We start from the raw sequence: 56,108 nt of genomic DNA on the forward strand, positions 1-56,108 counted from the left end.
CAAAGCTCGAGCGTGTCGATTGCCACCTCGTTGCCTTTGCCGTTCAGGTCTGTAGGGTCGTATTTGCAGGGCCAGGCTTTCGTCACTTCGTAAGCCGCCTTGTCTTCGCCCGCTTCATTCTGAATGCGGATCACCACGTTTCGCCGCGCATCATCCAGTGGGGTCGCATCATCGACGACAAGCTGATGCCAATCGGCCAAATCCAGCGAGTCGGTAATTCCCCATTTCAGGGTGATGTTGGCGTATTTGGTCAGCCCATTCAGTTTGCGGACAGTCGTGATCTCGTCCCCTTCGCGATATTCGATGGGTTCGTTGGAAAGATCACCGATGGCGACCTCGGCAAAGCCTGCCTGATCGATCCCGTCGATCTCGAGGCGATAGCGCATATTGCGCAACGGGTCTTGTCTGGCCATGTCACTCCTCCGTCAGGGTTGTGTCAGCTTTTGGCTTCGCGGGTTTGCTGGTAGACGCGGAAGATCACGAACTCGGCAGGGCGCACAGGCGCGATGCCGATTTCGACGATCAGACGTCCGTTCAGGATATCGTCGGTGGTCATCGTGCCGGGGCCGACCGAGACGGTGAACGCCTCTTCCTCTTTGGCGCCGAACAGCGCACCCTCACGCCACTGGGTGCGCAGGAACAGTGTGATCGTCTGCTGGACACGGGCCCAGAGACGCTGATCATTGGGCTCGAAGACAACCCATTGGGTCGAGTTGTAGATCGAGGCTTCGAGGAAGATGAACAACCGCCGGACCGAGACGTATTTCCACAAGGGATCGCTGGACAGCGTGCGCGCGCCCCACATGCGGATACCGCGGCCTGGGAAGCGGCGGATGCAGTTGACGCCACGCGGGTTCAGCGCTTCTTGCCGTGCGGTGTTGACGTCAAACTCAAGATCAATTGCCCCGGCGACCGGCACGTTGGCCGGGGCCTTCCAAACCCCGCGTGTATTGTCGGTCAGTGCGTAGATTCCGCAGGCCGCAGCGCCCGGTGGTACCAGAGTTTTGACGCCTGTACGCGGATGCGGCGTGTAGTACCAAGGGTAGTAGAAGGCCGCGTATTGGCTGTCCAAGGCGTTGCGCGGTTGAAGCTCGTCCCCGCCAACGGCGCTGACGTTCCGCGCCGCATCGAGTACCGCAATGCGGAATCTATTGCGTTCGCAATGTTGAACGATGGCGGCTTGTATTGCTTTTGGAATATCATCGTCATTGCCGATGCCCGGTGCATGTACAATCGCCACATCACGGAAGTTATCAAGGTTCAGCGCTGCCAAACCCCGCAATTGCATGGGGTCATCAATCGGGTCCCCCGCGTCGTTCAAACGGCCCTCGAACTGAACCGATGTAATCGCGTCACCATCTTCGCCATCGGCAAGGAAACCCGAAAAGACATCATCCGCTCCCGGCAGATTGGCCGCATCGTCATCCACCGCCAGTTCAATCAGGGCCGAGGTCGTGTCCGAAATGGTCTTTTGCCAATATGACGGGCTTTCGGGATCGGTGGTCAGATCGTCGTAATCTTCGATCAAGGCCGGGCGCGGCAGGTGATCATCTCCGCCTTCGGCGAAGGGGTCGAACAGATCGGCGGGTTCGCCACGGCTCCAGTACGCAATCTGCAGGCGGAAGCCCAAAGGCACCAAAGCATCACCCGCGTCGTTCAGCACTTCGGTGGTCGAGGCCGAGATTCGCGCGAAGATGCGGTTGCCAGCGGTACCGGGCCCGTTTGCTGTGATCGTGTAACCGTTGGTATCCAGCGCGGCGGGGACGGCATTAGGGCCCGCGACACGGGCGATGTAACAGCGCCGCCCGCCGTTATCGAAGAACGCCTTCACGCCGAAAGGCAGGTACTTGTCAGGGGCGAAGACATCGCCGTACAGACGCAGATATTCGCCATAGCTGGTGACGAAACGCGGTCGCATCGGCCCCCGTTCGGCTTCACCCAGAAAGGCGGCTGTCGAGGTTGCGACACCCTCGATGGGCTTCGGTCCACGCTCGATCTCTTCGATAAAAACTCCGGGTGCGAGATATTCAGGCATAGGTCATCTCCTTTTTTGGCCGACGGTTCATGACGCCTTGTGATCTTCCCAGGCACCGAGGGTCTCTGCGATATTCGGGATCTGGTTCTTTTCGTGATCTGCAACGGCGCTTTCGGCAGTCTTCAACGTCTCTTGAGCGGTGCCGAGCGCCTGTGCCGCCTCCTCGGCAGCGATGCGTTTGGCCTGAAAGACATCCCAGGCCATGCGGATTTTTTCGGGCAGGTCAGCGGCTGAAACGACTTTTGGAGGTCCGTCTATCAGCGCCTTCAAATAAGGCTGACCTTCCACCGGGTTTGTACCGTCCAATCCAAGCTTCCAATAAGCTTCGCCGTGCTTGTGGGCTTCGGGCGTAGCCAGAGCCGTGATTTCTTTCACAAGATCGCTTGCCGCCTTGTGGCGCGCTTTAATCCCGGCGATTGGCTTGCGCCATTTGGCAAGGATCTCGGCGGCTTCATCGCGGGCTTTCTCGGCATCTGACAATGCCTTGGTCGCCCGATACAGCGGCGTGTTCAACTGAGTGCTCAGCGCCGCCCGCGCATTGGTCAGGGCGGTATTGCTTTCGTTAATCTTCTGGTTCACCCAGTCTTTGGCGTCGCCCAGCTCGCCTTCCAGCAAAGTTTTGAGATGCCCGAACTTGTGGGCCAACGAGTCTTGAGCCTCGGTCAGTTCGGCAATGATTTCAGGCGTATATTCGTCAAGTGCAGCGGCCTGATCATCCAGAACTTTCTTGATTTCGGCCAATGTGGCATCGATTTGTTCGACGGCCTGCTTCTGACTTTTGATTTCGAGAGTCGTAAGCTGTTCTTTCAGTGGAATGGGTGGTGGGGTATTGTCGCCCGCCGGAAGAGGTGTCGGAGTCTGTGCACCGGTGTCCGTGTCAGTCGTTGGTTCGCTCATAATATCCTCCTCTCCGCCCCAGGACGGGTGCGTCATGGCAATGGGATCGGGTCCGGTATGACCCTGGTTGAAAGGTCTTTGATTTCGCCTGACCAGACCTCGTCTGCACCTATCCGCAGGATGACCGAACAGGTGACAGGCAGACGCGGCGCATTGGCGAGGCTGACACGGGGCGCGCGCATGCGCATGGCGAAATTGCCTTTGGCGTTGGTTCTGGTGCTGAAAAGCAGCGGCGGGTTCAATTGGTCGCTGGGCTGCGGCGGATCGGGATCGTTGGGATTCTGGAACAGGCGTACTTCAGCGTTCAACACAACGGCGTCAGCACCCTCGCCTCCCGCGTCCTGCACGCCCCCCCGCAGGATCATCGCTTCGCCGTCGCGCACGAATTCAGGCATCCGCGTTAGTTCGACCACCCGCGTGTCGCCCGCCGGATCGCCGCCGGGCACGGCGCGGACCTGTGGCACGGGAATGTCGCGGTCCGCTGGCGCGAAGTACCCGGCATCCGTTGGATCGAGGCTGACGGTATAATCCTCGCCCTCTTCCAGCCGCTCGAACACCAGATGACCCGACAGCGAACGCGTTGCCGTCTTGCCCAGACGCGCGATCCTTGCCTTAACCGAACCCGCCACGACACGGCCATCGAATGCGTCCACCGGGGTGATCACTATGCTGGCCAGAAAGGCGCGGCCCGGGTCTGCCCGGTCAGGATCCAAGATGATGTTGAAGCTGTGTGTCATGGCCGGACCTCGCGCAGCAGTTCGTCCCTGTCCCCGAAGACATCCGGCGTATCCGCCGAGTGCCCGCTGTCCAGACGGCGGCTGACGACGGGTTCACCGCGCACCGCATCGCGGGCTTCGATAAAGACCGGACTGGCCAGATAGACCATCGAGGTGACATAGCTTCGATTTTGAAACAGGCTCCAGACGCGGCTAATTTCCTCCATCGGGTAAGGCTCGGGCGTGATCCGGACGGATTGGCCGGGCACCATCGCCTCGCCGATGGTCGGAGTTTCATGCAGCGCCGCAATGACATTGCCAAGGCGCAGCAGGTCTTCTGTATCCGGCGCAGCTTCAGGCCGGAAAAAGCTGATCATATAGCGCAGATCGACCGGCAGCGCGTCTTGCGGCAGCAGATCAGCCGCCCCCGGCGCTTCGCGCGATCGCTCGACATTCCGCATCTCACTGTTTGGCTCCAGGTGGAACAGGAACAGCGAGATCAGCGCCGGACTTCCGGCGGGACGCATTTCAGGCGAGCCAATAAAAACCGGGCTGTCGACCGGCGTTCCGGCCAGCCGCGCCCGGATCAGACCGTGCAGGGCCTGAGTGACAAGTCCTATGGCATCCACACTCATCGGGTCACCGCCTTTGGCAGGGCCAAAGTTGGATCGGGAAGTTCACGCTCGGCCGTAAACAGGCCATTCTTGATCAGTTCGGCCCGGGTCGCTGACATAATATGCGGCATGCCAATTTCATCGGCCTCGGCCGCCACTGCAGCGAAAGCGGCGTTTACGGCGATGGATTGGATTGAGCCGCCAGACAGCGGCAGCCGGTTCGCCAGAAAGGCCGTATCCAGACCCGGCGCGCATCTTGCATCGCGCGGGATCGCCAGTTCCCAGATGCGCGAGCGGTCGGCGGCCCCAGGCATCGGGAAGTCGACCACAAACCGCAAACGCCGCAGGAATGCCGGATCGATATTGGTTTTCAGGTTTGTCGTCAGAATGACCAACCCCTCGAACGCCTCGATCCGTTGCAGCAGATAGGCCACCTCGACATTCGCATAGCGATCATGTGCGTCTTTGATTTCGGTACGTTTGCCAAATAGCGCATCCGCCTCGTCGAACAGGAGTACGGCGGACGAGGCTTCGGCGGCAGCAAAGCACCTGTCAATGTTCTTCTCGGTCTCGCCGATGAATTTCGACACGCAACGGGACAGCTCGACCTGCATCAGCTCGACGCCCAGACTTTTGGCGATGACCTGCGCACACATGGTTTTGCCGGTACCGCTTGGCCCACTGAACAAGGCCCCAACACCGCGTCCATAGGGCAAGCGTGAGGCGAAATCCCAGGTGTCCAGAACCTTCGGACTATATCGTACATGATCCGGAATGGACTTCAGGACCTGCTTGATCGACTTCGGCAACACGATGTCTTTCCAATCAAAAATGCAGGGGGGGCGGCGCACGGTTTCAGGCGCGTGACTTGCCGCGACAACGCGCGCCGTGCTCTTCAGCACATCCGCCGGCGACATCGCGGGGTCCAACCGTGTGGCCCCCGCAACCATGTGCCCTACTGCCGAGATCTCGGATGGTGACAGCCGCAGGACCGCGCCCAAATCCTGCGCCTCGGCATCCGATATTTCCATGCCCTGCGCGTCCATCGCCGACTTCCATCGCGCCCCGACCAGTTTGTTTCCGGGTTTTGGCACCACCATGTGAACTGAGCCACGGGTTTGCGCATGTAATCCCAGCGTTGATGAACCGATCACAATCTGGCCCCGCGCAAGCTCACCAATTTCGGATGACAGAATGGCGGTTTGATCCGGCTCCGGCAGGTTGCTGAGGCCATCCATCACAAGGGCCGCGTTGCGAATGCGCGCGGCCAGAACCCAATCGGCCATACGCGCCGCGGCACCTGCGCCGGCTTTTGCGCAATCGACGCGCAGCACCGGGATGTCCAGCGCCACCAACGCTGCAGCCATTTCGTCAGCCTCGTTCCCCTCATCCGAAGTGACAATGACAAGGGGTGGCACCTGCGCCGCGAATACACGTGAAAGATCGGCCCGAAGGCCAGCTTCTGCATCCAGTGCCAAGGTCTGCAGCCACCAGTCGACACCCATACGACGGCGGATGCCATGAAGCAGTTCCAGAATTTCAAGCGGAACCCGATAGCCAGGTTGCGCCTGATCGGTTTCGGTTCGGATCAACCGCAACCGGGCAAAACTTCGAGGCCCGTACAGAACGGCGTCGATATCCGCCCCGATATGTTCATCTGAGAAAAAGTGGGCCAGCGTCGTCGCGCTTGGCCGGGGTTCGGCGTAATTGTTTTGTAGCAGGCCGATAGCCTGACAATAGCGCTGATCCAGATCGGGGGCGGCCACAAGGCAGAGCAACCTCAAATCTTCCGGCGTCAGGCCAAGTGGCGTCGTCAGCCATTGTTGTAAACTTGGAGAGCCGGCAACGGTTGCAAACCTCTCACGCTCAATCTCATCGGTGATCATTGAACCGCGGCTGAAATGCCGGCGCAGATAGGCCAGATCCTGCATCCAAGCCGCGTCATCGGACTGACCCCGAGCCGAAGCGTAACGCTCCAGCGCCAGGGCAAAGGCCGCGTCCAGCCAGGCAACAATGTCTGCAAGCGCTGCATGACCGCCATTGCGGATTGGATCAGCAGCGAAGAGCACATCATTTTCCAGCGAGATGATTTTGGGATGTGGCGTTTCCGTCAGCAAACGGATCGCTGTCCGCAATCGGCGTATCCCGACACTCTTCAATGAGATCTGAACATCGCCGCGCCCTTCTTCGGCGATAAGGATGACCGAAACCAACTCGGATGACGGCGAAAACTGCCGCCAGTCATCTCCATCGCGCTGCTCCAAAAGTATAACTACCGGCGTTTCACTGTCGAGCAGCGGCGCGACGTCTGCCTCATTCTCAACCAGAACAGCCGAGATGGATGCATCGGTATTTAGACTTGCCGCCAAAACCTCGGCAAAGGCATGACGACGAAAAGGTCCAATAAAAACGTTTGTTTGCAGCATGAAAATTCCCCACGCTATGCCTCCAGACTGCGTCTTCAGACAATCGGAACATATGCATCGATGGGTCAGAAACGGGCCAGTGCCTTAAGACATGTAACCCTTGATCGGGTGGTTATGCTTGCAAGGCGGGATAGTCCACTTGACACGGGTCAACAGACCTATGCCTGTGCCATTGTTGTGGGGAGGATTTGTTGTCCGCATCCTGCAAACACAAACCTTTAAGCCGCTGTATCTGGACTGTGGCCAGCTTCGCAAACTCGGCCTTTAGCTCGTCCAGAGGCTCGGCCCATGCTTCTGCGAATCCTGTCGGTGATCGCCAAGAGTTAAAGGTAGAGGAGGCTGAGCTGGTTATTGCAGCTGCCGATCTGAAGCCATTGGCGCGAAAGCTTGCGTGCAACCTCAACAACAACCTGACTGGTTCAAACATTGACGCCCCCCCTGATATTGCTGACCCAAATTTAATGATGAAGCTTTCAGCGATGTTGCGCAAATCGCTCAAATCAGAAGTCGAACCTCAAAAACCTGGTCTGCAACCTGACAACCGTTCACCTCCAGGATTTGTAAATGAGGAACAAGAGTTCGACACCTCAAGCCGATAGCATAGCGTGCTGGTGGCCGCGACTAGTTGACAGCGAAATACTTCGGACCTGTCGAGAACGGGCGAGCTGGCAGAATTCACGACCAATATGGCGCACGAAAACTCAGTCTTTCAGCAAAAAACTCACTTTTAGTAATCCCATTCGTCATACGCTAGAGGCAAGGAATTCAATAAGTCCCGACGCTGCCTCCAATCAGGCATAACGCCTTCCAAAAGTGATTTAAACTGGTCGTTGTGACGTCTGACCCGAAGATGCACCATCTGATGAGCCAGAATATACTCAAAACAAGCTGCGGGCTTCTTTGCCAACTCAAGATTGACAAGAATCCGCCTCGAAACGGCTGTGCAGCTCCCCCACTTGGTCCTCATACGACGGATCTGCACATTTGGACGCTCTACCGACAGAGCGGAACAGTATTGGTTAAGCTTTCTCTCGATAAGTGCCTGAAGGTGGGATCGATAAAAGAAATCAAATGCCTTTTCCCTGCGCAAGCAGATCGTGTTGTTAGAAATTGGCGTTTCATTCGGGGTATTTTTCCGAACGCAGACTCAAACCGCTTATCCATAAAACGGGTCGATGGCATCAACGTTCCAGAAGTTTATCAAGCCATCTCTGGTATCGGGGAAGCCGGTCAACATGGTCTGACCCTGGCACCGTTTGGCCCCAAACCCGTCTCACTTGCAATGGCATTGTACGCCGCCAGAAATTCGCACGCACCGACACAAACTGGCGTCTATTACACGCAGCCAACATACTACAATTCAAATTACTCTTATGGCATCAAGCAGATAGGCGGTGAGGCAGCTCTAAATGCCTACTGTGTCAAGCTTAATAGGCAGATGCTCTATCGATAAAGGAAAAGACACCGCAATACTACTAGCGTGAAGTAATTCTAAATTTTTCGGCTTCTACTCTAAGGCCGCTGAACACTTCACCCCTGAACTATCAAATAAGTCAATACCAGTCCATAAACACAAAAACTAGAAAGAGACGCACTCGAATAACTCCTGAAAGTACGCTACAGCGCCGGTAAGCTTAACAGATCCCTCTTTAGCAACAATAACTAGTTTCAATGCCGCTTCAAATCTTCCGTCGAGATTTACGTATAACGCCACGCCTTCATAGCTAGTTACGACTGGACCTATTTCCACTGGTGTCACATCTGGAACTTCATAGTCAATAAAACTCAAGTAGTTGTTTGGAATGCCCGATCTCTTAAACTCTCTTCGATTTGCTTCTCTGACACTGTCGGTGAGGTCTTTTGTCGGCTGGTACGCCCCATCTGCCTGAACTTTATAAACATTTCCTTTCCCGTCTAAGTGCAAGCCTCCCAAGTACCCTAGACCACCCGGCGTGATAAACGGCCGGCCACGAAATATTTTTTCGTCAACGAAATGCATCATACCGCGGGCTTCTTTTCTCAATTGTTCTTTCGTAAACTGAGCACCTGAGGCCTTTATATCTAAGAATTGACTTCTTGTTGCGACATCACTCATTGGCTGGCAATAATGGCGAATTTTCTCTTCACCTGGAGCAAGAATCTTTACCCTATTCCCATCCAAGACTTTATATTGGGAATTACCGCTCCCAACTATAATTGTTCCTCCAGTTTGATTCCCAACAACAACTCCTTCAATTACGTCCCCCGTTATAATTCCAAGATCTTGAGCAGAAAGAGGGGAAGGTAGTGAAACAGCGGCGAAAAATATATTTGAAATCAAGATGGTAAATATTTGATTTATATTCCTCATAGATTCCGCTCCAATCACTTACTAGCTGAATTTCCGTTGTTATTTATTGTGATATTTCCCGAACTTTGGCCGACGACAGCGCCACCCACGACATCTCCTGTTTGAATGTCGATGCTAAAATCTCCTTCGTAAGTGATACCACCGAATTCATTTGTAAAACTCTGAGGAAGAGCTTCATTAAAGGCATCAGCAAACAATTTACCTTGCTCAGCCTCGAGAGTGTTCACTATTTTCTGAGATAAGGCCGTCAGGTTTTGCAGGTAATCTACTTGATCAGAGGGCTTTTCTGGGTATTTGGCTGAAATCAGAGCCTTATCGCCGTCGGATAGTTGGTTTCCTCTTTCGACATAACAGCTTGCATCCTTTCCCTGAATGAAGAAGAGCGCAGGCAACTCATAATGCATAACGGACTCCCTGTCGTATGGAGTGTATTCGTAACGGCGTTTTGTTACCGGGCGAATATTCCTGTCGACTTTCTTTTCGCTCCACGAATTCGGGGGGCTTCCGAGTTTTTCGTAAACAACTTGCCAGTTTAGTTGAGCTTCACAGTCTGAATCTGGGTGCTGATGTTCATGGTGCATACCTAGCGCATGGCCAAACTCATGAAGCACAGTTCCTCTCGCTTCCTTCCGTTTACGGTTCGTGAGAGCGCCCCTTAATGCCCCTATGTTCAGAGTAGGCCGTTTCCCGAGAACGTTTGATGCATCCGTTCCTACATAGGACCAGTTTCCATGCGATTGAAAAGATATTCTAATATCTGTGAGTTGACTGGCGCAGATTCTGGGCTTTCCATCCAAAAGCCCATCTATTTCCAGCCCACGCGCGGCTTGTTCCCAATCCGATATCGTCTCTAGTACATAGGAATGAGTACCGGTTTCACCGTCCATAAAGCAGACTTCAACTGGGTGATCTGTGTTCCAAACCTTTGCGCCATTGATTATCCCTTGAAGGACATCATCAAACTCGTCTAGCGGAGGTTCTTCATTAGCAGTCCCGTCATCCTGTGATCCACTGGTTGTTAAGCTGTGACTGTGGGCTTGAGTGCCCACGACAATAGTTAGAAAGCTGATTGCTAGACTCTTGGTGGCCAATTTCGAAAGCGTCGTTTTCATAGAAACCTCAGAAAAATTCTAAAAAAATAAAACATTCAAACTAGAGTATAGCACATCCTGCTAGGTTTGTGATTCCAGCGTCATGATTACGGGGCTAACAATGGTATCTGTCCGGCGAGATGAGCGGCCAACAAAGCAGCCGCCAATTCTAAAATCAGAGATTATACGCAGTCCGCCGACGCCCCTCCATGAACATGTAGGTCTGCCCAAGATGCACGAAGTATACATAGCTTCGCGCCTGTGGAGATGCCGTGCTCGCCGTGCAGAGCGCGTCAGCGACGGGCTATGGCAGTCGATACTATGTCAAGCTAGATGAACAGATGCCCCATTGACGAAGAAACACACACCAAAAACAACAAAATCAAGTCACTCGCAAAATCTTATGGCTTAACCATCTCGGCTAGTATTTGGCTGAAAGCCTCAACGCCTGTTGTCGCCTCCGCCCACTTTGCAAATTCAACGACATCCATCCGCCTTTCACCAGTTTCGCACTTAGCAACGAACGATTGAACCGTGCCCAAACGTTCCGCAAGTGCAGCTTGCGTCAAACCCGCTTGGAGTCTGGCTTCTTTAAGGCCAGCTATCAAAATTTGGTGTTCTCTTGTTCTGAGGGATTTCAATTGCAGGTGCCGTAATGATCAATCATTGGCGACCTGATAATCCCAAGTTAGAATAATCCCATTTTGGAATAAGATTAACTAACTTGCCGAGAATTATACTTACATTCCTGCTGCTTGCTTTCGGCAGCGTCGCTTTTGCACAGACAGCGACCGAGCGACACAACCTTGAAACCGTGTTCCGTGAGCTCGACCATGCCTCGCGTGAAGCGGCGCAATTTGAACTTCAACAGCAGAACTTGTACTTACAGCAGATTGACGGCCTCTGGGGTGCTGGAACTCAGCGGGCTCTATTGGCCGCGTTGTTTATGTTGAACGAGGTTGGAACGGAGGTTTCGGTAGAGACGGAAACCGACGCCCAACATTTCCTCAACTTCATCATTTCTGGTTCTGCGCAAGGTCTCATTTATGGTGAAGCAGATGAGCCAGAGGAGAATATTGGCTTGCCAAATTGGCTGGCGAACTACCTATCGTTTGATGCACAGATCGCCGATTGGCGACATGCAACTTACCAAATCAAAGTCGCATCTGCCGCAAACTACTACACGGCCTTGATTCCCTCCGACGCCCAAGTACAGCGCCTGATCCAAACTGGACAGTTGCAGATGATCGCGGAGCGCATCGCTCCATGTATGGATGAGATGATCGAATTCGGTGTGAAGACCGGGCAAAAACGCGTGTCTGATCCTATCTACCCTGATTTTTCGCAAGTGTGCGCAGCGCTGGTCCTTCAATAGACCTCAAAACTTGCCGGTCTTTACTTGGCACGAACCTTCTAACCCCCCGCAAACACAGGATACGAAATGAAGTTATTAATCGGCGTGGTCGCCATGATGGTTTGCTTCTATTTTGGCCAATCAATGCTCCGCAGTGGAAAACAATTGAAGACCAATGGTCATAAGATTAGCGGGTGGTTCCGCATAATCTGTTCGATCCAGTTCATACTAGGTCCACTGATCGGCATGGCGATGATTTTGTCCGCCAAGTCGCCACTGAGTAACGAAACGGCCGAGCACAAGTATGCATTGTGAACTGTGCTCGGATGGGGTCGATTAAGCCTCGATCTCTGCACTCAGCGACAATACCCCGTGCTCGACATTTTCTGAGCCACTGTACGCTTACGCTCAAGAGATCTGCAGTCTGCTTCTTCTTAAGGAAAGTTGGTGAAATTCTAGAGGTTGGGGAAATTCTAGAGGTTGGGGAAACGACAATCTCAATCTTAGTCGATTTTTGTGTGTTCATTTGGGAACTCCTTGATACCGTGCGGTATTGAAATAGCAAACTTTTGCTACTTTCTGTATGGACACGCCAAACGCAGCGGTTCTAGGTTGGAAAAGATGGACGATTTGCCGAAAGATAAGTTTCCTAGAAAACTAAAAGAGCTACGGTCGATTGATAAGAACAGCGACGCAGAGCTCGGCAGAAGGAGCGTTGAAGACTCATGCTCCCTTGTACGCGAGGAGTGGCGCACACGATTTGAAGCTGAGCGGGGCCAGTCTGGAGGTGAGCCAGACAAGTCCAACGGTGATCAAAAAAAGAAAAAGCCAAAAAAAACGGCAAATGACTCAGCCAACGAATTCCTTCGAAAAAACGTTTACCGAATAGGGAACTTACTACTTGATATGGACCAAATCGAAGCAGTTAGGAGCCTGTTTCCCTCCGAGCCGACGCGCCGAAGCGATGTTCCGTCACTTGAAGAGAATATTTTTCACTGGATATTGGTGCGCATGTTTCCCCCAAGTCATGGTGAAATGCTACTCTCGGTAAGAAACCGGATGGCAAAACAGCTTGTGTACGCGCGACGGCACAGAATTCCAGCATATCTGCTTGTCGGCTTCTTGTACCAAGTGAAAAACTCAAACAACTTAAAAGAAGAAATTGAGTGTAACGCCTATGAATACTGGTACGCACGCCTCGTACCCGGTGCTGAAACACTGGCCAAAATAAAAGAAAAAAGCCAGTCGGAGTGACCCGACTGGCTAGATGTTCTCTCAGTATTCCGTCGATAGTAACAACGTCATAAACCGCTTAGTTTCGTCTAGGTTGGCAGGATCTTCTGACTCGTCGTCTAAGTCATTATTGTAGTAGTTTATCTCCCAGCTAAGCCAACTCACCGAGTCGTACCCGTTTAGCGGGCCGACGATTTATAGGCTCATAAAAAAGGGAAAGTTTCCTAAGCCCATTAAGATCGGCAGCCGATCCTATTGGATAAAAGATGAAGTTGAAGCCGCGATGCAGGCGTTTGCCAACGCACGAGGCTGAACACACCCACCCTACAAACGAAGCCCTAGCAACAGGGAAAACTGAACTGGCTCTCGACGTAGTTCGGCAAGCTGTAGCGAGAAGTACAAGAGTCTTTTGCGTCGATTTCACCGGTGACTATCGGGCGCGGCTTGCTGAACTGGACCCAGCCTTCCCATCCCTGCGGTCGCGCCTTGAGGCAGAACCCAGAACGCACCGCTACCGATTTGCTGCGGCTTGTTTGCCTCGTTGATCGAACCAGCAATCCAAGGCGTCGGCTGGGACGTCAGGAACAGCGACCAATAGTAGTCAGCCGACACGCGCCAGTGAGCCAGGTTGACGTTAACGAGGTCGAGGAATGGCGGCTTTTCCACATCGACTTTCAGGTTGTAGGGCGAGATGACAACAGCCGGGATATGGTCCAGATGCTTTCCGTTCACCACCGGCGTAATCGGCTCGTGAATTTCGACCTCGTGGGTGGACGCATCGGTTTTCGAACGGGTCACATGGTAACGCCGTACCGTGTAGACAGGATCGAGGGTCAGGACGAGGTGTTGTTCGACGCCGCTGTCTTCAAGTTCGGCATCATCCTCATGCAGACGCAGATACGTCAGCTTCTGCCGACCTTCGACCAGTTCATTGCGCCAATCCAAAATTGACTCCGCATCGAAGGTCGAGATGAAAGGAGCGGATGCAGGTGCCGCCCCTTCTTGCGGATAGTCGAGGACCAGAGCGCGGCGTCCAATGGACATCACCTCGCGCAGTGTGTCGTCAATTAAGGTGGTGATCGAATTGCCTTCGAACGTCGCGGTATCCCGCATCGGTTCGAGCCGGGTTGGCAATTCGATCACCGGGGCGTTGCGCGTTGCCGCGCCAACGAGGCCACGCAGTGTGCGCTCTGCAACGGCGTAGAAGGAACCGCCGGTGAGATAACGCGTGAACTGCGATTGGGTCATCCCTTCGGGTCTGGGCAGATAAATCTCGCCCTGCTTTTTCAGGCGATCTTCGCCTTCGATCACATCGCGGATTTTGTCATATTCGGTCCGGCGGTCGTGGTATGAGCGGTGATAGATTTTGGTCATGTCAAATCACGCGCGATGACCGTCCACGGAATTTCGAACCAACTGTCTTTGGCGACGCGATGAACACGAACTCCGTTCGCGGTTTTGTCGGCCAAGACGCCGTGGAATTCGGCGCGTGGTTTGTCATCCTCCGATTTGAACGCGGCCAAGATCAGAGCTTTGGCATCGGCTGGAGTGATCGGTAATGGCAAATGTGTGGCTGTATGGATGTCGATCCCTACAAGTCGGCAGCCCTCCGGGCTTTCAACGATCTGAAATTCTCTCATTGGGGGCTCCCCGGTGAAGTGATGCCGGGTGGGTCTGAAAGGCGAAGCCAACAAGGACAGGAAGCGGCTTCTGGTCAGCGAGCACCCACCCGGCGCGAAACACTCGCAATTTGTTATTGCAACTCAGAATTGAGCGCGCGACCGGAAGTTTAGGTACAACTCGGGAAGATTGAGGGACACGCAGAGCGCGTCAGAGAGGCAGGTTTGTAGGTCGTTGGGCATGATGGTGGGGAAAACGCGCTCTATGGGCGTTAGCGCCGAGCAGAGCGAGTGAGACGATGGGTTTATGGGCCAGAGGCGTGGCTTGGGTTTGGTGGGCGCAGGGTAAACGTGGAAATTGTGATCTTCTGGCTTCGCGGGGGCGGGTCGGGATCGCTCAGAGAAAAGGGGTAGTCGCGATGGATATCCGTAGCCGAACCGTGGATTTTGGCTGTTACAAGGATTGTCACAAGGATTGCGGACAGAATTGTGCTTTAAGTTCAATTTGTTGAGTGGTCAGATCAACTGATGACTGATCACTTAACTATGGGCATTTGTGCGCAGATGACGGATATCCGCCGGGAGTCAGGGACATATGTGCAGAGATGCGCCCATTCAGGTATGGGCGCGATAGTCCCAGAATTTGGTCTTATCCACGCGTACGCGCGCGCGAGGCGTCAAACAAAAACGCCTTACTGATCACTGCTACAAAGCACTCTGGACGTGGGACCGCACGCACTTTTGCCTGTGGTCAAACTTTGGTGGTCCTGTCGTTTCGAAAAACCACCTAAAACCAAGGTGATACCACCCAAAACCGCAGAAACCACAGAAAACACAGTGCATCGCTCCCGAAAACGAGCAGTACACGCGCGTACGCGATGTGTGCGCGCACGCGTAACGCAGTTTTCTAACCACACGGTTCACACGCGACCGCCTGTTTCTCCTGTTCCGTCAGTTCCAGCACCCACGGGCGACACTGTCTTTTTGCCACGGTCGTGTTCTGTCTCGACTCCATGCCGACAGCGCGCAATGCCTTTGCGAACTCGGTCGCCGATCCTGACCAACCAGACGCTCTGGCGCCAGCTTTCAACGGTGCCCACTTAACGAAGTACCGCTCACCGTCGAACAACGCCGCTCCGTGATGGAACGGTGCGTCCTTTAGTCCACGTGAACGTAGACGATGGTTCTGGTGGCAGTATTCAAGAACCCAGTCGCGCGTAATCATGCGAACTCATCCTCCGACAGATCAAGCACCCAAGGCCTTACTGACGTGTTGGCAATCGTTGTAGGTGTCCGGGGCCTCAAACCTGCTGCTTTTAGGTCATTGCTAAAGCGTTGGTCATGCCCACAGAAACCATGCTCCCGCGCGTTTACGAGCAGCGATTTGCGTTGCACGATATACTGGCCATGCTCGAACAATGCCGCGCCCGAAAGGAACTTCGAGTCATCTAGCCCGCGATCCAGATGGTTCTGGCGACAGTAGTCGAGAGCCCAGTTGCGGGTCGCGCGCCATTGACCTGTCACAGGACACCGTGTCTCTGCATTGCGCAACAGAGGTTCGATCAGCGCCTTGTGATCACCGCGATAGGTCCAAACTCGGTTCGTCTGTTGCGTATATGCGCGCTCGAACCGGGTTTTGGCCCGAGCAGCAGCGACTCTCATCGAAACGACAAAGCCATCTTCCGTGTGAACATCACAGCCCTCACCATCTTCGTGCAGTTCGATCTTGGTGATCATCAGCCCTGCTCCCGCATCCATGCGACCACATCATCACGCAGATAGCGAACTACCCGGCTTGTCGGTTGCGAATAAGGCGGACCAAAGGCGTCTTTGCGCCAGCGGAACAGCGTTTCCGTTGTGACACCAAGAAACGTCGCCGCTTCTTCTGGATTCATTACTTGGGGTGGGTTTGCGCGGATCATATCCACGCGTAGGTCAGACAATTGCTGACCGATCTCGTCGAGGGTCATAGTAACTCCATACATTTGATGAAGCCCACATGACCGCTCCGCATCCTGCTCCCTGATCGTGCGCAATGCACGTCGTTTCGCGCGAACGGCCTCATAGCTTGGTCAGGTCATTACACCCCAAGCATGGAGGCAAGTGAATTCAACTTAGGCGTGCTTCCGACCAATTTCAACAACATTGCAAGGTGTATCCTGAAGCTGCTTTTTGATCGCCGCCGCAATGGCGTCAGCACCTCGCTTCTGCTCGTCAAAGCTTGGTTCGCCATAATGCCCAAGCATACGCAGGTCGTTGTCTGTCAGCGTCTGTTGGGCGAGCCAGCGGTGTACATGGCGCGGGCAAACCTCGCGCGCCGCCGTCATCCAGAAATGCCGCAGGTCGCCGGGATTGGTCAGTTCGAGCCCGTCCATCTGGCCCAGGTGTTTGCGCTTGTCCCCAATAATCCGCCGAGACGGAAACACCCAGTCGCAATCGTCATACCGGATTTTGCGCAAGCGCTTGAGCATCCGCACCGCGTCATCTGACACGGCGATCATGCGGTCATAGGTATGCTTGCTGCGCCGGAACGTAATTGCCCCCTTGTCCAAATTGACCTGATCCCATGTGAGGGCGCGAAACGTCTCTTGGCGAAATCCCGTGTACCAAGTCAGCATCCACCAAAGACGGATATGCTCATTCGGTATCTGCTCAATCTCAGCCCAGCGATCCGACCAAGGCACGGACAGGTCGAGTTTGCCCGTCTCGACGCGGCTCTTGATCGTGGTGTTGTCCAGCAGCGATGGAATCGGCAGCGCCAAGGCGCACAGGCGATTGACGAAACGAACCACTGCCCCGGCCAGTACAGATGCTGTCCGCGCGCCATGCGGGCGCGTCAGTTGAAGAGCATTCAGGTACTGATTGATTTCGAGGATCGGCAGCTCGTCCACATGGACATCTGCCCAGCGCGCGAAACGCAGCTTGAATGTATTGCGATAATCCTTGGCGGTTTTCTCGACCATCGGTGCTTTGCCCGACGCCCGCTCGCTTGTACGGTGTTCGATGTACTGTTCCAGAGCCTCGGCAAACGTCGGGATGCCAAGAGCCGCCTTCTGAGTTTCGCGCTCATCGCGAGTCAGCACATTGCCCTCGTGGATGTCGAGCAGCGTCGCGCCCATCTGCTTCTTTGCCCAAGCGCAATGCGCACCTTTGCTTGCCCACTGCGCCAGCTTGACCGACCGCGTTTTTTGCGCGCCAGAATCCCACTTGGTTACGTACCAAGTTTTGACCCCGCTCTTGGTCACACAGAGGCGCAACCCCTTGCAGGAGGGATCTGAGAACCATGTTGTCTTGGTTGTGGACAGCGACTTTAGCGTCGAATCCGTGAACTTAATCTGCGGCATACCATGTCCTTGTAATGACCGTTTCGTTACAATGTTCATGATACGTTCTAACCATAATCAAACCCAACCGAAGATTAAGAATGCACCTCAAGTAATTGAGGAAACATCTTATTTTGCCGGTGTTTGACTGGTGTTTAAGTGGTGCCCCCACACGGACTCGAACCGCGGACCTACTGATTACAAATCAGTTGCTCTACCAGCTGAGCTATAGGGGCACTGGCTGTCGATTACTTCCTCTGGCAGGAGACTGCAAGCCTCATTTTTACCCGAACTTGGGGATTGCCCGATTTCTTGAGAATGTGCAAAAAACATCACGGTCAATCCGTTGCGAATTTTTCTTATTCAGCGGGCGCGACTATGCGGAAATGCCTGAGGTAAAGGAAACAAGATGCAGGTTGTTATCCATGCCGGCGCTGCCTTTACCGATGAAGGGCAAATTCTGTCTTCGCTTCTTGCAAACAAACGGGTTTTGGCAGACTACCGCGCCGCTGCTTTGGGGCCTCGCCGGTCTCGTCAATTCGTCAAAGAGATGTCTGACGCTTTTTCCCGGGACTCCCCTATTGCGGAAGCGCGGGGGAAACTGGATGTGCTTTGGTCGGACGCTCCGAATCTGGACCGCGTAATTCTGTCAAGCGACAAGTTCTTCGGTCCCAGGCGTACTGCCTTGCAGCATGGTCAAATCTATCCGTTCGCGGGAAAAAGAACAGCCTATACCGAAGCAATTCTTGAAGGCGCAGAGGTCGAAGTGTTCGTAGGCCTTGTGAACCCTGGGGTTTTTATTCCGAAAATCCTGATGTCCATCCACGAAGACCATCGACAGGAGATTCTGACCAGTACCGATATTAGCTGCCTCAGTTGGCTGAGTATGATCGAAGATCTGAGGGATCTTACGCCTCAGGTCCGCCTCACACTGTGGCAGAATGAACATTCGCCTTTGATTTGGGGAAATATCGTCCGTGCACTGGCGGGGCTACCCGACGAAGCCCCGATTCACGATGAGTTTGCTTTCTTGTCGTCACTTCTGACCGAAGCTGGACAGCGGCTTGTTCTGGACATCGCAAGACAGGGTGACGCCATCGATAAGAACAGCCGGTGTGAAGAACTGGCACGTGTTCTGGACGAACATGCCCGCCCTGAACAGATAGAAGAGGAACTCGACCTTCCCGGATGGAACGTGGACATAGTTGACGCGTTTACCGATCTATACGAGCAGGATGTGGCTAAGATTCGAGCTATGCCGGACATTCGGGTGTTGTGACTCTGATAGCCTGTTTAGAGGGATTTGGTTACCTGCCCATTTTGACCTGTCTGACGACCCAATCCAGGAACACCTGCACGGCTGCATTCTTCTGACCGGCTGGCGTCGCGATGTAATAGGCGCTGTTCGAAGTGTTATTGATCTGGCCAATTTCAGTCAGAACGCCGGACGACAGCTCCTCTTCAATCAAATAAGAAGGCAGAATAGCGACACCCAGGCCAGCTACGGCAGCTTCGATCAACATTGAGAACTGGTCGAACCGCATCCCGGGAAAAACTGCTGCCGGATCAAGCCCCAGCTGGGAATGATACGTAGACCACAACTCGGGGCGCGAGGTTAGATGCAATAGTGGCAGGTCAAAGGTTTGCGCGCTGGTGTCCAACTGGTGATGCTTCAGCATATCGGGTGCTGCCGTGACCACCAGATGCTCGGGGAACAACCTGCGCAGCTGCGCGCCCGGCCAATCTTCCTGTCCGAAATGGACAGCCAGATCCATTCGCCGTTCCTCGAGGCTGAAAGGAGTAGTGTAAGAGTGCAAGTCCAGTTGAATCGCCGGATGACGCGTTTTGAAATCCGGCAGACGCGGCACCAACCACCGCGTTGCAAAGGTGGGCAAAACAGCCAAGGTCAACAGCGACGCACCATCTCCAGCAGCAATTGCACGATTGATCGTGCCGCTGAGACGTTCAAGATCACCTGCCAGTTCGTCTCGCAATGCCCGCCCTGCTTTTGACAGGCGCACCGCGCGCCCGACTCGCCGAAACAGTGTGACGCCAATCGCGGCCTCAAGCTCTCGGACCTGACGGCTGATCGCGCTTTGGGTCACGCCGAGCTCCTCAGCCGCCATTGTATAGCTTTCATGGCGCGCGGCAGCTTCGAAACTTCGCATAAGCGCAAGAGATGGCAGAGAGTTGATCCGGGGCATATCATTCATGAGTTTTAGTCACCAAAAAGATACTTAATGGCGTATTTTTATCAAGTAATTTTGCAGCTAAAACCGAACAGGTTTGCAGGGGAAGTTTCATGGTGTTCCAGCGCGCTGACCGGTTGAACGGTATCGAATTGTCGGAAATCGTCCAGATCTCTGAGGCCGCCGCCCGCCTGCGCGCCGAAGGGCGCGATATTCTGGCATTGTCAACTGGCGAACCGGATTTGCCGACGCCACCGCATGTGGTCGAAGCTGCTCATGCAGCGGCACTGGAGGGCAAAACCAAATACCCGCCCACTGCCGGCGTGCCCGCACTGCGCACGGAAATCGCCCGACAAGCGGGTGCCGAGATGGCCCAGGTCATCGTTTCAACAGGCGCGAAACAGGTGATCGCAAATGCCATGCTGGCTAGCCTGAACCCCGGCGACGAAGTCATCATGCCTGCTCCTTATTGGACCAGCTATTCCGATATTGTCCGCATGGCAGGTGGGGTACCGGTTGTTCTGCCCTGTCCAATGGAGCAGGGCTTCAAACTGCTGCCTGAACAATTAAAGGCGGCCATCACACCGCGCACGCGCTGGCTGATGCTGAATACGCCATCGAACCCGTCGGGCGCGATTTACTCAAAGGCTGAAATTGCCGGGCTGGCTGACGTACTGGTGCGTCACACTCAGGTCTGGGTTCTGGCGGATGAGATTTATCGCCATCTCAGTTATGTGCCTTTCACTTCGGTGGCCGAGGCCGCCCCGGCACTGACCAGTCGCATGCTGATCGTCAACGGTGTGGCCAAGGCCTGGTCAATGACGGGATGGCGCATTGGTTGGGGGATCGGACCGACCGATCTGATCAAAGCCATGGTCGCAGTACAAGGACAGGTCACATCTGGGGCATGCTCGATCTCGCAATGGGCATCGTTGGCGGCGATCACCTGCGACCCTGATTTGCTGGAAGAGCGTCGCGCCCTCTTTGCGGCGCGTCGCGATCTGGTCGTAGACGGGTTGAACGCTGTGCCGGGTTTGCGCTGTGCCGCGCCGGACGGGGCATTTTATGCTTTTCCGTCCTGTGCGGACCTGCTGAACGAACAAGGCGGGCCATTTGACAGTGACGCGGAATTCTGCACGTGGTTGCTGGAAGATGCCGGTGTTGCTCTGGTTCCTGGCCGTGCCTTTGGGATGCCGGGCCACCTCCGCCTGTCATTCGCTTATGCCGAAGATACAATTGCAGCGGGCCTTGCGCGTTTGAAATCCGCTGTGGAAAGGAAACTTGCATGAAACCTCAATCCGCCCCGCATCTCGGCCCATTCACCTGGGACGATCCGTTTTTGTTGGAAGACCAATTGGCTGAAGACGAACGCATGGTTCGTGATGCAGCACATGCCTATGCGCAGGATAAGCTGCTGACTCGGGTGACCGCCGCGTTTGCCAATGAAGAAACCGATCCGGCCATCTTTCGCGAGATGGGCGAAATGGGCCTGCTGGGGACCACCATCCCCGAGGAATATGGCGGTATTGGGTCCAGCTATGTGACCTATGGTCTGGTCGCACGCGAGGTCGAGCGAGTGGACAGCGGCTATCGCTCGATGATGTCGGTGCAATCCAGTCTGGTCATGTATCCGATTTACGCATACGGCACCGAAGACCAGCGCACGAAATACCTGCCGAAACTGGCAAGCGGCGAATACATCGGCTGCTTTGGGTTGACTGAACCCGATGCCGGTTCTGACCCCGGAGCGATGAAGACAGTCGCTAAAAAAACCGAGGGCGGTTATGTGCTGAACGGATCCAAGATGTGGATCTCAAACGCCCCGATTGCGGACGTGTTCGTCGTTTGGGCCAAGTCTGAGGCGCATGGTGGCAAGATCAAGGGCTTTGTTCTGGATAAGGGAACAGCTGGCCTGTCCGCTCCCAAAATCGAAGGTAAACTGTCCCTGCGTGCCTCGATCACCGGTGAGATCGTGATGAGCAATGTCGAGGTCGGAGAAGACGCCCTGCTGCCCAATGTCGAAGGTTTGAAAGGCCCGTTTGGTTGCCTGAATCGTGCCCGTTATGGCATTGCCTGGGGGTCGATGGGTGCAGCCGAAGCCTGTTGGCACGCCGCGCGGCAATATGGGCTGGATCGCAAACAGTTCGGTCGTCCGCTGGCGCAGACACAGCTGTTCCAGTTGAAGCTTGCCAACATGCAAACCGAAATCACGTTGGGCCTGCAAGCCGCGTTGCGTGTGGGTCGTCTGATGGACGAAGCCCGCGCCGCGCCCGAGATGGTCAGCCTGATAAAACGCAACAATTGCGGCAAGGCGCTCGAGATCGCCCGTCATGCCCGCGACATGCATGGTGGCAACGGGATCAGTCAGGAGTTCCACGTGATCCGCCACATGGTGAACCTTGAAACCGTCAACACCTATGAAGGCACCCATGATGTGCACGCCCTCATCCTGGGCCGCGCACAAACAGGGTTGCAAGCCTTCGCCTGAGGACAGCTGACATGGATCGCGCCGCAATCGTGCATGACAATTTCCTGCGCCGGGTTGCGGCGCGGGACTTCCCCGAAGGTTCTGCACCGGCCGGACCGCTGACCGGACACAAAGCCGTGGCACTTTACCGGTCGCAATGTCTGAGCCGGGCGCTGGATCGGCAAAGCCGCACCATGCAGAAAGCGGGACAGGGGTTCTACACGATCGGGTCATCCGGGCATGAGGGCATGGCGGCTGTTGCCGCGGCCCTGCGCCCGACCGATCCGGCCTTTCTGCACTACCGCGATGCGGCGTTCCAGATTGCCCGCTCCGATCAGGTTCCGGGTCAAAGCCCGACATGGGACATTCTGCTGTCCTTCGCCTCATCTTCCGAAGACCCGATCAGTGGCGGGCGTCACAAGGTTCTGGGATCGAAAGCGCTGTGTATTCCGCCGCAGACTTCAACCATCGCCAGCCATCTGCCGAAGGCGGTTGGCGCAGCTTATGCCGTCGCCGCCGCAAGGCGCCATCGTCCTGAACATGCAGACATGCCCGAGGATGCCATCGTCTATTGTTCCTTCGGGGATGCCTCGGCCAACCATTCCACCGCACAGGGCGCTTTCAACACGGCGCAGTGGACGTCATTCCAGTCTGTCCCTCTGCCCCTTCTGTTCTGCTGCGAAGACAACGGGATCGGTATCTCGACCAAAACGCCGAAAGGCTGGATCGCGGCCACCTTCGCTAACCGGCCGGGCCTGAAGTATTTCTCGTGCGACGGCTTGGATATGTTTGACACCTATCGCGTCGCGCAACAGGCGGCCGAGTATGTGCGCAGCCGAAAAAAACCCGCCTTCCTACATATTCGGACTGTGCGCCTCTATGGTCACGCCGGGGCCGATATGCCAACCACCTATCTGCCAAAGACCGAGGTCGAGGCCGAAGAGGCAAACGACCCACTGCTGCATACCGTACGTTTGCTAGACCAGTTTGGCGCGATGAGCCCTGAAACGGCGTTGACCGTCTATAACGATACCTGCGCTCGGGTCGCCCGCGTGGCCAATCAGGCCGTCACACGCCCACGCCTGCAGCATGCCAAAGACGTGATGGCCAGCCTGATTCCACCTGCACGCCCCTGTGCACCGACCAATGGTCCAAGCCCCGAACGTCGGGCCGAAGTGTTCGGCGGCGACCTAAAGGCACATGCTGAACCCCAGATCATGTCGCGGCTGATCAACTGGGCGCTGACCGATCTGATGCTGGAACACAGCGAGATCGTCATGATGGGCGAAGATGTCGGGCGCAAAGGCGGCGTTTACGGCGTGACGCAAAAGCTGCAAACACGATTTGGCCCCGACAGGATGATCGACACCTTGCTGGATGAACAGTCTATCCTGGGTCTGGCTATCGGCATGGCCCAGAACGGGTTCACGCCAATGCCTGAAATCCAGTTTCTGGCGTACCTTCACAATGCCGAGGATCAACTGCGTGGCGAGGCCGCTACCCTGCCCTTTTTCTCGAATGGTCAATACACTAACCCGATGGTCGTACGCATTGCCGGGCTGGGGTATCAAAAGGGGTTTGGTGGGCATTTCCACAACGACAACTCAGTCGCCGTTCTGCGCGACATTCCGGGCCTTATCCTGGCCTGCCCGTCGAACGGAGCAGACGCCGCACGAATGTTGCGTGAATGCGTGCGTCTCGCGCGTGAAGAGCAACGACTTGTGGTGTTCCTCGAACCCATTGCTCTCTACCCGATGCGGGACTTGCACGAGGCCGGGGACGGCGGCTGGATGCAAATCTATCCCGCCCCCTCTGAAAAGATCGGCTTCGGCGAAGTTGGTGTGGAGGGTGACGGTGACGATCTGGCCATTGTCACCTTTGGAAACGGCGTCTACCTCAGCCATCAGGCACGCCAGACACTGCAGGCCGACGGGATCAAAACCCGGATCGTTGATATGCGCTGGTTGTCCCCTTTGCCCAAAGAAGCTCTGACGCAGGCCGTGGCCGGAGCCAGACGCATCCTGATTGTTGACGAGACCCGTCATCATGGCGGCGTGGCCGAAGCTCTCATGGCGCATTTCCATGAAACCACCGACGTGCCGCTGGCCCGCATAACCGCTGAAGACAGCTTTATCGCCACCGGTCCGGCTTATGCCGCAACCATGCCATCGAAAGACAGCATCGAGACAGCGGCACGATCCCTGATGGAGACCGGCAAATGAGTTCCGCCAAGCAAACTGCCGTTGTCATCTGCCCCGGTCGGGGTACCTATAATAAACCCGAGCTGGGTGTTCTGGGTCGGCAATTCTCTGACAAGACCCTTCTGGCGCGCTTTGATGAAATGCGGCGCGCGCAGGGGCAAGCCACCCTCAGCGAACTGGACGGCGCCGCGCGATATTCCATCGCCAAGCACACCCGAGGCGACAATGCATCATCCCTGATCTATGCCGCTACTCTGGGTGATTTCCGTGCCATTGATCCTGGCAAAATCGAAGTGGTTGCAGTGACAGGGAATTCGATGGGTTGGTATTCAGCGCTGGCCTGCGCCGCTGCGCTATCGGCCGAAGGAGGGTTCGAGGTGGTCAATACTATGGGCACCTTGATGCAGGAGAACATGATCGGCGGCCAACTGGTCTACCCTTTCATGGATACCGACTGGAACCCCGATCAGGCCCGTAAAGCAGAACTGCTTTCTTTGGTGGATGACATCAACGGTACAGAAGCAACGCTGACCTTGTCGATTGATCTGGGCGGCATGTTGGTGCTTGCGGGCGACGACGCCGGTTTGACCGCGTTCGAAAAGGCCGTACCGGTGGTTCAGGAACGGTTCCCCATGCGATTGGCAAACCATGCCGGGTTCCATTCGCATCTCCAGGCTCCGGTGGCGGCGCAAGGCCGCAAGCAACTGAGCGCTGGTCTTTTCCGGCAACCGGACCTGCCCGTGATCGACGGTCGCGGCCAGGTCTGGTGGCCCGGAGCATGTGACCTGAATGCACTGTGGCAATACACTCTGGGCCATCAGGTGACCGAGACCTATGATTTCACTCACGCAATCACGCAGGCCGCGCGAGAATTTGCGCCAGACCTGTTTATCGTCACCGGCCCCGGCACAACGCTAGGCGGGGCTGTCGCACAAAGCCTGATTCAAGCTGGATGGGGTGAGTTACAGGACAAGGCCAGCTTCCGAACAAGACAAAATGAGAGTCATCTTCTGATTTCAATGGGGCTGGAAGAACAACGTGCGCTTGTCACCTGAACGGCCAATTTGATCCTGCGCGCAGGCTGGTCAACATCCCGGACTGGTGATTGATCTGGCAGAGCACTTTCGACATGCTCCCTGTTGCGTTTTTGCTGTTCGGGAACATTGCAGATGCGCTGCGTCTTGTTGATTCCACCGCCTACATTTGATTGCTTCTTCAATTTGTTGAAATCTTGGAAGGCGGCGTTCACCTCGGCCCCTGTCTAACCAAAATGCCCGGAACTGTAGGCATCGTTGTTGTGGGCAAAGGTAACCTTGAGACTTAGGAGGTTTTTCCACCCCCGCGTCGTTTCTAAGCCGGGGTGGGGCAAATATCTGGCTGTTCAGGTTAAGGTCGTTAATGTCGGGGCCATTGGATGAAAACTGTAATCCCTTTCAATGTCTTGCATGGTCAAAGTAGTGAGCGTGCCGGTTGAAACGGGATTGTTATTGATACTCCAGCATTACGCTCTCATTTAATAAACCTCCCCAAAAACGTCGATTTCTGGTAATGTGAGTTTTATATTGATAATTTTAAATAGGTTTGTTCCATGCAATTTCATGTTGATCCCGACAAGGCTTCACAACTTAATTTGAGGACTGGTGTTAAGCCCGCTACTATTCTGGCAGTTCTTCCTGCTGAAACCAATGTCACCAAAATTTCCGAACACCCCTCGAATTCGGTTTGGTGGAAGATCGATGCCGACTTGAACGGAGATGTCGTTCAGGGATATGTGCATTCCAGTTTCCTGAAATCAGGTCACGTTGAAGATGTTTCACCTGTGCTTTCCGGGGACTTTCCGGAAGCACATATGAAAAAAAACGGGAAATCCAGATTGATGGATGGTGGCCGGGCGTTTCCGTTAGATGAAGTAGGTATGCCTTTTCGAGCCAGCAACTCTGCTTCCGAGATAGTGGAAATAATCAACTATCTTGAGCCCGACAATTCATCACACAAACGCTACATTGCGACGGGCGGAAAAACATTTTGCAATATCTACGCATATGATTACGCATGCCGGTGCGGTGTTTATTTACCGCGTGTTTGGTGGACAGCCAAAGCTCTTATGGCAATAGAACAGGGCCAACACGTCACCGTTAAGTACGCCAAAACCGTACGAGAGATGAATGCCAATATGCTTCATGATTGGTTCATCGACTATGGAAAAACCTTTGGTTGGAACAGGGTTTTCAAACCGTCGGATCTTCAATCATCCGCAAATCAGGGAAAGGTTGCGATAATCGTCGCAAAGAGAGCTAACCTGTCGCGGTCGGGCCATATCGTTGCAGTTGTCCCGGAACATAACGGCATAGTTGCCGGGAAAAAGTCAGGCAATATTACACGACCTGTTCAGAGTCAGGCCGGATCAACTAATTTTACGGCAAAACCGTCTTCTAAAGTTTGGTGGGATGATGCGCGATTTCAATCTTTTGGGTTTTGGGTCCACGACTAGCGTGAATAGTATTCTGGGTTTATTCAAAAAGACTGGATTGCCACGACGCCTTTGAAAGTGAGCAGGTCGTGTTTGGCGCTTTCATTGCTTTTGCAAGAATTATCGAAAAGATCGATGCGCCACCTTCCTTTATTTTACTTACAGTGGATGTTGTGGATCAATCTCGAGTTTGGGGCAAGATCCGATCCACACGACTCTTTGGGTGCGCACTGCCTTCGACACAACTGAGAAATCCCACAAATGACGCAGTAAATCTCCTTTCTCAGCTGAGCGGTTTTGGGAAAACTCTAAAATTTTCAACAATTTTGTGTTATGAAGGCGATTATTTCAAAATTTCCTTGGGGGTCAGAATGCGCAGATTACTTGCCAATTCCTGTTTTGCTGTTCTTGGAATGCTCGCACTGTCGGCTTGCTCTTCAGTGGCTATAGATCCAGACACCGGAATGCAGTTTCGTGCAGCCGATGTGCCAGAGAACAGACTGGTCACAGAGGTTTCCGTTGCCCGAACGGACTCTAACGAAAAAGATTTGATCGAAAAGGAAATGAAGGAAGTCAGAGACCTGACTTCTGACCAGTTCAATGAAGTTCTGAGTGAATTGCCACGACCGCCCTGCGAACCAGGTATCCCACCAGAGCTCTGCTCCAGAGACATACAAGCCAGTACTATTCGTTCTTTGTTCGGATCAGTGTCGGGGATCACGACCTGGGAGTTTTATAGAACGGCGTTCAGTCGGGGTAATATTTTTGGCAAACGAAACACGAAGGTCAGAGGGAAAATCCTAAGAGAATGCCTGCACGACAAAAATTTGGCAGGCTACGAATATGATGACATTAAAAGGACGTTGCGTCTGTGTGTTGTGATGATAACCAACATTCCCAGACCAAAAGACGGCGCAAGAGTTCGCTTCCAGTATTTCCATGTCGAAGCCGTGAAAGTGGGTGTCGATGAAAAAAGAACATCGGACGGAGGTCCCTACCCAGGAGGTTATGACGCCGGTAACGTCTTCCACGATGCCTTTGAAAAAACAGGCTTGCGGGTAAGTGCTGCTGTAGCGGAAGATTTTAAGTACAAGCTCTTTGCGCATGGAACCAACATAAAGGTGGTGAGGTATTGGGAAGCGAATACAACATCCCTTTTCGGAAAGGCGACTTTCAAGAAGTACAGACCGGGCGACGATGATATTGTTGATAACCGCATAAGTTGGTACTTTGATGAAAGCGACCGTGCTTGCGTCGATATGATGTTTCCCGTCTATCCTCCCCCTAAATTGCCGAACGACGCAGAAGCAGGTCGGGATTATTGTTTGGGCAGATGTGACAATCCGCCGATCGTGAATACGAAGTGACCGTTTGCAGGCGCTCAGCAGCCTAAACGTAAGAGGTTGTCTCAAAATTGCGATAAGTCGAGATATTAGTGGGCCAGGGCATGTCAGGTCCGGGTGGTTGTTTGTGTTGCCCGGACTACCCACACATATGCGCTCGGTCCGACTCCGAAGTCTCCTCCAGTGAGTGGCGATGTCAGATATTCGCAGCAGAATTCCGCAATGTTTGTTCTTGTTTCCGTGTATCTGGAAGCAACAAAATCTGCTCATCACTGCATCGTTTTTAGCTTAGCTGCAACAAAATGCACCAGTTTGGTTTTGCATCGCACCAAGCAGTTTGGAGCGTGCCGCGACAACCTAAACAGGTTACCAGCGCCCTTACACCGCCAATAAACGAAACCTCCCGGTGACCGATCACGCCGTGCTCCGTTGGCTGGAGCGCGTGGCGATGGTCGATATCGAAGCGGTGCGCCGTCAGATCCACAGAGAGACGCGAGAAGCGTTAAACAGCGGTGCAAAGCGTGCGGTGGTTAACGGTACCGACTACCGCATGCAGGGCGGTGTGGTCACCACCGTGATTTCCGGTCGCCGCAACATGCGCCCATTGAACTGGCCGGAGGGCAAATGACCCAGTGGCGTGGAATCATGGGCGAGGTCGCCGAGAAATGCGGAAAGCAAGTTGCGCATGCTCTGATGCGGCAGCTAGGTGGCACACGCTTTTACGTACCGAAGCAGTACACCGAAAAAGGTCCATTGGCACCGCTTGAGAAAGATGATGCCGAGGCACTGATTGCGGAGTTTGCCGGTCAGATTATCTATGTGCCGTCTCTGTTGGCGACCCGCACCAAGCCGGAAGACCGCTTCGCTGAAGTTGAGGCTCTGGTCGATGACGGCTTGACGACTTCGGAAATCGCCGCAAGGTTGGGCATCAGCCAGACCTACGTGTTCCAGATCCGCAAAGCTGCGGGTGCGCCGAAGATCGCAAACAAGGTTCATCCCGACCAACTCCCCCTTTTTGACCTAAAGTAGGTTTAGAGGGAAATACCCTCTGAACTCCTCCATTTTGCTCCTGCATCATGCAGGAGCAATTCCCTTTGAAATCCGTAAAACAAATTGCCGAAGAGATCGTTGCCCGAGAGGGTGGCTTTGTGAACGATCCCGACGATCCGGGTGGTGCGACCAAATATGGCGTGACCATCCACACCATACGCCGCCTCGGGCTTGATCTGGATCGGGACGGCAACATCGATGTTAACGATGTTCTCCGCGTCAGCCGACCTCTGGCCGTGCAGGTTTTCACCAGCCACTATTTCACCAGACCGCGTATCCACCTGCTTCCGGAGCCGCTGCAGGCATCTGTCTTCGACATGTATGTAAACGCCGGTTCGAATGCGGTGCGGATCCTGCAGCGCGTATTGAGCAAGTTTGCGTTCGCTCTTACCATTGATGGTATCATTGGCCCCAAAACCGCCGAAGCCGCCGAAGCTGTCTATCGGGATGCGGGTGAGCTGCTGGTTGATGCTTATGGGATCGCGCGACGCGACTATTACTTTCGCCTGGCAGATCGACGCCCTGCATCCCGCAAATACGCCCGCACCCGGAAGGGCAAAAAGGGCGGGTGGATAAACCGGGCCGAAGAATTCATCTCGCCCCGATTTCACCTGAGTGATGAACAATTCCAACGGAGGGTCGCACGATGGGCCTGATGGGCAATATCTTTGGCTTGCTGTTTGGCGGCGGGCGCAATGTCGTTCGGGACACCGCCGAGGTGTTTCGGGAAAATGCCGAAGCTGCTGGCCAACGGTCTTTCGAGTACGACAAAGAGGCTATGGCACAGTTTACCGCCGAATTTGCCAGCGCCAAAACAACGCGGTTCGACAGTTTTGTCGATGCCATCAACCGCATCCCGCGCCCCTTGATGGCGCTGTCGGTCGTTGTCCTGTTCGCTGCTGCGATGACCGATCCCGTTTGGTTTGCTGCCCGGATGCAGGGGCTGGCGCTGGTTCCGGAGCCGCTCTGGTGGCTAATGGGTGTGGTCGTGTCGTTCTATTTTGGCGCGCGACATCAGCTCAAAACCCAGCAGTTCCAAAGGTCCATCGCCGAGACATTGGCCTGTGCCCCTGTGGTGGTCGAAAACATCGCTGCCCTGCGCGGTCTTAACCATACCAGCCCTGGCATTGCCGACACCGGCACGGACAGCCAGCTGGCGCTCAACACAACTCGGGCCGAGGCCGACAACCCTGCAATTTCCGCGTGGCGGACCGGGGATGGCTGACCTCTAGGTGCCCGTCAATAGTCTGAGTGAAATGACCATATGTCGGCTGCGAGCCCTAAACGGTCTTCGCCGTATGAGCTGCTCGCTGCGGGCGCTTCGGCAGTTCAAAACCCAAACCGGACGTTCAATGTGCTTTCTTAACGAGATGACCAACCTACCTCCCAAGGCGAGGCCTTGGGAGGCTAATGTCGGGTGTAGATCTAAGGATGATCGTTTTAATCAGATCGCCAAAATCAAACACGTAGAGGTTCCGTGTGCATACAGCGTCCCATCCTCACCCAACAATCGAGCTTCGGCAGTGCCGGTTCGCCCCCCACGTGTATGGCGTGCGCTTCACAGCGCAAGGCCTCAAGGTTGGGGCGAATAGCACGCACCATGTTAACTTTGGTCTCCAGCGTTGTAAAAGCTCTGCCAGCTGGCAGCTTGCTTTGAGCCGCCACACCAAGAGCCGCGTCGAGGACGGTCATTGCTCAGCCTCCGTGTACCGCACCTAAATGATTCAAATGACGTCCACCAGGAGTGCAGTCCAAGACAGCCACTCCGTCGTCGACAGCCGACAGTCGGAAATTCATGGTGCTGGCCATATCGGGCTGCGGAAAGTCTCGTTCCATGGAGAGCTTTAGGAACTCAAGGCCAGACATTGCCTTGATTGCTTCCACATAGTTCTTGGTCTGGTTAGTAGTTGTCATATCAGATTTCCTAACTGACTGGCCGCCCATATCGGGCTCATACACATGCAGTCAAAGTTCAACGTTTTGGAGCGCAGGCGTTCCTGAAAAGAGCGCTGACAAATCGTTCCCGAGACGCAGAACTATTTTTCAGCGTCGGCAAAGCCAAAGGCCTTGCGATATTTGGGAATGAAAAGGTCTTTGCCTTTCATCTTACGGGTGATCCAGTCGCCAACTGTTGCGAAGAGCCAGCTATTGCCGATGACTGGGCCGAGTGGCACCAGAATGGGTGCTCTTTTCCATGGCGAGTAGGGTTTCTGACTCTCAACGGGTGCACCATCCAACACTTTCTTAAGCGTCTTGATGAGCCATGGATTCTGTCGGGTCGTCGCCACGATTGTCATTCCGTCGCCAACGTCGGCTATGTCACCGGCGACGAAGACGTTAGGATAGTCTGATGGGCGCAGCCACTTGTCGGTCTTGACCCGACCCGCAGAACCCACTTGCACCCCTGGAAGGCCTTGCACCAACGACGATTGGGGTTTCGATCCGATCACCGGAAATACAAGATCAGCCTCGATCACTCGTCCGTCGATCAAACTCACAGCCCCCTTGTACGGCTGATCCAAATGGCGCAAGTCCTGCGCGCGTTGGCCGAGAATGACGGTCACGCCAAGTCTTTCCAGTTTGCGTTTGAGTTGCGCGCCCAACTTGGTGGGATACATTGGAAACAAAGTATCGTCCGACGAAATCAAGGTAATGGACTTGCCAGGCTGTGCCGAGGCGATCTCGCCCGCAAGTTCAGTCCCGACTGCGCCCGCTCCCACAATTGCAACTGAGTTCGCCTTGGCCAGCTGCGCGCTGCCATCCGTACTGGCTTGACGAAAATCAGAAATGCTGTCGCCCGACGGTTTGAATGGTGCAGCATAGGATGATCCGGTGGCGATAACGATTATGTCCGCCGGAAAGACGGCCCCGGAGTCCAAAGTGACCTCTGACTGGGAGACTGACGCGGCGCGGCCCCGCACGACCTTTCCTGATTTTAGCAGATTGTCGTATGGCAGGATGATCTGGCCCAGTAAGGAAGGCTCAACCAGCGCACGGATCGCCGCGGGTGGCTGCACAAAGGCTTCGCGTTGTTCGATCAGAGTGACCTCCGCATGAGCATCCAACTTCTGAGCGACTTCAAACCCGACATAGCCCCCTCCAACAATCACGATTTTCTTCTTGGCCATCGGGTCCCCCATTGCGGCACTGTGTTCTGATCGCTAGTTAGTTTTGCACAATCATACGAACAAGTACGGTCATTTAGGATACTGCCTTGAAACATGACGAGCTAGAGGAACACTGTCAAATCGAGGCGCTGATCTCGGCTATCTCTGGTCGGTGGAAGCTGTTGATCATCTATTGGCTTGCGCAGGGAAACTGCCGGTTCAACCAGCTTCAACGCAACCTCGGGCGCATCACACATCGCACATTGACGCGCCAACTCACCGAATTGCAGGTGACGGGGTTTGTCTCTCGCAAAGATCTCCAAACTATACCGCCCCACGTCGAATACAGCCTTACGCCACTGGGCCAAAGCCTGATCCCCCTGCTGTATGAAATGCACGAATGGGCTGTGCAGAATGCGGACAAGTTGCCAGACCCGAAGGATCCTCTGATCTAGAATGGACAATAAGCGTAGGCGCTGTAAGCAGAATTTTTGCAGCGATAAAGCAGGTTGGAGAAAGCAGACTTTATTGAACGCTGTAACAATACTTACTGTGGGTTTGGAGTAGTCGTTCGCAGCCTTTCGCATCAGTGGCTGATCACTGCCGAAACCGGTCACTCCCAACTGAGTTTCTAGGTTCTCGGTGTGCGAAAAATACCGCCTTTCGAAGTTCGCAGTCTTAGGTTCGCTTTGAGGTCAGTTCGAGTGCTCACGGTCGAACTGCATGCGAAATTGCCTGACCTCATCCATCTGTTCATGCGACCAGAAGACGAGCGGCTTCAGCATCTCAAGTAAGCTTCGACCCAACGGCGTCAATTCATAGGAAACCGCCACTGGCGGCCCGGCATCGACGGTGCGGGTCAAGTAACCATCGCGCTGCAATCCACGCAGGTTTTCGGTAAGCACACTTTGTGTGACGTCTCCGATGCAGCGTTTGAGGTCGCCAAAGCGTTTTGGCTCATCCTCCAGCGCGAGGATGATGATCATCCGCCATTTGCCGGTCACATTTGATAGCACGGATCGAATAGAGCAGTTGGAGGCTTCTGCTTTGTTAGCAACACCGATTGGTAGCATATCAGTCTCTGGTATTGTTTCGAAACTAAGAGGCACCATAACCATGGATCGGCTTTTGCACAACACCCTGATCTATATGGCAGTAGCGTTGAGCATACCAAGTCAGTTTAAAGTACGTAATTGCAATGTGGTATTGTTTTGCTACCACGTATCGGAAGGATACGAATCAGAGGATAAAGCCATGTCTCCTAAAGAACTTGTAATCGCACTCTTTACCGCTGCCTTTGCCGATCACGACCCGGAAGCTGCGCGGCAACTCGTTACATCGGATTACATCCAGCACAACCCACAGGTCCCGACCGGGGCTGAGGGTTTGGTTGGCTTGATACCTTTGGTCGAGCAATCCGGAATGACCGCAACCACGCATAGGGTAATTACCGAAGGCGATTTGGTAGTTCTTCACAGCACTTTTGATAACGCAGACGCCTTTGGCGCGCCGACCCTTGCCGCGTTCGACATATTCCGGGTGGAGGACGGCAAAGTTGCCGAGCATTGGGACAATTTGCAGCCAGTTCCTGAAACGACGGTGTCTGGTCGCGGCATGACCGATGGAGCGACCGAGATCACCGATCTCGATAAAACAGAAGAGAACAAGGCGTTGGTACTTGGATTTGTGCGCGACGTCTTGGGCGGTGCCGCACCAGAGAAAGCCCTCGAGTATTCTGAGGTCTACATGCAGCACAATCCAATGCTTGCCGATGGAATTGATGGTCTGATGGAGGGCAGCAAAGCCTGGGCCGAACAGGGCAACGTCATAACCAAGTTCGAACCGCAGATCGTGGTGGCAGAAGGCAACTTTGTCTTTGTCGCTTCAGATGCCACAGTCAGCGAGAAACCCTGGGCTTTCTTCGACCTATGGCGCGTCGAGGACGGAAAGATCGTCGAACATTGGGATGTGGTTTCGCCCACCCCTGCGGAGATGGTGCACGGGAACGGTAAGTTCTAAATACCATAGAGGGATGGCGGGTCGGAATTTGCGGGCCCGCCAACTAAAAACCGGACCTTCGAATTGACCGCAGTAGCCAGCATTGAGAGCCTAAAGCATCCTTTCGCTGTTTCTTAAGACAGATCTACCCAGTTGACAGTCCCGGGGTCGTTAGGTTGATATTCTATTGAAAAGCAGCGGCAGTTTCCCGCGCGCGACCCTGGAGCATGAAAGGATCGGACATTTCTGAGTGCTTGCATTGCTGCGTGCCCCAAGGGGTCGGCTTCTGCGAAACGAAAGAAGAGTTTGATCATCTCGGACCCCAAGGAGGGGAGAGCGCTAGAGCCACCGCCTAAGTTACACAGCGCAATATTGAATAGCCTTCGGAGACACTGACATGACCCGCCTTGCCACTGCCACTGCTATTGCCGCGGTCCTGGCAGTTCCAGCCTTTGCGCAGGACCTTCTAATTGAAAGAAGCACATACACCGGCCCGCAAAAAGAATACTCCCCCTATGTGGATGATTACTTTCCGAACCAGGTCTTCTTTGGTGATACGCACTTGCACTCGTCCTGGTCAGCCGACTCCGGCTTGGGTGGGGCAACCCTTGGCCCGGATATTGCGTATCGGGCTGCGCGCGGGGAACGGGTGACCAGTCATTCTGGCTGGGACGTAAAGCTCATCCGTCCGCTCGACTTCGTCGTGGTTGCGGATCATGCCGAGAACCTTGGCCTGTCCGATTTCATTCAGCGATCTGATCCCCTCGTGCTCGCCAATGAGACCGGCAAAAGGTGGCACGATATGGTGAAATCTGGCGATGGGTACAATGCCTTTCTGGAGTGGCTGCGCGACGAGAGCACCGACTTAATCGACGAGCCAAGAATGGCGGAGTCGGCATGGGCTATGGCGACAGAACTTGCTGACGAGTATTATCAGCCCGGCACGTTCACGACGTTGCACGGATTTGAGTGGACATCACATCCCGGCGGCAACAACATGCACCGTGTCGTCATTTTCCGAGACGGTGAAGACCGGACAAACCAAGTGCTGCCATTCTCACAGTATGACTCGGTCGATGCCGAGGATCTCTGGGCCTATATGGCGGGCTACGAGGAAAAAACCGGCGGACGTGTATTGGCCATTCCGCATAACGGCAACCTGTCCAACGGCTATATGTTCAAGCTGGAAACCTATTCGGGTGGTCCGCTGACCCCGGAATATGTGCAGATGCGGCAGCAGTATGAACCTCTGGTCGAAGTGACGCAGATGAAGGGCGACGGTGAAGCGCATCCCTTCCTTTCCCCAGACGATGCCTTTGCCGACTTCGAGACAATCGATGCGGGCAATTTGAGCGGCAAGGAGGCCAAGACCCCGAGATGCTGCCTTTCGAATACGCACGCGAAGCGCTCAAGAATGGCCTGGTGGTAGAGGCTGAGCTTGGCGCGAACCCGTTCAAGTTCGGTATGATTGGCAGCACCGACGCGCATGGAGCCCTGCCGACAAGCCGCGAGGAAAATAACTTCAGCAAAGCCCATATCGCCGAGCCTTCAGCCGATCGGTTCAAACATGCTCTGGTCGAGGCGCCTGATCCAGCCCTGTCGATCATGATGACAGATATAGGTGCATCCGGGCTGGCAGCGGTCTGGGCCCGAGAAAACACACGCGAGGCGATTTGGGACGCAATGGCGCGCAAGGAGACCTTTGCGACAACCGGAACGCGGATCCGGGTGCGCGTGTTCGGCGGTTGGGATTTTGAGGCTGACGAAGTCGTCAGACCCGATTTCGCACGCGAGGGATACGCTCGGGGGGTGCCAATGGGAGGAGACCTCACAAATGCCGCAAATGGCGCCGCTCCAAGCTTTATGGTGCGCGCGGTGCGGGACCCTGACGGCGCGAACCTCGACCGTATACAGATCGTCAAAGGATGGGTCGACGCCGATGGTCAGACCCAGGAGAAAATTTGGGATATCGCCTGTTCCGACCGGGAGATTACGGACGGTGCGTGCATTTCTGATGTCGGCAATACCGTAGACATTGCGGATGCATCATACACCAACTCGATTGGGCGGGCAGTGCTCTCAGCTCACTGGATCGACCCCGAGTTCGATCCCGCGCAAATGGCGTTCTACTACGTGCGCGTGCTTGAAATACCGACCCCCCGATGGACAGCATACGACGCAAAGTTCTTTGATGTCGAAATGCCTGTAGGTACGGTTATGCAGCTTCAGGATCGCGCCTACACTTCGCCGATTTGGTACACCCCTGACAGCTAAGGTTCCCGCGCTTCATCTATCATGGCTTTGCTCCCACGACTGGCTGGTCCCACCTGCAATTGCAACTCTCTGTGCATTGCTGCTTTTAGGGACGCTTAACGCTGCAATCGAAGTGAATGTCGGCTTGGCGGCCAGCTTCCCAAGGGGCATGTCGAGTTGTCCGGGAAATCGTGCCAAATTGTCCGGAAGCTGCCGCCGCGCTATAGTCCGTCCGATGTGTCCCGATTGTCTCGTCCCTATGTCCCAAAGGTCGCGTCCAGCTATACATGGCCGTATGTGAAAAGGAGAACGAACACAGATCGAAAATTGTCAAACCCTTCAAAAAATCCGTCAAACCTTGAAAAAGTCAAAAATAAATATCCAGAAAAATCAAGTAGTTAAATGGTGCCCGGGGGCGGTGTTCTGTTCCCGTTACAGGCACTTCTTCAGCCGGTCTCTCCAGCAAAACAAGGGGTATGCGACGGACTGTGTCGCTGTCAACAGGCACCATATGGTCTACGGAATGGTCTACGGCTGCTGTGAGAGTCCCTCAGCGACTCCCTGAGGATCAATGCGGTTCCCGGGGGCGTACCCACATCGACTGCCGATAGGCGGCTGTGCGAGTCTCTGCAAGTCTCTCAGCGCCCCCTCTGTGTTTACCTTAGAATTGGCTAGGTGGTCACCCCGGGAGGGGGAGTAGACTAAGGCCACGACCCGTGAAAGGCGCAGAGATTTTTTTGCCGGGAAATACAGTGGGTGCGACAGGGTCAGTCTGAGTAGAGACCACGTTGCATCTCGCGGAATGCCTGAGAGACAGCTGCTAGGCCTCCTAGTTTCTCCTTACCTTCACCGATGCTGCCATATCGCGCAACCAGAAACTGACCCAACTTCTTCGTGGCCAACTCGCTTTCACCATCGTCCTCGTAAGCCTTGAGGATACCCAACAGCAAGTTTTTGGTCTCAGCATCATAGACGTCCATCGACCCTTCTCTCAGACGGTCTGCCCTATCGTATCGAGTCTTGGGGGCGTTTGTGAAAAGGATGTAACTCAGTACATCAAACAGATCGCTCTCAGGAGCATCGACTAACCGCCGAATGTCATCGAGCCTGTCCTTATCATATCCTCGGTCAGACAGTTGTCCGAGAAAGTGTTCGCGGTTGTCAGGGTCGCTCCACACCGTCCGCAGTTGGTCTTCATCCGCAACAATTCCAGAAAGATCACCAAAAAGCCTCTTCAGGAACTCCGCCGCAGAGATCGGTTTGCCCTCGGGACTCCAGTAGGTGGTGGCCGCGATGTATTTGATATTGCGAACTGTCCCATCCGAGAGCGCGACTTGGATCTTCTCTCGGGGGAGGTCATGCACGGTTTCAGGCACTCAAGACGAGTAGTAGCGGCAAAGCTCCTTGGGGATGCGGCGACTGAAGTAAAAAACACCCTCTTTCACGAAGGTGTACTTGGGTGAAATGGTCTCTGACATGGTCTACGGCTCCAACCTGCTGTTAAAAGCTGGAGTGAAACCAAGGGTTTACCTGAGGAAGTGGTGCCCGGGGGCGGAACCACTCTTCGCCATTACACAAAACGCTCAATTGAGTCAAATCTGTTTATTTTCAAATAGTTATTTCATCCCACTCTCGCGTATCCCTCTCCTTGCAAGTTCCACTTGCCCCCTCAATTGCCCCCTCCAAAATTGCCTGATACAAGGCATTCATGCCTACTAATTTGCTATCAGATGCGCGGTGCCGAACCGCGAAAAAGGGAGAACATGGCGACGGGGGTGGCCTGTATCTCGACGTTAAAGATTCCGGTACAAAAAGTTGGAAATTCCGTTGGTCCTCACCTCCCGGTGACACGGCAAGACCAAAAATGGGCCTAGGTTCTTACCCCACTATTTCCCTTGCTGAAGCCCGCATAGAAGCCCAGCGCTGTCGCAAAATGGTTGCGCAAGGCATTGATCCACGCGGAGAGCGCAACAAGGTGTTACGGCCAGAGACCTTTCGGGAAGCTACCAACACCTTTTTTGAATTGAAAAGACAGGGGTTGAAAGATGGAGGCAGCGCCGGAAGATGGATGAGCCCGATCAACCAACATGTGTTGCCAAGCCTAGGCGACAAACCTGTTATTCAGATTACACTGAACGACTTGGTCACAGTATTGAAGCCAATCTGGCAGACCGACACGGGCCGGAAGACACTAAATAGGATGGACCAGATTTTAACTAATGCTAAGGCCCGAAATCCAGAAGTACTGCCCGACGTTTCGGACATCACCAAGAGCACTCAGGCCTTGTTGCCCCACGTAAAGCGAAAAAACAAACATCACCCTTCGTTGCCGTGGGACCAAATGCCAAAGCTCTGGATAGCGCTCGACAATTCCGTCACCAACCTTGGCTTTAAGTTCTATCTCCTCAACCTTCCTCGCACCGCGAACGTTACCAAAATGGTCTGGGCGGAAATCGATTGGAAAGAAAAGATTTGGGATATTCCCCCCGAACGTATGAAAACAGACATCGGCTTTTCTGCACCATTAGCAAGGCAGTCAGTAGAAATTCTGCGGGTTGCGAGGGCCCGATTCAAGTCGGAAGCTGGCTTTGTGTTTCCGTCAGAGACCGCGTGGAAGCGTGGTGTTATTTCGGAAAACACATGGGGGAAATGGCTAAAAACTCATGATTGGCGGGCAAACGATGGTCGGCTTGCGGTGGCGCACGGTTTTCGTGCCACTTTTGGTACATGGTGCGGCGACAATCAAATCTGCGACAAGGACATGCGGAAGCGGTGTATTCAACACGTGGTCGAAAGCCCGGAAGATGCCGCCTATCTGAGGTCAAAACTTCTTCCAGAGCGTCTGGAAATCATGCAGAGATGGGCGGATTTCGTAACCAGTTTGGAACGCAGCCGACGTGAAGCCGCACGTCGTCGACATGAACAACAGCAGTCACTTGATTACCCTGTAGAAACCGCCGGTAAGGATGGAACTTCAAGAACACGTCGAGAAGTTGAAGAATGGCTTCGCCCAAGTTCTGAGGAGGTTGACGAAGAAAACGCGATGCGGACTGCCCAAAAACAAAACCTGAAGATCAACAAACACAAATGACTTTGCAAGTAGGTAACTTAGTATGAAGCTACAGCGTACATTTGAGCACTTGTATGACCTATCGGAACAGCAGGTCATTCCGCGGGGTATCGTTGATGAAGGGCGAATTTTCGCACTAGGCAGGTTCGAAAATGGTGAACGGCTTCATGGTCGCACCGTAGAAGTGGTCGAAGGGCTCAAGGAACATGTGGGGCAACCTTTCGAATTGCACCCTTGGGCATTCGTTGCTGAACTATCCACGTTTCAGCAGGACGGGGCGACCACTCCGTTGAACTTTCTGGAAGTCGTTCTTCCTCAAATGGAAAATTCGGTTTTGGTTAAGCAATATCTTCTGAAGCAAAAGCGACGACACCTTATTGGTCATCTCCGGTTCGATCACACATCCGACGGCACAAAAATTAACATGGCGCTATCCAATCAGAATCCGACGACCAATGAAGAGCAGGCGATGACATCGCTTTATCCCTTGGCAATTGCGGTGCTAAATACACGTGGGTGCAACGTTGACCTAAAACGCCCCCCCAGCATCACCAACACAAAGAGGAAAAGGCAGGGCAAGCGGCCAGTACCAGCTCACTATGATGTTGGAGTTGCAGACTACTTTACGGCCCTGCAACACGTAGGAAACAGAAGCGCCCTTCAAGGAACACATGCGAGCCCTGTCCCGCACCTTAGACGGGCGCATGAGCGCGTTCTTTCGTGCGGTAAGCGCATCTGGGTCAGATCAGCGTTGGTTAATGTGCGCAGAGAAGGCGACATTGCATTCGTTGAGCGTCGGATGGGATACAAACGGAGGGAACCACCATTCCAGAATGACCTTGCGCCCAGCGGTTAGATGCTGCGTGGGATGGCGTCCAGAGCACTCCCCCGAAAGAGAAAGTCACACACGCCCGCTGGTGTGTGTATTGGGGTTTACCTAGATATATTTATATTTAATGAGGTTGTGAGGTTAGCGGGGGCGTCACCCCGCCACACCCTTATTATACGCCGTCAGCTTCAAGAAGTTCCCGAAGCCAGTTGCAAGGAGCGATTTCGTAATACCAATCGTTCTCCGCCCGACCAACCCGTCCGCGGGCCTCCTTGATCAACGGCACTCCCCTGATTTCATCCACCTTAAAAAGCTGCTTCATCATTGCGGGAATGTCACGATCAGCCAACCTACGCGGATCACCGGCAGAACCGATGTGAACACGAAATTCCTTGCGAGGAATCCGGAATGACTTGTCGTCCTCGAATTCAATTTCCTGCTCGCTTTCGCCGAATCCCAGAACCACCTTACCGTCCTGAATTACCTCGCGAAGTTCTAAGAGTGCGCCCCGCATACTATGGAGCTCCATCCGTTCGCGTTCCGCGGTGTTGGGAGCCGTCCGCACATCTTCCCATTCATAACCAACGTCAGAAGGATCAAGGTTTTCAAGGAACGCGCGCAAGGCCTGCATCTCTGGACCATTGATGGCTGCATAAAGCTTCCGGAAATACTCCTTGTCGCCCCTGTGATCCTCCGAGATTTCCATCACAAAGTAGCGTCGCTCAGAACCATTCCCTTCAATGGGGACAACGACCTCGCTGTTACTATCAAAATAGCAACGCAAATAGGAAGGTAGCGTGACAACCGGCATCCCCTTCGCTTCGGCCTGAATGGTCGGAGACGACACAAGCGACTTCAAGACCGAACCTACCTTAGGCGATGCACCGAAAACGGCTTCGGTAACAACAGCAACAATACACTTGCTGAGATGCTCTCCAGCGAAACGCCCAATCACATGCTCTTCCTTGTCGAGAAGCTTTGCGTAGGGGGACACAAGCCGCATCAAGATTTCGCCGAAAGTGGACTTACCACACCCTCCGGCCCCCCGGCAGACAACTGCAGTTCCCGGCTTTTCTCCCGGCTTCTGAACCATGTGCGCCATCCAAAGGATCACAAAACGATACTTCTCTTCATCCTCTCGACAAACTATGCGGTAGATAAAATCCTTGAGCGTAGGCCAGTCCCCTTCCCGCGCCGGAAGCTGGAAACCGGAAAACATGTTGTACTCGTTATCCCCGGCGACGAGCGGGGGCGGCGCGAACACGATGCCAGACTTACGAGGTGCGTTCTCGAGGAATTCCTTGGCCGGATTCACGATTTCATCACCCACCTGAATCCCACGGTTCATATGAAAGCTGATGAAATCTTCCTTCGTGCTTACGATAATCGTACTGGAAGTCATTTCCCCCTTCAGAGTGTTCAAGTCAGGCTTACGGACCACGCGGAACTTGCCATCAACATCACACACGGCGAAACGCTTAGAGAGCGTCGCAAACGCGCTGTCCAGATCGTCTCCAAGCGGATCTGCAATATCCATAGACGGGTGCGCCAGATGGTCCCGTTCGAGCGCATCCAGCATATCCTTGGTCCGCTCGGTCTTTCGGGCAACGTCAGCCTCCTTGCGTTCAACCTGCAACATTTCACGTCCGGACTTTTCCAACCGCTTGATGTCATTTGCAACGAAGCGATCTAAACCCGACAGAAGCTCCTTTAGCTTCTGCTTTGCGGCCGGGCGAGACCCACCCTTCTCAACACCCGCATAGAGCGCTGCAAAAGTATCATCCCCAGACCGGGCATGTACCTTGGAAAAGGCCACTTCAACGGCCCTCGGCGACCTCAGAGCTTCCAGCTTGATAGTCGCATCTACATAGTCAGCCTTATGCACGATCTCCGCTACACCGTCAGGGTACAGAAATTCCGAGCAGAGTAAGTCGGATAGAGTTTCACAGCTATCCGGAAGTACACACTGATCTTCCAGCATCCGCAAGAAATCCCAAGTATGGACGCCGCTACAATGGTCATGGTGGCAGAAGATGACGAACCCGTCCTCACCTTCACACGCCCACGTTCCGTAGTCTTCTTCCCCCGCATTGCTATGTGACGCCTCGTTGGGGCAGCGGATGTTGAACCCCTCACCAGCATCGCCAAGGACATCGCAGCCTACATACTCGAGAAAAGACTCGAGGCAAAATTCTCCCCCGAAATCAGAATGCCAAGCCCGAAGATCAAAACCATCACTCAAGAATGCCGGTTCATCGGTATCCTGTCGGTTCCCGCCACCGAAGCCCCTGCGCCGCGCGCCGCTGCGAGTGTACTTTGAAATATCTCCCTTCGGCATATCTTCAATCCGCAACCCACGACCGGCAAGAATGTAGTGCTTGAATTCAGCACCATCATGGCTTCGGCGCGGAAGGTACATGAGCTGAGTCGGCCTCATCCCAGCAGCATCGAACTTCGTCACTCCAATCGACTCGCAGAAACCAACATAGAGACTCTTCCAGATCCGTTCTGCCGTCTTCTGATCAACAAAGTCCGCGTAATCGAACGCCCGAACCAAAGGTACGATGATCCGGAACCGATCACCCTTAGCAGTCTTCTTCCGGTCATGGGAGTGGGTGGTGTAGATGATGGCAAACAGGCCGAGGCGGCGTAGGCGTTCAACGGTATGTTCTACAAGGTGACCACCATCAACATCGATTGCCACGGAATGAATGCGCTGAACCCGATCCTTGAGCTTATAGACGTACTCAATCTTCTCCTGAGCGCCGTATCTCGTATGGAAATAAGTCTTCCCGGTGCGTTCGCATTCCGCAAAGAATGCCGCGCTCCCCTCCTTATTGTTGTCCACAGGGTGGTTTGAAAGGAATTCCACGAGCTCGCTCAGCGGACCCTGCACAAATTCCCACTTCTCCGCGCTCACGCGCGGTGCACGGTTTGACTTACCGATAACCGTCTCACTACTCAAAAGTGCTTCACACTCAGGCGCTGAAAGGTCGCCAATGACGACAGCATCACCAAGAGACATCAGCTTAGGGCGGGTGAAGCGCACTACATTTCCCTGTTCAATCCTATCATACATCCAGATCGGAGGCTCCGGCCGTTCAGGACAATCAACTTCGTAAATGTCTTCAGGGGCCGGGATGTCGTCCCAGTCCGCAAAAACTTCAAATTCGCTTCCAATCGGAGCGTTCATATTTGTCTCACTTTCCGCCATGATGGCATTGGACAGATACTTAGGCGCTCGGACGCAGTCTCCTTCGAGCCCGACCCGATAACCCGCGATGAACCTGCACATTGAGGCGCAGGCCCGGTGAAGAGAGGCGCAACCACCTCGGTTTGTAGTTTTGCTTCGTGATCTGTCCCGTCACGAAGACTTCTGTTTCGACCTCATAGGCCGAAATCTGTGCAGCTCCTGCACAGGCGAAAAGGGCGCGGTCTATCCGCGATTGACAATCTGCATAGAGGCCATTGAAACCTACGTCAAGAATTTTGACCCATCGGGTCAGCAAGTTTCGGTAGTTAAGTCAGGTTTACATAAGTTGCATACGCTTCAAGCGGGAAGGGAAGTTAGCGAAATAATCTTAAGTTTTTGTTATTAATAAGTTTTTTTAAATTACATAACCAAGATCGATACTTGCAAACTTAATTCAATTAGTTGCAATCCGGCCCGCAGGCAGCTACTGCAGGGGATTACAGCCCCGGGGCGTACCCCCCTTTGGGTCCCTGCAACAAATGCAAATAAAGTATCGAGGGACGCCTCTGTGGCCGTGAAACCAAAGGTATTCTCTAGCCGCTATGAACTGTGTTTGGAGACGCTGACGCTCCAACAGACCGAGAAAGTAAAAAATTGACAAAAGCCCGCGTTAGCGGGCCTTCATCGAACACGATTTCAAACCAAAACTGCCCTCAGACCAACCCTTTCACACCGTAACAGAACGCTTTCTTCGTGAGATGAAGGTCCGAGTTCACATGTAAAACTGCACTTTCACACCATCAACGAGGTCATCAAAGTTCAGCAATTCGATATCCCGGTAGTCCGCCGCAATAGATCGCCATTGTTCAGGTTCGAAATCTGCCCGCCGACCAACCACAAGGAAACGGCGCGGTTTATAGACTTTGAATCCATATTGCTCTTCGAACCAACTGCGGTTGTTCGGATCATCAAAAAACTCCGAATAAACGCGAGTTTGTGCGATATAGCTCTGTAGCCAAGCACCAAATGTTTCCCGATTTTCTCGCCCAACCACCATAGATTTCCCAATGTCTGGCAATTTGAACTCCACAATGTCTGCGTAGCCATTGGTATTGATGACAAAGAAGTCAGGCTTAATGTCCTTTCGAACCTCACTTTGCCATTTGCATAGTGCCTCTGCCTCAACGTTCTGAGCTCCGAACCTCATGGTGAGTATAAACTTATGCCGGTCCTCCGCGAGGAATTGTGTTATTTGTGGTTCAGTGGTTTTTTTGTTACCCCAAAGCTCCACGAAATCATTAATTAAGGGCAGTTTTTGATACTTGTAGTCGCTCGGCAGAGAGAGGTATGCCTCCGCATCGTTTTCGGCAAGTTCACCCCAGAAATGAGTGGGGATACCTATTTGATCGGTTTCTCCATCTCCTTCCACGAACTCAATCGGGAAAAAGTCTATCCACTGGATGCGTCGTGTGATTAGTCCGTTTTCGTTGGCATCAAAGAACTTGGCGTTTACCAGACGGCAGAATTGCCCGGCGGGCGGTTGGGGTAAATTCCAGTTGAACCCAAAAACGGCTTCTTGCGCAGAATGGTTCCAATTCAGTTCATCCAACTTCTCCCAACCGGCATGTGTGGCAAGAACCAAGTCGTCGGAATATGCCGGCAACGGGAAGGTAAGTTCCATAGTCGACCCAAGGTTGAATCCAACTATCTGCTCAAGGAGGTTAGTCTCCTTCAGAGAAAAATCGAACGCGGTCAGGTTAATTTGGTACTCTTCGCTCGGCTCGTCTTCGATTTCTGAGCCGAGATATTCAACGGCAATGTGCGTGCGTCCAAAGTAAATTACCAAGTTATCGTGAAAGTGTAGAAATGAGGGAACTTTGTCCTTCAATTCTGGGTTTGAATTCAACTTCTCGTGAAACGGTTTCCAGTAATGTTGAGCGAACTCCTCTAAGAAGGCACGGGCCATTTGGTTCGCATCAGCCAATGTCGCCTCACTCATCAACGATTTCCTTCGTATTCTCATTTGAGCTGCCAACGTAGCGAAAACTACCCAAAGCTCAATGTGCTTCAGTATCAATAGGCACGTCCCTAAAAATACCTCGAAACAGCTCCAGAAAAAGTATCAAATATACTATCGAATCATCCTATTGATACTGTATCAATTAATTTAGAAGCATAAGGGACTGAAGGGTGTTTGGTCATGAAAATTTGGGGTTATGTACGTGTTTCGGTTGATCGAAGCACACAGGCAGCAGGCTGGGAGGATCAAATTGCAACCTTAAAAGGCTTAGGTGTGACGCGCTTCTTTTATGAAGAGGCAAGTACGCGCGGAGACCGCCCCGAGTTTGCGCGGATGCTGAAGGAGGCAAACACGCAAGCAACGGAAAACAATCGTGTGTGCATCTGCGCTGCCAAGATGGATCGGGCCTTTCGCGACTTAGCTGCCGCTGACGCGGCTGTAACAAAGCCTGAAAATCCGAATGTCATTTGGCTCTTGCCCGACCTCTCTGCGAACCCTTTGGACCCTAAGGACCCAACGCAAATGCTCCTAGTACGTATGATGGGTGCTGTGGCTCAGTTTGAGCGTGATCGATTAGCAGAACGTAGAGCCTATGGAATTGCGAAAGCAAAGCGCGATGGGAAATACAAGGGCCGGAAACCGACTGCCCGCGCCAAGACGCCGGAAGTTCTTAAGCTCAAAAAGCGTGGTTTCAAACCGGATGAGATCGCCAAACAACTCGAGATAGGCCGTGCATCAGTCTTTCGCATTTTGCGGGATCATCGCGAAGGGAATGATTCCGTGGAGTAAGGATGCCCGCTGACACAAGACAGCATCTGATCCAAAAGCTAACCACACTATATTATTAGTCACTCGCCCTACGACGACCAACCCGCAATAGCGGGCCTATAGGTACCACGCTAGACCCACGACTCTGCGTCAAAGCGAAAAGTTGTTGAAAAGTTTACCACCAACGCCTTGATCAACAGAATTGTGCACATCGTGTCTCTCATGTCTACGAAGGGACTTGAGCTCCGCCTATTCACACCGAGGCTTTCGCTGCAAAAAAATTGGACCCGGCGCAAGAAACCAAGTATCTCAGCGTTTCATCCGGCAACGCTGTCAATAACTTGAACCGCGACCACCTTTAAGACTCTGTAAGTAAAGCTCAATCCGGGAATTGAGATCAGCACAAACCCAGCGCCGTATAACAAAGCCGTCAGGTACACTGCCCAACGTTGCGAGTATCTATCTTCCACATTATAGAAGCTGCTAAGGACATCAATTTGAAGCTGATCATCCTTCAAGGCGCGCAATTCATTGGACGCTTGTTTTAACTTCATTTTTGAACGGTCCAGCCAAGGCGCTATCGTCAAAAGAGGTGCGGCCACCGTTGGGCGTCGAGCCTTGATCGCAACAACCATCGTTCGCAGTTTTCGAGCAGTAGCTCGCCCCAATTCACTTTCGACAAACTGACTGGTTGACCCAAATTCCTTTATTGTTGCCGGAGCTATTAGGCGGAAAACAATTGTTCCGACACCCACTAAACACGAGCCCAAATAGAACAAATTAAGCTTCGTAAAAAAACTCATTCCACGGCGATCTTCATCTGCTGCCAATGACGTGTCTCGAGTGACCAAACCCTCTTGAACCGTCAGAAGACCACCCATGTCGCCCAGATAGCGCGCTATCTCAGAGTGGTACAAAATTACATAGCCCACGAACGGCATTGCTATAGAAAACGTTGCCAGTGGAGACTTTCCAAATCCGCGAATTAACCGCCAGTTGAAGACCCTGACCATCCAAGTGTCTGGTTTATGCTTTTGTGCTCCATCGGCCTGTTCACTCATCCTTTGCCTCAAGAAAGCATCAATGTTCGTCGATCATGAGTGTAGGCTTCGCCAACCGTTATTTCCGGGACATCAAGCTCTTCGTCGATCATCGAAGTTGCAATTATAATCTGATGTTCAGAAGCGGCTGATTGCGACTTTTCCCAAAGTAGCCTTTGGAAGTTCTTACTACGCTCAGGCTCCAACCCTTTGTCTTCGACGGTGTCCATCATAAGGAACCGAGGGTGAAGGAATTCAGGATCGTTTGCGGCGGCAAACAAGAAGGAAGCAAAGAAACTATTTCTAAGGTATACCATTGAACTTGCGGAGAAATAGGATTCGTCATTTACAGCAAGCCTGTCTGCATCGAACTCGAAGGTCACGTGGTCCGCTCGTTCAAACGTAGACTGTCGAGCTAAATCGCGTTTGAGGAAGTCCAATGCGCAGTCTTCAATGGCGGATTTTGCTTGAGCCAGACGACTCTCTTGAGCCCGCTTCCCAGCCTCAATCGTATTATCCAAATGTTCAATTTCGGCTTGCAGTTCGTCCCTCTGCATCCGTAGTTCTGCGATTTCGCTGATCACAGCCGTTGTTCGCGCGAGTTCTTCACGTTCACGATAGGCATAACCTGCCTTTTGGTTCAGTTCTCGAAGACTTGCTCTCATTTCGGATGTCGGGTTTCGCAAAACAACCGAATGACTATGTGTTGCTTGCTCCCATTGCGCCGTGACTTCTTTGAGTTTTGCACTTAGGCGCGTAATCTCGTCTGCCCTCTGACGTTGTACTTGTTCAGCGCGGTCAATTTGTCTGGCGTATTCGTTAATCAGCTTTAGGACCCGCTTTTGAGCTTCTTCATCATCGTGCGCGCTCTTACACAAGGAACATGCTCCTTGCACCTCGTTTTCTTGAATGGGAGCTAGACACGCCGGACAGAAATTGAACGTCAACCCCCCAATCTCATCCACAACAGTTCGGGATTGGTGTAGTTCTTCAAGCTTTCTTTTTAGCGAGTGGATATACTCGTTGGTATCCGCGGTTGCCAAACTCTCTTTCATCAGAGCTTCTTCGATTTCGGATATTCTCTCCTGCAATACCACCACGCGGTCATAGGCGGTTTTTTGGACATTCAGCGTCAGCCTATCGTCAAAATCGGAATTAAATACCCTTGCCTCCAAGGTTTCTATATTTGCTTCAATTTCAGCGATTTCCTTGTCGAGCTGGTTTTTCTCGGTAGCCACCCATTCTTCCGTCAGTGGCTTGCCGTCTCGACCGTGCGTTCTAGTCAAAAACCTAATCTTAGAGGACAACTCCCGAAGCTCTTCGGCGGCATCTTTTTTGCGCAGACGGGCTTTATAGTAGGCGTCGCTGTATGCGCCACAAAGCAAATCGCCTACAGCTTGCCTTGTTATGGCTAAGTCGTGGCGCTGCGGTCTGAATATTTTTTCGACTGGGCTCATCTGGTCAGAATACAACAGGCGTAAAACCTGATTGACCGTCAATCGAGCATTCGACTCTCCGTACTCAACTTGAGGCAACCCCAAAAACCTGAATAGAACCTGCGAAAAGCTTTCTTTGCTGCTGCGACGAAAAGGGTATGTTTCCCACCCTTCGGCGACATTCGCAGAAGCTTCATCAATACTTCCATAGAATAGCTTCATTGGCCGTTGCGAGCTGGTCTCAACATCCCGCCAGAGCGTTAGTACATTCCCGTTGACCGAGGCCTCGATCATAACGGAGTCACAATTTGCTGCTGTCTCTCGCCACTGGGTTTCCAGCAGGTCTCCGCCTAAACCGTAGAACAAAAAATCCATGATCGTGGATTTGCCGGAGCTGTTTTGCCCCCGCAGAATGTTTAAGCCCGAGTGAAATGCTTCTTCGAATGCAACTCCACCTTTATGGATCACTCTTAGCTTGTTCACTCTCAAGTTGGGGTTAAATTGTGTCATAAACAAACTCTCCCAGTCCCGTACGAGCCTTCAAGCCGTCGGGTCCGCTCATTTGAATCGCTGGGAAATCTCGGGAAATTAAATCCAATAACCCTGCATTTTTTCTTGTAAATTTCTCTATTGCTGCATTTAGTGCATCTGAAACATTCTCTTGTTGGAGGCTAACTATTCTTGTTCCAGCGCGTCGTTCCACGCCAATCAGTCCGCTCGAAATCATCGCACTCAACGCCGTTTCTTGAATAACATCCATTCGTTCGTACAGGACTTGCGAAGACGGTAAAATTTCGTACTCATCACCAGCGATCTCTCTGATAACGGCATTATTCCGCTTTCTCATTCCTTTTACGGAATTGGGCGGTCTAACTTCGGATAGCCTTGTAGGAAAACAGAGGAAGAAATCAGCAATTCGCAAAACTTCTGTATTCATAACCTGCTGCGAACTGCGCTTCAAAATGGCCAGCATGCGAAAGATTGTATTGTAGGGATCATAGCACGCTGAATAAGAAAGACTCAGCATGACTGCCACCGGATATGGCAACGCTCGGCCAGCCAATTTATCATACCGCGAACTTCACTTGGGGTGATCAGCAGATGGTCGTGACCTCCGACCTCGTCCATTTCGGCTAGCGTCGGCTTCACAATCTCATCCTCGATAATCCGTTCGACCTCTTCACGTGTTAGGTTTAATGTGTCTGGCATTATTTTAGTTTCAAACACATTCAAAATACGTGACAAGAAATAAAAAAACAGTCTTTGAGCCGACTGGTAATGTGTAAGCTTGTCGAGCATCATTTCGAACCAAAGCAGGTCGCGTTCCGCGTTTTGCAGTTCGTCACTCCTCCCAACTGCTCGCAGTTTTTCGCCAAGCCCTTTTAGGTCAGAATTTTCTCTGTTTGAAATTAGAAACTGTAACTGGTCGATGTACCCATTGAAACGTTTGTTGGTACGCATTTCCTCATTCATGCGGCGCAAAATATTCGCGACCTGTGAGTGCCCCACGATAGAGCATTGCTCTCTCTGAGACGTATTCTGTTCTTCTTGCATGAGTTTAGGTGTGCTCTGTTATCTTGCCACTCGATCTTGGGTATCAACTTGCGAGATAGTTTGGAGGAATTCAATCGCTTATATCATGCACTCACGACTTGCCGCTCAAGCATTCCAAAACATAAGCAGCCAATGTGTGCGCCGAATGGATGGCCAATCGCGCATGCCGCGGGCGAAGGGCTGACGCCCTCATCTGTTCTTCTGTCCGTCCGTGGGCACCGCTCTTTTTGTTGCGCATGTACATTGTGCCATCAACGATACTGTTGAGACCGGACGCAATTTTCTTGAGATCCTTCGCTTCAAGGTCCTTTGGATTGATGCCTAAGGCATCCCGAGTAAGTGCCCATAGTGTATTGAGCGTGTCACTTTGATCGTTGAACGCAATATCCTTTTGGGTGAGGTACGCCTTTAGCGCAGCCTCCAACACGTTCCCCGCGTAATGCGCAGCGGCGTTGGGGTCACCCTCGACCTGCTTTAATGCCCGCCCCATTTCCAATTCGACGGCTGACAACCCGCCACGCTCGATCATTTCACGCAATGAAGTGGTGGGCGTAGCAGATGCGGTGCCAATATATCCACCGTTGGAATAAGCCAGCCCTGACTTGCCCAATGCAGCGTTGATACGATCCTTGTAACCTCGTAGATCGACAGACCACTCGGGCTCGGATTCCCATGAGGCTGCGTTAGCGGCATCCCATGTTTCGCGCTCAAGAATATCTTCCAAAAGGCTACCAAGCACGCCTAATGGCACAGACGCTTGCTTGTTGGTTAAGCGCAACCATTCAACTGTCTTTTTAACTTTGTTGGCGTCGGGTGGATCGCCCGGTGCATCCGCATAAGCAAACAGCCGGTCAATGTCAGAGTGCGTGTAGTACTGGCTGAAAATCTCGCCAAGAACGCCGATAATCGGTGCAGGAATTCTTTCACTCATTGTATCAATCTCGTTGTGCAAACCACGAAGCTGTTAATGTTGCACACAATATGCTTCGTATTTTTTCAGTATCCGAACACTAGGTTAATCAACAAATCATGGAGACACCATGTAGCGTGTTCGGACTGTCCGCTAGGCGACATACGTCAACGCGGCGCGTGGCTACTGAAGTTGATTCGCCCCCTCAACTGCCCCCTCCGTGACAAAAAAATTCATTAATATCAAAGGAAGTGGTGCCCGGGGGCGGAATCGAACCACCGACACGAGGATTTTCAATCCACTGCTCTACCCCTGAGCTACCCGGGCACGGGAACGACATTCGTCGTTGGGTGGGGGCCTTCTATGACTTGCTACCGGCAGTGTCCAGAGGCTTTTTCACATTTTTTCAATGCGGTCGGTTTGGCGTAAGGTCCTGCGTGTCAACCTCGGCTTCAAGGTCCTCTTCGCGCTGCGACGGAACCGAATAAGAGCCATTCAACCACTTAGCCAAATCAATATCGGCGCATCGCTTTGAACAGAACGGACGGAATCTCTGCGTGGTCTCCTCTCCGCAAATCGGGCAGCTCATTTCAGGATCTCCGTCACAGGAACGCGACCACGTTTTCGCTGCAACTCGAAATGGCCCAGCGGGGTCCAGCCTGCAAGAATCGTCTCGTCCGGATCTGACCTGAACGCGGCACGCAACGCCGATTCAAACCCGCGGCGATCTTTCTTGGGCATGGGAGCCAGATCCAGCGTAATCTGTCCCGCCAACCCGCGTACGCGCAATGCACGGGGCAGAACCTTGGCGCAGGCAAAATTAGCTTTGGTGCCCGCCGCCAGTGAAGTGTCTGTCCCGGTATTCACATCCACGGCAACCAAAGCGCGAGTGGGTTCGATATAGAGATGCCCTCCGCCCGGCAAAGGCTCGGATACGCCACGCACCACGTCCAGTGCATCCAGAACACCATGGGTTTCGAAACCGCCAGCCTGGGTCACCACTTCAGCCGGGTCGGTCCAGTCGCGCCAAGCAAGGATATGGGGGCTATCACCTTCACTGAGCAGTTCAGGCTCGGACCCTTCATCATTCATCACCTGCTCGGCCTGCGCCAACATGGCTGAGATATCTTCCGAGATGTCTTCAGCATCCGCGTCCGCACAGCAAGAGCGGAGGATCAAGCCATAAGCGCAGTCACCCATGTGCTCATGGGCGATTTCAAGCAAATGGTCGCGTATGTCCTCGTCCTTGATGCTGCGAGAAATGTTCAGGCCCGGAGCGTCGGGCGTGACAATGGCATAGCGGCTTTTAAAAAGGACCCGATTGCTTACCGGGATGGCTTTGCCGGGTTCAGCAAATCCGCTGACCTGCACCAAAAGCAGAGCGCCAGGCGCCAGGCCCTTGACTTGTCGCAGGAAGGCAGGACCGTCAGGCGTGGAGAGGAACATTCCACCCTGCCCTTTGACCGGGCGGTCAGCGCGGGCGCGATAGATTGTACCGGGCGCGGGTGCGTCAGGGGCAATCAGAAAGTCATCCAGCTTGCCATCGACCATCAGAGCGGCGGCCTCGCGACCTTGGATGTGGTCCAGAACGATGGTGCGACCCTTCATGATGCCTCGCGATACAGTGGATAACCGATACCTTGCAGCAATGCAGCGGTCTCGGACAGGGGCAGGCCTACGATGCCTGTGAACGATCCTGAAATCCAGGGAATGAAAGCACCTGCGGGACCCTGAATGGCGTAAGCGCCTGCCTTGCCTTGCCAGTCGTCGGTCGCCAGATAGGCGTTGATTTCGACATCTGACAAACGTTTTACCTTGACCTGCGAGACCACATCCCGTTGTAGCACTCGATCCCCGCGCCTGACGGCGACCGAAGTAATCACGCGGTGGCGGCGACCGGATAAGGCGTGCAGGAACTCCGCCGCCTGACCTGCATTCTCAGGTTTGCCCAAGATGCGGCGCCCCAAAGCCACGGTTGTATCTGCGCACAGGGTGACGTCGTCGCTATCCGACTGAACGGCCTGAACTTTTTGACGCGCGATGCGGCTGCAATACGGGACGGGCAGCTCGCCTTTCAGAGGTGTTTCATCAATGTCAGGCGGGCGGATGGCATCGGGCTGCACGCCAAGCTGAGCCAGCAGGTCCAGCCGTCTTGGGCTGCCCGATCCTAAGATAAACGCCATTGCGGCAGGCGTTACTTGAAGCGGTAGTTGATCCGACCTTTGGTCAGATCATAAGGGGTCATCTCGACCTGAACCTTGTCGCCGGCCAGAACGCGGATGCGGTTCTTGCGCATCTTGCCTGCCGTATGTGCGATGATCTCATGGCCGTTTTCCAGCTCGACCCGAAACGTCGCATTAGGCAGGAGTTCCTTCACGACACCGGGAAATTCGAGCGTATCTTCCTTGGCCATGTTGTCTCCATCGTTACGTTGCACCCGCAGAATCTGCGGGGATGTGCGCTTAAATGAGCCCATTTTGGGCTTATTTCAAGGGCGGAATCGCCTAAAGGGCGGATATTGTGACCGATTCGACTCGGGCAGCCTGCTCTTCCCAATGGGTTCGGTTCAGCACGTGACCGTCGGCACGGACCTCGGCGATGGCTGACAGGTCGACATCCGCGTAGGTCCAGCGGGGTTGGTTCAAACTGCCTTCGGCCAGCACGCCGGTGGCCGGGAACCCCTTATCGGGAGGACCAAACACACCGCCAGTTCCGGTATTCATATCCACCGCCTCGGACCACTCGTTGTTTCCAACCAGCGAGGCCATGACGGTAACGCATTGATTTTCCAAAGCTCTTGACATTGCACCAATCCGCACGCGCCAGTAACCCGAGAGCGCCTCAGTACAGGAAGGGACAAGGATCAGGTCTGCCTCACTCAGCGCGCGGCCCAGCAACGGAAACTCGCTGTCATAACAAATCAACACACCGATCTTGCCCAGCGCGGTGTCGAACAGCTTGAGCGGACCCCCCGGGGCGATGTCCCAATCCTCGCGTTCGAACCGGGTCATGATCTGTTTGTCCTGATGGTCGCAGGTTCCGTCCGGCGCGTAGAAGGCGGCGCGGTTTACCGGACGGCTTCCACCATCCACGACCGGAGCGGATGCGCCCAGAATGTAGGTTTTGTACGTCCTGGCGAGGCGGTTGTGCAGGTTTTGTACATCGTCCATCCGGTCGGATACGGCGTGGATCGACCGTTCCAGATCGCCCGCCACATCGGCCCCGTCCAGAGTCGAGAGTTCCATCGCGCCGTATTCAGGAAAGACCAGCAACTCGGCCCCCTGCCCTGCGGCCTCGGAAACCCACGCCTCAAGCTTGTCTTCGTATTGTGCCCAACTGTCGAGCCAGGCCAGGTCATAAGCGGCGGTTGCGACTTTCATGGCAGCGTCCCCGTGCGGTCAAATTCGCGCGACCTTAGTCGGGGACACCGGCCAGAGTACAGCCCCATTTAGCCAGCGGTTGTCGGATCGATGATCGTGGTCACTTCGGTAACCGTGTTGGCCGGGAAACCGCTGAGTTCCGCGTGTTTGTGGATCGCGTCTTCGCTTTCAGCCAGATAGATGCAGAAGGTCTTGTCGCCAGCCACGTAGGAATGTTCCCACTGCACGCCGGGTATCTGCTCCAGCGCTTCATTTGACTTCGCGGATGCGCCGCACAGTTCTTCACCGGACATGGAACCAACACCCGGAAGATCGCGTTCGATAACATAGCGTTTCATTGCACTTCCCCCACGGAAAGCCCAACAATACCACAATTCGGACATTTTTTCTGCGCTTGGCGCTCAGAGGTCTCTGATCCAGAACTGAAGCGGCTTTTTCGACTCGCCCTCTTCGCCGATATCCTTCCACGAAAACTGTGCGATGGCGCCGGGCAAAGGCTCGTAGCCACGGGCGCGCCAGAAGGTGTCCAGCGGGCGATAGTCAGTAGGGCGCATCGGGTGATCGTCGGGGCGTTGCACGCTGCAGAAGGCACATTTGGAGAAACCCAGCGTGCGGGCATGGGCCTCGCGTTCGTCGAAGAACCTGTGGCCGACGCCCTGCCCCCGATACTCCGACAGCAGCACGGATTCCGCGCAATAAAAAATGTCGTTCAGATCAAGGCCTGTGCCCTCGAAGGCCGCCGCGAAATCTTCTGCGTGGTCGCTCAGGGGGGCGCCGGTCGACGCGCCGATCAGGCGATCTTTGTCGAATGCGCCTACAACAATGGCTTTGTCGCTGTCGCGGTAGGATTGCAGGTACTTCCGCTCATATTCGAGGTCGCCGTCATAGAGATACGGCCAGGCATGAAACACCTTGATCCGCAGGCGGGCGACATCATCCAGAGCGGCCTCGAGTGCCGCTCCGGTCAGGGGGCGGACCCCGGTGATCTTACCCATTCGAGACCTGCTTGGTCCAATCGGCAAGATTGTAGAAGGTGGTGACGCGGGTAATCTTGCCGTCTTTCAGATCGAAGAACGACCCGGCGGGCAGGCGATAGGTCTGGCCATGCGCGTCAGGCAGGCCTTCGTCAGTTTTCAGATAAGTCCCGTTGACAATAAACTCGGCAGCGGCGC

57 protein-coding genes, 2 tRNA genes and 2 pseudogenes (2 of these 61 cut by a window edge) are annotated in these 56,108 nt (G+C 53.8%); 22 read left to right on the forward strand and 39 right to left on the reverse strand.

Annotated elements, in window-relative coordinates:
- The 6 genes in view from ACR0K5_RS04295 to ACR0K5_RS04320 are tightly spaced (at most 32 nt apart) and all read right to left on the reverse strand, a layout consistent with a single transcriptional unit that may run on beyond the window.
- Positions 1-413, reverse strand: the 5' portion of a protein-coding gene (locus ACR0K5_RS04295) for a phage tail protein (RefSeq protein ID WP_480628479.1). 28 nt of this gene lie to the left of the window's left edge; the window shows 413 of its 441 coding nt (coding positions 1-413); it begins with the start codon at positions 411-413; the stop codon falls past the left edge of the window.
- Positions 414-436: 23 nt separating this feature from the next.
- Complete coding sequence (locus ACR0K5_RS04300; protein ID WP_480628480.1) at positions 437-2,035, reverse strand: phage tail sheath family protein; 1,599 nt, start codon at positions 2,033-2,035, stop codon at positions 437-439.
- Positions 2,036-2,062: 27 nt separating this feature from the next.
- On the reverse strand, positions 2,063-2,932 hold the full coding sequence (locus tag ACR0K5_RS04305) for a hypothetical protein (RefSeq protein ID WP_480628481.1): 870 nt from the start codon (positions 2,930-2,932) through the stop codon (positions 2,063-2,065).
- 32 nt (positions 2,933-2,964) lie between these two features.
- Complete coding sequence (locus tag ACR0K5_RS04310) at positions 2,965-3,669, reverse strand: hypothetical protein (RefSeq protein ID WP_480628482.1); 705 nt, start codon at positions 3,667-3,669, stop codon at positions 2,965-2,967.
- A complete protein-coding gene (locus ACR0K5_RS04315; protein WP_480628483.1) occupies positions 3,666-4,283 on the reverse strand; it encodes a Pvc16 family protein in 618 nt (205 codons plus the stop codon). The genes ACR0K5_RS04310 and ACR0K5_RS04315 overlap by 4 nt, the downstream gene beginning before the upstream one ends.
- The gene (locus ACR0K5_RS04320) at positions 4,280-6,688 is read right to left on the reverse strand and encodes an ATP-binding protein (protein WP_480628484.1); all 2,409 of its coding nucleotides are present in this window, start codon (positions 6,686-6,688) and stop codon (positions 4,280-4,282) included. The genes ACR0K5_RS04315 and ACR0K5_RS04320 overlap by 4 nt, the downstream gene beginning before the upstream one ends.
- Positions 6,689-6,927: 239 nt before the next feature.
- Here ACR0K5_RS04320 and ACR0K5_RS04325 point away from each other — a divergent pair, with 239 nt between their 5' ends.
- On the forward strand, positions 6,928-7,287 hold the full coding sequence (locus ACR0K5_RS04325) for a hypothetical protein (RefSeq protein WP_480628485.1): 360 nt from the start codon (positions 6,928-6,930) through the stop codon (positions 7,285-7,287).
- Between the two features lie 128 nt (positions 7,288-7,415).
- On the opposite strand, the gene ACR0K5_RS04330 is transcribed toward ACR0K5_RS04325, so the two are convergent.
- From ACR0K5_RS04330 to ACR0K5_RS04345, 4 genes are all read right to left on the reverse strand, one after another.
- Positions 7,416-7,778, reverse strand: coding sequence for a YgjP-like metallopeptidase domain-containing protein (locus ACR0K5_RS04330; protein WP_480628486.1), 363 nt, complete (start codon positions 7,776-7,778; stop codon positions 7,416-7,418).
- A 489-nt stretch (positions 7,779-8,267) separates the two neighbouring features.
- Complete coding sequence (locus tag ACR0K5_RS04335) at positions 8,268-9,038, reverse strand: hypothetical protein (protein WP_480628487.1); 771 nt, start codon at positions 9,036-9,038, stop codon at positions 8,268-8,270.
- A 14-nt stretch (positions 9,039-9,052) separates the two neighbouring features.
- A complete protein-coding gene (locus ACR0K5_RS04340; protein ID WP_480628488.1) occupies positions 9,053-10,150 on the reverse strand; it encodes a M12 family metallopeptidase in 1,098 nt (365 codons plus the stop codon).
- 380 nt (positions 10,151-10,530) lie between these two features.
- Positions 10,531-10,770 (reverse strand): helix-turn-helix domain-containing protein, encoded by a 240-nt coding sequence (locus ACR0K5_RS04345; protein WP_480628489.1) that lies wholly within the window; start codon positions 10,768-10,770, stop codon positions 10,531-10,533.
- Positions 10,771-10,943: 173 nt separating this feature from the next.
- Here ACR0K5_RS04345 and ACR0K5_RS04350 point away from each other — a divergent pair, with 173 nt between their 5' ends.
- From ACR0K5_RS04350 to ACR0K5_RS04360, 3 genes are all read left to right on the forward strand, one after another.
- Positions 10,944-11,504 (forward strand): hypothetical protein, encoded by a 561-nt coding sequence (locus ACR0K5_RS04350; RefSeq protein WP_480628490.1) that lies wholly within the window; start codon positions 10,944-10,946, stop codon positions 11,502-11,504.
- Positions 11,505-11,570: 66 nt separating this feature from the next.
- The gene (locus tag ACR0K5_RS04355) at positions 11,571-11,798 is read left to right on the forward strand and encodes a hypothetical protein (protein ID WP_480628491.1); all 228 of its coding nucleotides are present in this window, start codon (positions 11,571-11,573) and stop codon (positions 11,796-11,798) included.
- A gap of 306 nt (positions 11,799-12,104) precedes the next feature.
- Positions 12,105-12,737: a hypothetical protein gene (locus ACR0K5_RS04360; RefSeq protein WP_480628492.1), complete on the forward strand. Its 633-nt coding sequence runs from the start codon at positions 12,105-12,107 to the stop codon at positions 12,735-12,737.
- Positions 12,738-12,758: 21 nt separating this feature from the next.
- Here the strand turns inward: ACR0K5_RS04360 and ACR0K5_RS04365 are convergent, their stop codons facing one another.
- Positions 12,759-12,881, reverse strand: coding sequence for a DUF3768 domain-containing protein (locus ACR0K5_RS04365; protein ID WP_480628493.1), 123 nt, complete (start codon positions 12,879-12,881; stop codon positions 12,759-12,761).
- Between ACR0K5_RS04365 and ACR0K5_RS04370 the strand changes: the two genes are divergently transcribed.
- Positions 12,859-13,029 carry a helix-turn-helix transcriptional regulator gene (locus ACR0K5_RS04370; protein ID WP_480628756.1) on the forward strand — a complete coding sequence of 57 codons (171 nt, stop codon included), beginning with the start codon at positions 12,859-12,861 and terminating at the stop codon, positions 13,027-13,029. The two genes, ACR0K5_RS04365 and ACR0K5_RS04370, sit on opposite strands and share 23 nt — an antisense overlap.
- A gap of 107 nt (positions 13,030-13,136) precedes the next feature.
- On the opposite strand, the gene ACR0K5_RS04375 is transcribed toward ACR0K5_RS04370, so the two are convergent.
- The 7 genes from ACR0K5_RS04375 to ACR0K5_RS04405 form a co-directional block, all read right to left on the reverse strand.
- Entirely contained in the window at positions 13,137-14,090 is a 954-nt protein-coding gene (locus ACR0K5_RS04375) for a DUF4055 domain-containing protein (protein WP_480628494.1), read from the reverse strand.
- The gene (locus ACR0K5_RS04380; RefSeq protein ID WP_480628495.1) at positions 14,087-14,356 is read right to left on the reverse strand and encodes a hypothetical protein; all 270 of its coding nucleotides are present in this window, start codon (positions 14,354-14,356) and stop codon (positions 14,087-14,089) included. The genes ACR0K5_RS04375 and ACR0K5_RS04380 overlap by 4 nt, the downstream gene beginning before the upstream one ends.
- Positions 14,357-15,242: 886 nt before the next feature.
- A complete protein-coding gene (locus ACR0K5_RS04385) occupies positions 15,243-15,560 on the reverse strand; it encodes a hypothetical protein (RefSeq protein WP_480628496.1) in 318 nt (105 codons plus the stop codon).
- Entirely contained in the window at positions 15,557-16,072 is a 516-nt protein-coding gene (locus tag ACR0K5_RS04390; protein ID WP_480628497.1) for a hypothetical protein, read from the reverse strand. The genes ACR0K5_RS04385 and ACR0K5_RS04390 overlap by 4 nt, the downstream gene beginning before the upstream one ends.
- On the reverse strand, positions 16,072-16,305 hold the full coding sequence (locus ACR0K5_RS04395; RefSeq protein WP_480628498.1) for a helix-turn-helix transcriptional regulator: 234 nt from the start codon (positions 16,303-16,305) through the stop codon (positions 16,072-16,074). The genes ACR0K5_RS04390 and ACR0K5_RS04395 overlap by 1 nt, the downstream gene beginning before the upstream one ends.
- A gap of 144 nt (positions 16,306-16,449) precedes the next feature.
- Positions 16,450-17,679: a tyrosine-type recombinase/integrase gene (locus ACR0K5_RS04400; RefSeq protein ID WP_480628499.1), complete on the reverse strand. Its 1,230-nt coding sequence runs from the start codon at positions 17,677-17,679 to the stop codon at positions 16,450-16,452.
- A 139-nt stretch (positions 17,680-17,818) separates the two neighbouring features.
- Positions 17,819-17,894: transfer RNA gene (locus ACR0K5_RS04405), tRNA-Thr, on the reverse strand.
- Between the two features lie 173 nt (positions 17,895-18,067).
- Here ACR0K5_RS04405 and ACR0K5_RS04410 point away from each other — a divergent pair.
- The gene (locus ACR0K5_RS04410) at positions 18,068-18,937 is read left to right on the forward strand and encodes a hypothetical protein (RefSeq protein ID WP_480628500.1); all 870 of its coding nucleotides are present in this window, start codon (positions 18,068-18,070) and stop codon (positions 18,935-18,937) included.
- A 28-nt stretch (positions 18,938-18,965) separates the two neighbouring features.
- On the opposite strand, the gene ACR0K5_RS04415 is transcribed toward ACR0K5_RS04410, so the two are convergent.
- Positions 18,966-19,871, reverse strand: coding sequence for a LysR family transcriptional regulator (locus tag ACR0K5_RS04415; protein ID WP_480628501.1), 906 nt, complete (start codon positions 19,869-19,871; stop codon positions 18,966-18,968).
- Between the two features lie 89 nt (positions 19,872-19,960).
- Between ACR0K5_RS04415 and ACR0K5_RS04420 the strand changes: the two genes are divergently transcribed.
- The 10 genes from ACR0K5_RS04420 (at position 19,961) to ACR0K5_RS04465 (ending at position 30,603) form a co-directional block, all read left to right on the forward strand.
- Entirely contained in the window at positions 19,961-21,136 is a 1,176-nt protein-coding gene (locus tag ACR0K5_RS04420; RefSeq protein WP_480628502.1) for a pyridoxal phosphate-dependent aminotransferase, read from the forward strand.
- Positions 21,133-22,335, forward strand: coding sequence for an acyl-CoA dehydrogenase (locus ACR0K5_RS04425; RefSeq protein ID WP_480628503.1), 1,203 nt, complete (start codon positions 21,133-21,135; stop codon positions 22,333-22,335). The genes ACR0K5_RS04420 and ACR0K5_RS04425 overlap by 4 nt, the downstream gene beginning before the upstream one ends.
- 11 nt (positions 22,336-22,346) lie before the next feature.
- Positions 22,347-24,536, forward strand: a complete 2,190-nt coding sequence (locus tag ACR0K5_RS04430; RefSeq protein WP_480628504.1) for a thiamine pyrophosphate-dependent enzyme — start codon at positions 22,347-22,349, stop codon at positions 24,534-24,536.
- Positions 24,533-25,570 carry an ACP S-malonyltransferase gene (locus tag ACR0K5_RS04435; RefSeq protein ID WP_480628505.1) on the forward strand — a complete coding sequence of 346 codons (1,038 nt, stop codon included), beginning with the start codon at positions 24,533-24,535 and terminating at the stop codon, positions 25,568-25,570. Before ACR0K5_RS04430 ends, ACR0K5_RS04435 begins: the two co-directional genes overlap by 4 nt.
- A 533-nt stretch (positions 25,571-26,103) precedes the next feature.
- Complete coding sequence (locus ACR0K5_RS04440; protein ID WP_480628506.1) at positions 26,104-27,006, forward strand: hypothetical protein; 903 nt, start codon at positions 26,104-26,106, stop codon at positions 27,004-27,006.
- Positions 27,007-27,074: 68 nt separating this feature from the next.
- The gene (locus ACR0K5_RS04445; RefSeq protein ID WP_480628507.1) at positions 27,075-28,352 is read left to right on the forward strand and encodes a hypothetical protein; all 1,278 of its coding nucleotides are present in this window, start codon (positions 27,075-27,077) and stop codon (positions 28,350-28,352) included.
- 382 nt (positions 28,353-28,734) lie between these two features.
- Positions 28,735-28,956, forward strand: a complete 222-nt coding sequence (locus tag ACR0K5_RS04450; protein ID WP_480628508.1) for a hypothetical protein — start codon at positions 28,735-28,737, stop codon at positions 28,954-28,956.
- Positions 28,953-29,357, forward strand: coding sequence for a helix-turn-helix domain-containing protein (locus tag ACR0K5_RS04455; RefSeq protein ID WP_480628509.1), 405 nt, complete (start codon positions 28,953-28,955; stop codon positions 29,355-29,357). The genes ACR0K5_RS04450 and ACR0K5_RS04455 overlap by 4 nt, the downstream gene beginning before the upstream one ends.
- A gap of 65 nt (positions 29,358-29,422) precedes the next feature.
- Complete coding sequence (locus tag ACR0K5_RS04460) at positions 29,423-30,034, forward strand: holin-associated N-acetylmuramidase (RefSeq protein ID WP_480628510.1); 612 nt, start codon at positions 29,423-29,425, stop codon at positions 30,032-30,034.
- Positions 30,025-30,603, forward strand: coding sequence for a holin family protein (locus tag ACR0K5_RS04465; protein WP_480628511.1), 579 nt, complete (start codon positions 30,025-30,027; stop codon positions 30,601-30,603). Before ACR0K5_RS04460 ends, ACR0K5_RS04465 begins: the two co-directional genes overlap by 10 nt.
- A 470-nt stretch (positions 30,604-31,073) precedes the next feature.
- Here the strand turns inward: ACR0K5_RS04465 and ACR0K5_RS04470 are convergent, their stop codons facing one another.
- Both ACR0K5_RS04470 and ACR0K5_RS04475 read right to left on the reverse strand, forming a co-directional pair.
- On the reverse strand, positions 31,074-31,292 hold the full coding sequence (locus tag ACR0K5_RS04470; protein WP_480628512.1) for a hypothetical protein: 219 nt from the start codon (positions 31,290-31,292) through the stop codon (positions 31,074-31,076).
- A 122-nt stretch (positions 31,293-31,414) separates the two neighbouring features.
- A complete protein-coding gene (locus tag ACR0K5_RS04475; protein ID WP_480628513.1) occupies positions 31,415-32,506 on the reverse strand; it encodes an NAD(P)/FAD-dependent oxidoreductase in 1,092 nt (363 codons plus the stop codon).
- A gap of 86 nt (positions 32,507-32,592) precedes the next feature.
- Between ACR0K5_RS04475 and ACR0K5_RS04480 the strand changes: the two genes are divergently transcribed.
- Positions 32,593-32,940, forward strand: coding sequence for a winged helix-turn-helix transcriptional regulator (locus tag ACR0K5_RS04480; RefSeq protein WP_480628514.1), 348 nt, complete (start codon positions 32,593-32,595; stop codon positions 32,938-32,940).
- A 240-nt stretch (positions 32,941-33,180) separates the two neighbouring features.
- On the opposite strand, the gene ACR0K5_RS04485 is transcribed toward ACR0K5_RS04480, so the two are convergent.
- A complete protein-coding gene (locus ACR0K5_RS04485; protein WP_480628515.1) occupies positions 33,181-33,471 on the reverse strand; it encodes a winged helix-turn-helix transcriptional regulator in 291 nt (96 codons plus the stop codon).
- On the opposite strand from ACR0K5_RS04485, the gene ACR0K5_RS04490 reads away from it, so the two are divergent.
- Complete coding sequence (locus ACR0K5_RS04490; RefSeq protein ID WP_480628516.1) at positions 33,461-34,504, forward strand: nuclear transport factor 2 family protein; 1,044 nt, start codon at positions 33,461-33,463, stop codon at positions 34,502-34,504. The two genes, ACR0K5_RS04485 and ACR0K5_RS04490, sit on opposite strands and share 11 nt — an antisense overlap.
- Before the next feature lie 376 nt (positions 34,505-34,880).
- Positions 34,881-36,757, forward strand: a pseudogene (locus ACR0K5_RS04495) (DUF3604 domain-containing protein).
- 746 nt (positions 36,758-37,503) lie between these two features.
- On the opposite strand, the pseudogene ACR0K5_RS04500 reads toward ACR0K5_RS04495, so the two are convergent.
- Positions 37,504-38,094: pseudogene (locus ACR0K5_RS04500) on the reverse strand (type I restriction-modification enzyme R subunit C-terminal domain-containing protein); the annotation flags it as partial.
- A gap of 350 nt (positions 38,095-38,444) precedes the next feature.
- On the opposite strand from ACR0K5_RS04500, the gene ACR0K5_RS04505 reads away from it, so the two are divergent.
- Positions 38,445-39,827, forward strand: a complete 1,383-nt coding sequence (locus ACR0K5_RS04505; protein WP_480628517.1) for a tyrosine-type recombinase/integrase — start codon at positions 38,445-38,447, stop codon at positions 39,825-39,827.
- 22 nt (positions 39,828-39,849) lie between these two features.
- Entirely contained in the window at positions 39,850-40,662 is an 813-nt protein-coding gene (locus tag ACR0K5_RS04510) for an AcrVA2 family anti-CRISPR protein (protein ID WP_480628518.1), read from the forward strand.
- 145 nt (positions 40,663-40,807) lie between these two features.
- Here ACR0K5_RS04510 and ACR0K5_RS04515 read toward each other — a convergent pair whose 3' ends face one another.
- Together ACR0K5_RS04515 and ACR0K5_RS04520 are read right to left on the reverse strand one after the other, a co-directional pair.
- On the reverse strand, positions 40,808-43,849 hold the full coding sequence (locus ACR0K5_RS04515) for a primase-helicase family protein (protein ID WP_480628519.1): 3,042 nt from the start codon (positions 43,847-43,849) through the stop codon (positions 40,808-40,810).
- Between the two features lie 751 nt (positions 43,850-44,600).
- A complete protein-coding gene (locus ACR0K5_RS04520; RefSeq protein WP_480628520.1) occupies positions 44,601-45,827 on the reverse strand; it encodes a Shedu anti-phage system protein SduA domain-containing protein in 1,227 nt (408 codons plus the stop codon).
- Between the two features lie 201 nt (positions 45,828-46,028).
- Between ACR0K5_RS04520 and ACR0K5_RS04525 the strand changes: the two genes are divergently transcribed.
- Entirely contained in the window at positions 46,029-46,637 is a 609-nt protein-coding gene (locus ACR0K5_RS04525; RefSeq protein ID WP_480628521.1) for a recombinase family protein, read from the forward strand.
- A gap of 296 nt (positions 46,638-46,933) precedes the next feature.
- Here the strand turns inward: ACR0K5_RS04525 and ACR0K5_RS04530 are convergent, their stop codons facing one another.
- From ACR0K5_RS04530 to ACR0K5_RS04595, 14 genes are all read right to left on the reverse strand, one after another.
- Positions 46,934-47,677, reverse strand: a complete 744-nt coding sequence (locus ACR0K5_RS04530; RefSeq protein WP_480628522.1) for a hypothetical protein — start codon at positions 47,675-47,677, stop codon at positions 46,934-46,936.
- 8 nt (positions 47,678-47,685) lie between these two features.
- On the reverse strand, positions 47,686-49,602 hold the full coding sequence (locus ACR0K5_RS04535) for a hypothetical protein (protein ID WP_480628523.1): 1,917 nt from the start codon (positions 49,600-49,602) through the stop codon (positions 47,686-47,688).
- Positions 49,589-50,119 (reverse strand): ABC-three component system middle component 5, encoded by a 531-nt coding sequence (locus ACR0K5_RS04540; protein ID WP_480628524.1) that lies wholly within the window; start codon positions 50,117-50,119, stop codon positions 49,589-49,591. Before ACR0K5_RS04540 ends, ACR0K5_RS04535 begins: the two co-directional genes overlap by 14 nt.
- The gene (locus tag ACR0K5_RS04545) at positions 50,113-50,646 is read right to left on the reverse strand and encodes an ABC-three component system protein (RefSeq protein WP_480628525.1); all 534 of its coding nucleotides are present in this window, start codon (positions 50,644-50,646) and stop codon (positions 50,113-50,115) included. The genes ACR0K5_RS04540 and ACR0K5_RS04545 overlap by 7 nt, the downstream gene beginning before the upstream one ends.
- A gap of 91 nt (positions 50,647-50,737) precedes the next feature.
- Positions 50,738-51,598, reverse strand: a complete 861-nt coding sequence (locus tag ACR0K5_RS04550; RefSeq protein WP_480628526.1) for an abortive infection family protein — start codon at positions 51,596-51,598, stop codon at positions 50,738-50,740.
- Between the two features lie 210 nt (positions 51,599-51,808).
- Positions 51,809-51,883: transfer RNA gene (locus ACR0K5_RS04555), tRNA-Phe, on the reverse strand.
- Positions 51,884-51,962: 79 nt separating this feature from the next.
- A complete protein-coding gene (locus tag ACR0K5_RS04560) occupies positions 51,963-52,145 on the reverse strand; it encodes a DNA gyrase inhibitor YacG (protein ID WP_480628527.1) in 183 nt (60 codons plus the stop codon).
- Positions 52,142-53,164 (reverse strand): ribonuclease E/G, encoded by a 1,023-nt coding sequence (locus ACR0K5_RS04565; protein WP_480628528.1) that lies wholly within the window; start codon positions 53,162-53,164, stop codon positions 52,142-52,144. The genes ACR0K5_RS04560 and ACR0K5_RS04565 overlap by 4 nt, the downstream gene beginning before the upstream one ends.
- Positions 53,161-53,739 carry a Maf family protein gene (locus tag ACR0K5_RS04570; protein ID WP_480628529.1) on the reverse strand — a complete coding sequence of 193 codons (579 nt, stop codon included), beginning with the start codon at positions 53,737-53,739 and terminating at the stop codon, positions 53,161-53,163. The genes ACR0K5_RS04565 and ACR0K5_RS04570 overlap by 4 nt, the downstream gene beginning before the upstream one ends.
- An 11-nt stretch (positions 53,740-53,750) precedes the next feature.
- Entirely contained in the window at positions 53,751-53,969 is a 219-nt protein-coding gene (gene infA / locus ACR0K5_RS04575; RefSeq protein WP_005978431.1) for a translation initiation factor IF-1, read from the reverse strand.
- Between the two features lie 91 nt (positions 53,970-54,060).
- Positions 54,061-54,936: a carbon-nitrogen hydrolase family protein gene (locus ACR0K5_RS04580; RefSeq protein WP_480628530.1), complete on the reverse strand. Its 876-nt coding sequence runs from the start codon at positions 54,934-54,936 to the stop codon at positions 54,061-54,063.
- Between the two features lie 68 nt (positions 54,937-55,004).
- Positions 55,005-55,274: a DUF4242 domain-containing protein gene (locus ACR0K5_RS04585; RefSeq protein WP_480579055.1), complete on the reverse strand. Its 270-nt coding sequence runs from the start codon at positions 55,272-55,274 to the stop codon at positions 55,005-55,007.
- A gap of 63 nt (positions 55,275-55,337) precedes the next feature.
- Entirely contained in the window at positions 55,338-55,931 is a 594-nt protein-coding gene (locus ACR0K5_RS04590) for a GNAT family N-acetyltransferase (protein ID WP_480628531.1), read from the reverse strand.
- Positions 55,924-56,108, reverse strand: partial view of a ketosteroid isomerase-related protein gene (locus tag ACR0K5_RS04595; protein WP_480628532.1) — the end only. The gene runs 214 nt beyond the window's last position; the window shows 185 of its 399 coding nt (coding positions 215-399); its start codon lies off the right edge, out of view — the gene reads right to left on this strand; it ends in the stop codon at positions 55,924-55,926. The genes ACR0K5_RS04590 and ACR0K5_RS04595 overlap by 8 nt, the downstream gene beginning before the upstream one ends.

The organism is Ruegeria sp. AB9, assembly GCF_056542585.1.

Excerpts from the sequence above, each read along its gene's own strand:
- ACR0K5_RS04570 (WP_480628529.1), bottom strand. The coding sequence starts at position 53,739 with ATGGCGTTTATCTTAGGATCGGGCAGCCCAAGACGGCTGGACCTGCTG.
- ACR0K5_RS04510 (WP_480628518.1), top strand. The coding sequence starts at position 39,850 with ATGAAGCTACAGCGTACATTTGAGCACTTGTATGACCTATCGGAACAG.
- ACR0K5_RS04305 (WP_480628481.1), bottom strand. The coding sequence starts at position 2,932 with ATGAGCGAACCAACGACTGACACGGACACCGGTGCACAGACTCCGACA.
- ACR0K5_RS04470 (WP_480628512.1), bottom strand. The coding sequence starts at position 31,292 with ATGACAACTACTAACCAGACCAAGAACTATGTGGAAGCAATCAAGGCA.
- ACR0K5_RS04485 (WP_480628515.1), bottom strand. The coding sequence starts at position 33,471 with ATGATCATCATCCTCGCGCTGGAGGATGAGCCAAAACGCTTTGGCGAC.
- ACR0K5_RS04465 (WP_480628511.1), top strand. The coding sequence starts at position 30,025 with ATGGGCCTGATGGGCAATATCTTTGGCTTGCTGTTTGGCGGCGGGCGC.
- ACR0K5_RS04440 (WP_480628506.1), top strand. The coding sequence starts at position 26,104 with ATGCAATTTCATGTTGATCCCGACAAGGCTTCACAACTTAATTTGAGG.
- ACR0K5_RS04490 (WP_480628516.1), top strand. The coding sequence starts at position 33,461 with ATGATGATCATCCGCCATTTGCCGGTCACATTTGATAGCACGGATCGA.
- ACR0K5_RS04430 (WP_480628504.1), top strand. The coding sequence starts at position 22,347 with ATGGATCGCGCCGCAATCGTGCATGACAATTTCCTGCGCCGGGTTGCG.
- ACR0K5_RS04375 (WP_480628494.1), bottom strand. The coding sequence starts at position 14,090 with ATGACCAAAATCTATCACCGCTCATACCACGACCGCCGGACCGAATAT.
- ACR0K5_RS04335 (WP_480628487.1), bottom strand. The coding sequence starts at position 9,038 with ATGAGGAATATAAATCAAATATTTACCATCTTGATTTCAAATATATTT.
- ACR0K5_RS04310 (WP_480628482.1), bottom strand. The coding sequence starts at position 3,669 with ATGACACACAGCTTCAACATCATCTTGGATCCTGACCGGGCAGACCCG.
- ACR0K5_RS04360 (WP_480628492.1), top strand. The coding sequence starts at position 12,105 with ATGGACGATTTGCCGAAAGATAAGTTTCCTAGAAAACTAAAAGAGCTA.
- ACR0K5_RS04565 (WP_480628528.1), bottom strand. The coding sequence starts at position 53,164 with ATGAAGGGTCGCACCATCGTTCTGGACCACATCCAAGGTCGCGAGGCC.
- ACR0K5_RS04435 (WP_480628505.1), top strand. The coding sequence starts at position 24,533 with ATGAGTTCCGCCAAGCAAACTGCCGTTGTCATCTGCCCCGGTCGGGGT.
- ACR0K5_RS04545 (WP_480628525.1), bottom strand. The coding sequence starts at position 50,646 with ATGCAAGAAGAACAGAATACGTCTCAGAGAGAGCAATGCTCTATCGTG.
- ACR0K5_RS04355 (WP_480628491.1), top strand. The coding sequence starts at position 11,571 with ATGAAGTTATTAATCGGCGTGGTCGCCATGATGGTTTGCTTCTATTTT.
- ACR0K5_RS04410 (WP_480628500.1), top strand. The coding sequence starts at position 18,068 with ATGCAGGTTGTTATCCATGCCGGCGCTGCCTTTACCGATGAAGGGCAA.
- ACR0K5_RS04475 (WP_480628513.1), bottom strand. The coding sequence starts at position 32,506 with ATGGCCAAGAAGAAAATCGTGATTGTTGGAGGGGGCTATGTCGGGTTT.
- ACR0K5_RS04380 (WP_480628495.1), bottom strand. The coding sequence starts at position 14,356 with ATGAGAGAATTTCAGATCGTTGAAAGCCCGGAGGGCTGCCGACTTGTA.
- ACR0K5_RS04530 (WP_480628522.1), bottom strand. The coding sequence starts at position 47,677 with ATGAGTGAACAGGCCGATGGAGCACAAAAGCATAAACCAGACACTTGG.
- ACR0K5_RS04425 (WP_480628503.1), top strand. The coding sequence starts at position 21,133 with ATGAAACCTCAATCCGCCCCGCATCTCGGCCCATTCACCTGGGACGAT.
- ACR0K5_RS04395 (WP_480628498.1), bottom strand. The coding sequence starts at position 16,305 with ATGACCCTCGACGAGATCGGTCAGCAATTGTCTGACCTACGCGTGGAT.
- ACR0K5_RS04390 (WP_480628497.1), bottom strand. The coding sequence starts at position 16,072 with ATGATCACCAAGATCGAACTGCACGAAGATGGTGAGGGCTGTGATGTT.
- ACR0K5_RS04455 (WP_480628509.1), top strand. The coding sequence starts at position 28,953 with ATGACCCAGTGGCGTGGAATCATGGGCGAGGTCGCCGAGAAATGCGGA.
- ACR0K5_RS04505 (WP_480628517.1), top strand. The coding sequence starts at position 38,445 with ATGCCTACTAATTTGCTATCAGATGCGCGGTGCCGAACCGCGAAAAAG.
- ACR0K5_RS04415 (WP_480628501.1), bottom strand. The coding sequence starts at position 19,871 with ATGAATGATATGCCCCGGATCAACTCTCTGCCATCTCTTGCGCTTATG.
- ACR0K5_RS04340 (WP_480628488.1), bottom strand. The coding sequence starts at position 10,150 with ATGAAAACGACGCTTTCGAAATTGGCCACCAAGAGTCTAGCAATCAGC.
- ACR0K5_RS04590 (WP_480628531.1), bottom strand. The coding sequence starts at position 55,931 with ATGGGTAAGATCACCGGGGTCCGCCCCCTGACCGGAGCGGCACTCGAG.
- ACR0K5_RS04315 (WP_480628483.1), bottom strand. The coding sequence starts at position 4,283 with ATGAGTGTGGATGCCATAGGACTTGTCACTCAGGCCCTGCACGGTCTG.
- infA (WP_005978431.1), bottom strand. The coding sequence starts at position 53,969 with ATGGCCAAGGAAGATACGCTCGAATTTCCCGGTGTCGTGAAGGAACTC.
- ACR0K5_RS04300 (WP_480628480.1), bottom strand. The coding sequence starts at position 2,035 with ATGCCTGAATATCTCGCACCCGGAGTTTTTATCGAAGAGATCGAGCGT.
- ACR0K5_RS04580 (WP_480628530.1), bottom strand. The coding sequence starts at position 54,936 with ATGAAAGTCGCAACCGCCGCTTATGACCTGGCCTGGCTCGACAGTTGG.
- ACR0K5_RS04385 (WP_480628496.1), bottom strand. The coding sequence starts at position 15,560 with ATGATTACGCGCGACTGGGTTCTTGAATACTGCCACCAGAACCATCGT.
- ACR0K5_RS04585 (WP_480579055.1), bottom strand. The coding sequence starts at position 55,274 with ATGAAACGCTATGTTATCGAACGCGATCTTCCGGGTGTTGGTTCCATG.
- ACR0K5_RS04520 (WP_480628520.1), bottom strand. The coding sequence starts at position 45,827 with ATGAGTGAGGCGACATTGGCTGATGCGAACCAAATGGCCCGTGCCTTC.
- ACR0K5_RS04515 (WP_480628519.1), bottom strand. The coding sequence starts at position 43,849 with ATGGCGGAAAGTGAGACAAATATGAACGCTCCGATTGGAAGCGAATTT.
- ACR0K5_RS04525 (WP_480628521.1), top strand. The coding sequence starts at position 46,029 with ATGAAAATTTGGGGTTATGTACGTGTTTCGGTTGATCGAAGCACACAG.
- ACR0K5_RS04535 (WP_480628523.1), bottom strand. The coding sequence starts at position 49,602 with ATGACACAATTTAACCCCAACTTGAGAGTGAACAAGCTAAGAGTGATC.
- ACR0K5_RS04540 (WP_480628524.1), bottom strand. The coding sequence starts at position 50,119 with ATGCTGAGTCTTTCTTATTCAGCGTGCTATGATCCCTACAATACAATC.
- ACR0K5_RS04420 (WP_480628502.1), top strand. The coding sequence starts at position 19,961 with ATGGTGTTCCAGCGCGCTGACCGGTTGAACGGTATCGAATTGTCGGAA.
- ACR0K5_RS04400 (WP_480628499.1), bottom strand. The coding sequence starts at position 17,679 with ATGCCGCAGATTAAGTTCACGGATTCGACGCTAAAGTCGCTGTCCACA.
- ACR0K5_RS04320 (WP_480628484.1), bottom strand. The coding sequence starts at position 6,688 with ATGCTGCAAACAAACGTTTTTATTGGACCTTTTCGTCGTCATGCCTTT.
- ACR0K5_RS04560 (WP_480628527.1), bottom strand. The coding sequence starts at position 52,145 with ATGAGCTGCCCGATTTGCGGAGAGGAGACCACGCAGAGATTCCGTCCG.